The following is a 57,671-nucleotide window of genomic DNA, read 5'->3' as shown; positions in this document are numbered from 1 at the left end:
GCCGCTGATGGGCCAGCCGATGATCATCACCGTGTTCGCGGTGGTCGTGATCGGCGGGATGGGCTCGATCCTCGGCTCGATCGTCACGGGCCTGCTGCTCGGCGTGATCGAGGGCTTCACGCGCGTGTTCTATCCCGAAGCGTCGGCCACCGTCGTGTTCGTGATCATGGCGATCGTGCTGCTGTTCCGCCCGGCGGGCCTCTTCGGCAAGGAAAAATGATGCAGAGAAAAGTGCTCTACGGCGTGCTGCTCGCCGCACTGCTCGCCGCGCCGTTCATCGGCGCGTATCCGGTGTTCGTGATGAAGGTGCTCGCGTTCGCGCTGTTCGCGGCCGCGTTCAACCTGCTGATCGGCTATACGGGGCTGCTGTCGTTCGGCCATGCGATGTTCCTCGCGACGGCCGGCTATGCGACGGGCTACTCGATGCAGACGCTCGGTTTCACGCCGGAGCTCGGCGTGCTGGTCGGCACCGTCGCCGCGACGCTGCTCGGGCTCGTCGTCGGGCTGTTCGCGATTCGCCGGCAGGGCATCTACTTCGCGATGATCACGCTCGCGTTCGCGCAGATGGTCTACTTCATCTATCTGCAGGCGCCGTTCACGCACGGCGAGGACGGCCTGCAGGGCGTGCCGCGCGGCCGCCTGTTCGGGCTGCTCGACCTGTCGAACGACGTCGCGCTGTACTACGTCGTGCTGGTGGTGGTCGTGGCCGCGTGCGCGTTCATCGTGCGGGTCGTGCATTCGCCGTTCGGCCAGGTGCTCGTCGCCATCAAGGAGAACGAGGCGCGCGCGATCTCGCTCGGCTACGACACCGACCGCTTCAAGCTGCTCGCGTTCATCCTGTCGGCCGGGCTCGCGGGGCTGGCCGGCTCGCTGAAGGTGCTGGTGCTCGGCTTCGAGACGCTGTCGGACGCGTACTGGACGATGTCGGGCCTCGTCGTGCTGATGACGCTGGTCGGCGGAATGGGCACGCTGTTCGGGCCGCTGCTGGGCGCCGCGCTGATCGTGGCGCTGGAAGACCGGCTCGGCGACATCGGCGAATGGCTCGCGTCGACGACGGGCGTCGCGTGGTTCCATTCGCTCGGCGAATCGGCGACGATCGTCACCGGGCTGATCTTCATCGCGTGCGTGCTGGCATTCCGGCGCGGGATCGTCGGCGAGATGGTCGCGCGGGTCAAGCCGCTCAGGGCCTCGTCATGAGCATGCGGTGCGCGTCGCCGCGCGTTGATGCGAAGCACCATCCGGCACGCCCGGGAAGGGCGTCGCAGCAGGCTCCGGCCGGCGCCGCGCGGCAGGCTGGTGCCCCATTTTCGTGCGGCGATGCACCATAGGGGTAAATGCTAAGTTGTCGTGGTGCTTAAGCCTCTTTAAGATTCACCTTAGTTCTGATGCACCGCGAAACGAATTTGCAGGTGGAGAACGAGGAGACAATCGAGGCACAAAGTGCCCGGACCCCAAAGCGCTGTTGGACGGAATCCAACAGCGCTTTTTCATTTGCGTGCACGGATTCCTTCGATGGTGCATCGGCCCGCGTGACGGCCACTTCCCGCGTTTGCGTTCGCACCGCGTCTTTTCCGCGCTTCGCGCGTCCCCCGTTTTCCGTTTCCGGCGATTCGTTCGCAGACGCTGCGCAGTCCTGCACAGGCGCTTCGGGCTTACCCGGTTGGCGTGCGCGAAATGCGTCCGTTACACTCGGCTTTCGCCGACCGTGCGGTCGGGAAAATGGTCGGCAGTTCTCCTACAAGCACAATGCAGAAGAGGGAGTACGGTTGGATGAGCAGCGCAGCACGGTGGATCGGGGCAGGAGAGGCGGCAGGCGCCGTCCGTTCGTCATGGGGTGTGCGGTGGGTCATCGCGGCGTTCCCGAGCCGTTCCGCGGCCCGTATGCGCGTTCCCGCGCCCTCGCGGGTCGTTGCGCTCGCATCGACATCCGCGTTTGCGTCCGTATTCGCATGAGCGGCCGGTTTTTCGATGTTTCACCCGTCGCGGGCCTGGCCGCAGCAGGCCGGTTCGAGCTGCGCGCCGATCATCGATGCAGCCGCAACGATCACTCGCGCGCTCGCGCATTTCTTCGCTTTCTTCATCCTGACGACACCCCCGCTACGCATCGTGACGGTCGAACGATCGTTTGGGCCGGCATGCGGCGCGCGCCCGGCGTGTCACGGGAAAACGAGCATTGGCGGGGCAGGACGAGATAGTTAATTTATTAACTTGTTTTTGGGGACCGGGAGCCGCCCGAGCGACCCGTGGTTTTTTCGAGCAGCGTTTGGAGACAACGTAAATGAAGACGAATCGATGGATGGAGGCCCTGCTTGCCGCGGGCCTCGTGTGTGCGGCGGCTACGGCGTCGGCGCAGGTCAAGATCGGCGTGACGCTGTCGGCCACCGGCCCGGCCGCTTCGCTCGGGATTCCGGAAAAGAACACGATCGCGCTGCTGCCGAAGGAAATCGCGGGCAAGAGCGTGCAGTACGTCGTGCTGGACGACGCCTCCGACACGAGCCGCGCGGTGCAGAACGTGCGCAAGCTGATCGACGAGGACCACGTCGACGCGATCATCGGCTCGTCGGTCACGCCGAACTCGCTCGCGATGCTCGACCCCGTGTCGCAGGGCAAGACGCCGACGATCTCGCTCGCGGCGAGCGCGCAGATCATCGCGCCGATGGACGCGAAGCGCGCGTGGATGTTCAAGGTGCCGCAGAACGACCAGCTGATGGCCGACGCGATCGCCGGTTACATGGCGAAGCACGGCGTGAAGACGGTCGGCTTCATCGGTTTCGCCGACGCGTACGGCGACAGCTGGTACAAGACGTTCGACGCGGCGGCCGCGAAGAACGGGCTGAAGCTCGTATCGAACGAGCGCTACAACCGGACCGACGCGTCGGTGATGGGGCAGGTGCTGAAGCTGCTGGGCTCGAACCCGGATGCGGTGCTGATCGCGGGCTCCGGCACGCCGGCGGCGCTGCCGGCCAAGACGCTGAAGGAGCGCGGCTACAAGGGCAAGGTGTACCAGACGCACGGCGTCGCCAACAACGATTTCCTGCGCGTGTGCGGCAAGGATTGCGAAGGCGAGATCCTGCCGGCCGGCCCCGTGCTCGTGACCGACCAGCTGCCGGACTCGAACCCGGTGAAGAAGCCGGCGCTCGGCTACAAGGCCGCGTACGAGAAGGCTTACGGCGCGGGTTCGCTGTCGACGTTCGGCGGTCATGCGTGGGATGCGGGCCTGCTGCTGCAGCGGGCGATCCCGGAAGCGCTGAAGAAGGGCCAGCCGGGCACCGAGGCGTTCCGCGAAGCACTGCGCGCGTCGCTCGAAAGCGTGAAGGATCTGCCCGTGTCGCACGGCGTGATCAACATGACGGCGACCGATCACAACGGCTTCGACACGCGTGCGCGCGTGATGGTGCAGATCGTCGACGGCAAGTGGAAGCTGCAGGCCGAGTAAGCGCAAGCATCACGTGAAACCGGCGTGCGCGGCGCGAACGGCGCCGCGTGTGCCGTCGGCAGGGTAGCGCGCCTGACGGCCGCACCCGTGCTGCCTGGAACCACCGGGGCCCGCCGCATGGCGCGCGACGTGCCGATCGCGTCGCGCGCATCCCCGGCCGTTTCCGCTTTTCGTTTCTCCGCAGCCTTCTCTCGATACACGAAACGTATGGATCTCTCGATTGCGGCGATCCTCGCGCAAGACGGCATCACGACCGGCGCCATTTATGCATTGTTGTCGCTGGCGCTCGTCCTGGTGTTTTCCGTCACGCGGGTGATCTTCATTCCCCAGGGCGAGTTCGTCGCCTACGGTGCGCTGACGCTGGCCGCGTTGCAGGCGCAGAAATTCCCCGCCACCTGCTGGCTGCTGTTCGTGATGGGCATCGCGTGCTTCCTGCTCGAAGTCGGTGGCCTGATCCGGCATCGCGAACGCCGCCATCAGCTCGGCCGCACGCTCGCGACGCTCGCCAGCCGCTACATCCTGCTGCCGCTCGCGGTGTTCGCGATCACGCGCAGCTTTGCCGCGCAACCGATGCCGATGCTCGCGCAGATCGCACTGACGCTCGCGATCGTCGTGCCGATGGGGCCGTTCGTCTACCGGCTCGTGTACCAGCCGATCGCCGAAGGCACGACGCTGCTGCTGCTGATCGTGTCGGTCGCCGTCCATTTCGCGATGGTCGGTCTCGGCCTCGTGATGTTCGGCGCGGAAGGCTCGCGCACCAACGCGTTCTCGGACGCGTCGCTCGCGATCGGCAGCATGACGGTGTCGGTGCAGAGCATCCTCGTCGTCGTCACGGCGCTCGTGTTGATCGGTGCGCTCTACGTGTACTTCGGCCGCACGATCGCGGGCAAGGCGCTGCGCGCGACGTCGGTGAACCGGCTCGGGGCGCGGCTCGTCGGCATCGGCACCACCGAAGCGGGGCGGCTTGCATTCACGTTCGCGGCGGGGCTCGGCGTGCTGTCCGGGATCCTCGTCGGTCCGCTGACGACGATCTACTACGACTCGGGCTTCCTGATCGGCCTGAAGGGCTTCGTCGGCGCGATCATCGGCGGGCTCGTCAGCTATCCGCTCGCGGCCGCCGGCTCGCTGCTGGTCGGCGTGCTCGAATCCTATTCGTCGTTCTGGGCGAGCGCATACAAGGAGGTGATCGTGTTCACGCTGATCATTCCGGTGCTGCTGTGGCGGAGCTTCGTGACGCCGCATGCGGAAGAGGAAGAGGAGTGACGCGATGAAGACGATGGTACGCAACAAGACCTTCTGGGTGTTTCTCGTGGTGCTGTTCGCGCTGCCGGTGCTGCCCGGCGCGCTGCAGGTGCCCGAGTACTGGATCACGCTGCTGAACTACATCGGCCTGTATGCGATCGTCGCGATCGGGCTCGTGCTGCTGACGGGCGTCGGCGGGATGACGAGCTTCGGGCAGGCCGCGTTCGTCGGCATTGGCGCGTATGCGACCGCGTTCCTGACGACGCGGTACGGCGTGTCGCCGTGGCTCGCGCTGATCGTCGGCGTCGTGCTGACGGCGCTGGTCGCGCTCGTGCTGGGCGCCGTGACGATGCGGCTGTCCGGGCACTTCCTGCCGCTCGGCACGATCGCGTGGGGACTCGCGCTGTTCTACCTGTTCGGCAACCTCGAACTGCTCGGCAAGTACGACGGGATCAACGGGATTCCGGCGCTGAACCTGTTCGGCATCGAGCTCGAAAGCGGTCGCAGCCTGTATTTCCTGATCTGGGCCGTGGTGCTGGCCGCGATCGTGTCGGTGCAGAACCTGCTGAACAGCCGTCCGGGTCGCGCGATCCGCGCGCTGCGCGGCGGCGGCGTGATGGCCGAGGCGATGGGCGTGAACACCGCGTGGATGCGCGTCGTGATCTTCGTCTACGCGGCCGTGCTCGCTGCCGTATCGGGCTTTCTGTACGCGCATCTGCAGCGCGCGGTGAACCCGACTCCGTTCGGCCTGAACCACGGGATCGAATTCCTGTTCATGGCCGTGGTGGGCGGCGTGTCGCACGTGTGGGGCGCGGTGCTCGGCGCCGCGATCCTGACCGTGCTGCAGGACTATCTGCAGACACTGCTGCCGAAGCTGCTCGGTTCGGAAGGCAACTTCGAGATCATCGTGTTCGGCGTGCTGATGGTGCTGCTGCTGCAGTACGCGCGCCAGGGCGTATGGCCGTTCGTCGCGAAGCTGTTCCCGCGCGGGCCGCGCGCGCATGTGCCGGAGCAGGCCGACCCGCTGCCACAGCGCGCGAAGCCCGTGGCCGGCGAGCCGCTGCTCGTCGTCGACAACGCACGCAAGCAGTTCGGCGGGCTGGTGGCCGTCAACGACGTCAGCTTCGACGTGAAAGCGGGGCAGATCATCGGGCTGATCGGCCCGAACGGCGCAGGCAAGTCGACCACGTTCAACCTCGTGACCGGCGTGCTGAAGCCGACCGGCGGAGCGATCACGTTCCGTGGCGAACGCATCGACGGGCTGACGTCGCGTCAGATCGTCCGCCGCGGCATCGGCCGCACGTTCCAGCACGTGAAGCTGCTGCCGGCGATGACGGTGCTCGAGAACGTCGCGATCGGCGCCCATCTGCGTGGCCACACGGGCGTGTGGCGCAGCATCGCGCGGCTCAATGCGCACGAGGAAGCGCAGTTGCTGGCCGAAGCCGCGCACCAGATCCGCCGCGTCGGGCTGGAAAAGCACATGTACGACGAAGCGGGCAGCCTCGCGCTCGGCCAGCAGCGGATCCTCGAAATCGCGCGGGCGCTGTGCTGCGATCCGACGTTGCTGCTGCTCGACGAGCCGGCCGCCGGGCTGCGTTACCAGGAGAAGCAGCAACTCGCCGACCTGCTGCGGCGGCTGAGGGCCGAAGGGATGAGTGTGTTGCTCGTGGAACATGACATGGATTTCGTGATGAACCTCACCGACCGGCTGGTGGTGATGGAGTTCGGCACGCGGATCGCGGAAGGGCTGCCGCAGGATGTGCAGCAGGACCCGGCCGTACTCGAAGCGTATCTGGGCGGGGTGGAGTGATGACGGACACGACGATGCCGATTCTCGAAGTACGCGGATTGGCGGTGCGGTACGGAAAGGTGGAGGCGCTGCACGGCGCGGCCATCAAGGTCGGGGCGGGACAGATCGTCAGCGTGATCGGCCCGAACGGCGCCGGTAAGTCGACGCTGCTGAATGCGATCATGGGGGCGCTGCCGGTAACGGGGCACGCGTCCGGCGCGATCGTGTATCGCGGCAACGACGTCGGCGCATTGCCCGTCGAGCAGCGCGTCGCACGCGGGATGTGCCTCGTACCGGAGAAACGCGAGCTGTTCAGCACGATGACGGTCGAGGACAACCTCGTATTGGGCGCATATCGGCGCAAGCAGGCCGGGGAAGCGAACTTCCTCGATCAGCTCGATCACGTGTTCGCGCTGTTCCCGCGGCTGAAGGAGCGGCGCCGGCAGGCGGCCGGCACGCTGTCCGGTGGCGAGCGGCAGATGCTGGCGGTCGGCCGTGCGCTGATGGGCAAACCCGATCTGCTGATGCTCGACGAGCCGAGCCTCGGGCTGGCGCCGCTGATCGTGAAAGAGATCTTTCATATCATCAGCGCGTTGCGCGGCACCGGCGTGGCGACGCTGCTGATCGAGCAGAACGCACGGGCGGCGCTGCAGATCTCCGATTACGGTTATGTGCTGGAGACGGGCGAGTTTGCACTGGAAGGGCCGGCGGCCGAACTCGCGCAGAATCCGCGTGTGATCGAAACGTACCTCGGGCTGGCGAAGAAGACGGCTTGATTGTTGGCTCGGGGGGCGGGAAACGGACGGCGTGTTTCACGTGAAACACGCCGTTTTTGTTTTGGGGCTGGGCCGGGTTTCGATGCGTCGACGATTCTGGCCCGGCGGATAAGTCGCGCCGGAATAGTGGGAAGCTCTGTGCGGTGCTGCGCTTGCTTGTTCCACAGGCCGATGATGTGGCGCGCTTCAGTGGATAAGCATGGGGACGACCGACCGAAATGCTGTGTGGTGATGGGCGCAGGATGTCGGGTCTGGCGTGTTGCGCTGGTCCACAGGCATTGGCCAGTTAACGAGTTCCACACATGCTGACGCGACTATCAACCAGGTTTTGTGCACAGGCACGACGATGTGCGTTGAATCGCTCGTAGGCATCGCCGAAGTACGCCTACCAAGGCATTTCACCGGTCCTCAGCCAAAAATCGCCGAAATGCACAGACCCTACCATTCGGACGGCCTTCGGGTGAAAAGCGAACCCGCTATAATTCGGCCCATACATTTCTCTGATAGGTTCGTGCGCAGCTCTGCGTACGGAATCCACCATGCTTTTTCCCACAGAATTTGACGTCATCGTCGTCGGTGGCGGTCATGCCGGCACGGAAGCCGCGCTGGCGTCCGCCCGCATGGGCGCAAAGACACTGCTGCTGACCCACAACATCGAAACGCTTGGGCAGATGAGCTGCAATCCGTCGATCGGCGGCATTGGCAAGGGCCATCTGGTCAAGGAAGTCGACGCACTGGGCGGCGCAATGGCTGCCGCGACGGATGAAAGCGGTATTCAGTTCCGGATCCTCAATTCATCGAAGGGCCCGGCCGTACGCGCGACCCGCGCACAGGCGGATCGCATCCTGTACAAGGCCGCAATCCGCCATCGGCTCGAAAATCAGCCGAACCTATGGCTGTTCCAACAGGCCGTCGACGACCTGATGGTCGAAGGCGACCGCGTGGTCGGCGCCGTCACGCAGATCGGCATCCGCTTTCGCGCGCGCGCGGTCGTGCTGACGGCCGGTACGTTCCTCGACGGCAAGATCCACGTCGGCCTGAACAACTACACGGGCGGCCGCGCGGGTGATCCGGCGGCCGTGTCGCTGTCGTCGCGCCTGAAGGAGCTGAAGCTGCCGCAGGGCCGCCTGAAGACCGGTACGCCGCCGCGTATCGACGGGCGCACGATCGACTTCTCGAAGCTCGACGAGCAGCCGGGCGACCTCGATCCGATCCCCGTGTTCTCGTTCCTGGGCCGCGCGGAGCAGCATCCGCAGCAGCTGCCGTGCTGGGTCACGCATACGAACGAGCGCACGCACGACATCATTCGCGGCGGTCTCGACCGTTCGCCTATGTATACAGGCGTGATCGAAGGTGTCGGGCCGCGCTATTGCCCGTCGATCGAGGACAAGATCCACCGGTTTGCATCGAAGGAATCGCACCAGATCTTCCTGGAACCGGAAGGGCTGACGACCAACGAGTTCTACCCGAACGGGATCTCGACGAGCCTGCCGTTCGATGTCCAGCTCGAGCTCGTGCATTCGATGCGCGGCCTCGAGAACGCGCACATCCTGCGTCCCGGCTACGCGATCGAGTATGACTACTTCGACCCGCGCGCGCTGAAGGCGTCGCTCGAGACGAAGGCGATCAACGGGCTGTTTTTTGCGGGCCAGATCAACGGCACGACCGGCTACGAAGAGGCGGCCGCGCAGGGTCTGCTGGCCGGCCTCAATGCAGGCCGTTACGTGCAGGAGAAGGAGGCATGGTGCCCGCGGCGCGACCAGGCCTATCTGGGCGTGCTGGTCGACGATCTCGTTACGCGCGGTGTGGCCGAGCCGTACCGGATGTTCACGAGTCGCGCCGAGTATCGCCTGAGCCTGCGCGAAGATAATGCCGACATGCGCTTGACCGAAATCGGCCGCGAACTGGGGCTGGTCGACGACGCGCGCTGGGACGCCTTCAGCCGGAAACGCGACGCTGTTTCACGTGAAACCGAACGCCTGAAGTCGACCTGGGTCACGCCGAAGACGCTGCCGGCAGAAGAGGCGACCGCGTTGCTCGGCAAGGCGATCGATCACGAATACAGCCTCGCCGAGCTGCTGCGCCGCCCGGGTGTGAGCTACGACGGCGTATGCGGACTGAAGGGCGGCGAGTGCGGCCCCGCGGAGCCGCTGACGGACGATCCGGTGCTGCTCGAACAGATCAAGGAACAGGTCGAGATCGGCATCAAGTATCAGGGCTATATCGAGCGCCAGGCGTCCGAAATCGAGCGCAACGATGCGAACGAGAACACGCGCCTGCCGGACGGTATCGATTACCGTGAAGTCCGCGGCCTGTCGTTCGAGGTGAGCCAGAAGCTCAACGAGTTCCGGCCGGAAACGATCGGGCAAGCGTCGCGTATCTCGGGCGTCACGCCGGCGGCCATCTCGCTGCTGATGGTGCACCTGAAGCGGCGCGGCCTGGGCCGCCGCAACGGCACGGCCGCAGAGGCCGCGGAGCAGGGGGGCGGTACCGTCCCGACGCAACAATGACGGCGCGTCGCGCGCCGGCGGTTAATCGGGACGTACTGGAACAGATGCTCGTCGAAGGCACGGCGGCGCTCGACCTCACGCTGACGGATGCGCAACGCAACCAGCTGCTCGACTACGTCGCGCTGCTCGGCAAGTGGAACGCGGTCTACAACCTGACCGCGATCCGCGACCCGAAGCAGATGCTGATCCAGCACATCCTCGATTCGCTTTCCATCGTCCCGCATCTGCGTGGTCGTACGTCGGCGCGCGTGCTCGACGTCGGCTCGGGCGGCGGGCTGCCCGGTATCGTGCTGGCGATCGTCGAGCCGGGCTGGCAGGTCACGCTGAACGATATCGTGCAGAAGAAGTCTGCCTTCCAGACGCAGATGCGCGCGGAGCTGAAGCTGGTGAACCTGTCGGTGGTCACCGGGCGGGTCGAATCGCTGCAGCCGGGTGTCGAAGTGCCGGAAAAATTCGACATGATCGTATCCCGCGCTTTCGCGGATCTATCCGACTTCGTTAAACTTGCTCGACATCTGGTCGCGCCGGGTGGTTCGATCTGGGCGATGAAGGGCGTTCACCCGGACGACGAGATTGCGCGGTTGCCGGAAGGCAGCCACGTCAAGCAGACGATCCGGCTGGCGGTGCCGATGCTCGATGCGGAGCGGCATCTGTTCGAAGTGGCCGTCGACGACGCGAATTGAAGGCGCGCGGTAGCGCGCCGTTTGTTTGAAGGTAAAGGGAACACACCAACGATGGCAAAGATCTTCTGCGTTGCGAACCAGAAGGGGGGCGTCGGCAAGACGACGACATCGGTCAATCTCGCCGCAAGCCTTGCAGCGCAGGAGCAACGAGTCCTGTTGATCGATCTCGACCCGCAGGGCAACGCGACGATGGGCAGCGGGATCGACAAGGCCGCCTGCGAAGCGACCGTGTACGAAGTGCTGGTCGATGGCGTGTCGGTGACCGACGCGCGCGTGCGTCCGGAAGGCGTCACCTACGACGTGCTTCCCGCGAACCGCGAGCTGTCCGGCGCCGAGATCGAGCTGATCAGCATCGACAATCGCGAGCGCCGGCTGAAGGCCGCGCTCGAGCGCGTGGCCGACGACTACGATTTCGTGCTGATCGATTGCCCGCCGACGCTGTCGCTGCTGACGCTGAACGGCCTGTGCGCGGCGCACGGCGTCGTGATCCCGATGCAGTGCGAGTACTTCGCGCTGGAAGGGCTGTCGGACCTCGTCAATACGATCAAGCAGGTCCACGCGAACATGAATCGCGACCTGAAGATCATCGGCCTGCTGCGCGTGATGTTCGATCCGCGCATCACGCTGCAGCAGCAAGTCTCCGATCAACTGAAAGCGCACTTCGGCGACAAGGTGTTCGACGCGGTGATTCCGCGCAACGTGCGTCTGGCGGAAGCGCCGAGTTACGGGTTGCCGGGCGTCGTGTTCGATCGCAGCTCGCGCGGTGCGCAGGCGTATATCCAGTTCGGTGCCGAGATGATCGAACGCGTGCGCGCGTTCGAGGTGTCGTGATCCGGACATGAGCGAAGCGAGGAAGAAAGACATGAACGCGGTACCAAAGAAGAAGGGCTTGGGACGTGGCCTCGAAGCGCTGCTCGGCGGCAGTGCCGATATCACCGAAGCGGTGAAGATCGAAGGCGCACCGAACACGCTCGCGCTCGGCAAGCTGCAAGCCGGCAAGTACCAGCCGCGTACGCGGATGGACGAAGGCAGCCTGCAGGAGCTCGCGGCCAGCATTCGCGCGCAGGGCGTGATGCAGCCGATCCTGGTACGGCCTATTTCGTCAGACAAATACGAGATCATCGCGGGCGAGCGGCGTTTCCGCGCGGCGCGCCTGGCCGGCCTCGATGAAGTGCCGGTGCTCGTGAAGGACGTATCCGATCAGGCCGCCGCCGCGATGGCGCTGATCGAGAACATCCAGCGCGAGGACCTGAATCCGCTCGAAGAGGCGCACGGCATCCAGCGCCTGCTCGACGAGTTCGGTTTCACGCACGAACAGGCGGCCGAATCGGTCGGCCGTTCGCGCAGCGCGGTGTCGAACCTGCTGCGCCTGCTGAACCTCGCGTCACCCGTGCAGACGATGCTGCTGGCCGGCGATCTCGACATGGGGCACGCACGCGCGCTGCTCGCGGTCGATGCGGCCACGCAGATCACGCTCGCGCATCAGGTGGTCAACAAGCGCATGTCGGTGCGCGAGACCGAGAAGCTCGTCGCACATACGACGAAGGAAGCGCCGGCCGTGAAGGCGCGCGCGAAGGACGACGGCGGCCGCGATACACGTCGTCTCGAAGAGGAGTTGTCAGACCTGCTCGCGTCGACGGTGAAGATCAAGCTGGGCCGCCGCGGGCGCGGGCAGGTGCTGATCGACTTCGGCAACCTCGACGCGCTCGAGGGCATTCTCGCGCGCCTGCGCGGCAACGTCGCGACCGAAGAGTAACGGGCAACCCATGGAGCAAACGGGCGCACCGGCGCCGCGCCGGTGGCTCGGCTGGCTCGCGCAGGAACCGGTACTGTCGGTGCTGGCGCTTGGCCTGATCGTGCTGCAATGGGTGCGTCCGCAACCATTTTCGGTACTGGCCGACCGCGTCGACTGGCAGACGGTCGCGACGCTCGCGGGCCTGCTGATGCTGACCAAGGCGCTCGAGTTGTCCGGCTGCCTGATGTGGCTCGCGCATCGCATCGTGCATCACGTGCATTCCGAGCGAGGGCTCGCGATGCTGCTTGTCGGCTTCGCCGCCGTGCTGTCGATGTGGCTCACCAACGACGTCGCGCTGTTCGTCGTCGTACCGTTGATGGTGTCGCTGCGCGCGCTGACACCGCTGCCGTTCCGGCGGCTCGTGATCGTCGTCGCGCTGGCCGTCAACGCCGGGTCCGTCGCGACCCCGCTCGGCAATCCCCAGAATCTGTTCCTGTGGCAATTGAGCGGCGTGTCGTTCGGCCGTTTCGTGGTCACGCTCGGGCCGCTCGCGCTCGCGCTGATGGCGCTGCTGCTCGTGCTGACCGCATTGATGTTTCGCGCGAAGCCGCTCGACCTGTCCGGCGACGCCGCGTCCTTTCCCGTCCAACGCATGCACGCGTTGATCGCGGCGGTGCTGTTCGCCGCGTTCGTGCTGCTCGCCGATGCGCACCATCCGCTGCCCGGCCTCGTCGGTGTCGCGATCGTGCTGCTCGCCGTCAAACGTGACGCAGTCCTGAAGATCGACTGGCTGCTGCTGCTGATCTTCGTGCTGATGTTCGTCGTGTTGCGCAGCGCGGCTGCGCTGCCCGTCGTGCACGATGCGGTCGCGCATGCGCAACTCGATTCGCCGCTGCGCGTCTACGCCGCCGGCGCGGCGCTGTCGCAGGTGATCAGCAACGTGCCGGCCGCGATTCTGCTGTCGGAGTTCACGCACGACTGGCGCGCGCTGGCATTCGGCGTATCGGTCGGCGGCTTCGGTTTCGCGATCGGCTCGCTCGCGAACCTGATCGCGGTGCGTCTCGCGAAGGAGCCGCGCATGTGGCTGCCGTTCCACCTCGTTTCGATTCCGTTCGCGCTGGTGAGCGCGGCGCTCGGCGCGTGGTTGCTCATGCACGGTTGAGCGAGGCCGATGCGCGCCGCACAGGTGTGCCGTTCGGGCGGCGGACGGGGCGCACAGCGTCCGCAGTGATCAAGGATTGTTGATAAGTGCTGCGGCCCACAGTCGAACTTCTGTGGCGGCGCGACAACTGATTGGACGAATCGATGCGCGAGCAACCGGTCGAGTTTCTCGCGCCGGCGCGATGGCTTGATTGCGGCGTCTTGCGTGTTCCGGCGTGTCGCGCCGAGTCGTTCCCGACGACTCCATGGCAGCGGATGCCCGGCGGCGATCGCGCCGCTTCCTGCTGGCCCGCAGCGGGCGTCGTTTCCCCGTCATTTCCGCCGTCACCGGACTTTTTCGCACAAGAAATACCGGTGCAAAAAACCGACCTTACAACTGTCATCGTACGTCGTCGAATCGGGTGTTTTTTCACATCATGAGGCGTCGTTTTATGCAGGTTTTTGTCGCGTCTAAAGCCTTGAATCACTTGCAACTATCGCTTACAATCGCCCGGATTTGTTAGCTAGGCACCCCTGAAAGCTTTCAGAAAGCTTGGGGCCGGGTTCAAGGATTTCAGCGGAAGATTGCGATGGCGGGTCAGGCGCCGGACGACAGGCACGATGATCAGCGCACGCAACGCACCGCTTCGGCGGCCGGCGCGCAGCGTGAATCCGACGATGACTGGGATGTCGAGCAGCAAGATAACAACATCGTTCCGCTTACACGGGCAGAGGCCGAAAGGCTGTTCGGTCCGAACGTGAGCAAGCCCTCGCGCGTGACCCCCTACAAGGTGGTGTTCGCGCAAGTGGTCCTGTCCCTGGTTGCAACGCTGGCGTGGTGGCTGTTTTCGAAGTCGCCGGGCGCCGCTGCGCAATCCGCGTTTCTGGGCGGAGCGATCGGCTGGGTGCCCAGTGCGGTATTCGTGGCACGACTGAAGGCAGGTGGCTCGGCCACCGTGATGAGCTGGGTGATGGGCGAAGCCCTGAAACTCGCTCTGACGATCGGGATGTTCACCGCGGTGGCGTTCGGCTGGGCCGGCGTGCACTGGGTGCCGTTCCTCGTCACGTACCTCGTCGTGCTGAAGACGTACTGGATCGCGCTGGCCTGGCGGTAAGGAACAAGCAGCGTGCGGTTTCGACAACGAACCGCACCGGCCCGTTCCCGCAATAGCGTGTTGCGGAACGGGCAAAACGATTTTCGACAATTTGGGTGGCATTAACGATATGGCAGCTAGCGAAGGCACGCGCGGTCCGGATCCGTCCGAGTACATTGCGCACCACTTGCAGAATTTCTCCACCTCGCATCAGACGTCGATTTTCGACATTCACGTCTGGAATCTCGACACGCTGTTCTGGTCGATCGTATGCGGCATCGTGACGATCGTCCTGCTGCGTCTGGCCGCCCGCAAGGCGACGTCGGGCGTGCCGGGCCGTTTCCAGTGCGCGATCGAGATGCTCGTCGAAATGGTCGAAGACCAGTCGAAGGCCATCGTCCACGGCAATCGCACCTTCATCGCGCCGCTCGCCCTCACGGTGTTCGTGTGGGTTGCGCTGATGAACTCCCTCGACTTCCTCCCGGTTGACCTGCCGGGCCGCGTGATCGGCCTGCTCGGTCTGTCGGACGTGATTTCCCACCATCGCATCGTCCCGACGGCCGACCTGAACGGCACGCTCGGCATCGCGCTCGGCGTGTTCGTCCTGATGATCTACTACAGCATCAAGATCAAGGGCGCGGGCGGCTTCGTGCACGAGCTGCTGTCGGCACCGTTCGGCGCGCACCCGCTGCTGTGGATCCCGAACCTCGCGCTCAACATTGTCGAATATCTCGCGAAGACCGTCTCGCTCGGTATGCGGCTGTTCGGCAACATGTACGCGGGTGAGCTGTTGTTCCTGTTGATCGCCCTGCTCGGCAGCATGTGGAGCTTCGGTGGCGACGCAACGTTCCTCGGCTTCGTTGGTCATGTGATCGCGGGTAGCGTCTGGGCAATCTTCCACATCCTGATTGTTCTGTTGCAGGCATTCATTTTCATGATGCTGACGCTGGTGTATCTCGGCCAGGCGCACGACAAGCACTAAGCGCGGCGTGCAAGAAAGAGTTTCCGTTTTAGTTTTTTAAATCTCAGTTCCAAGTCTTTTCACAAAGGAGTGATCATGCAAGCTTACATCGCCAACATCCAGGGTCTGACCGCCATCGGTATCGGCATCATCATCGGCCTGGGTGCAATCGGCGCCTGTATCGGTATCGCGCTGATGGGTGGCAAGTACATCGAAGCCTGCGCACGTCAGCCGGAACTCATCAACCCGCTGCAAACGAAGATGTTCCTGCTGGCTGGTCTGATCGACGCTGCATTCCTGATCGGCGTTGGTGTCGCAATGCTGTTCGCGTTCGCGAACCCGCTCCTGTCGAAGCTCGCAGGCTAAGGTTCCTCGGAAATATGCGTCCGGCGTGAGCCGGCGCAGGGCGGAACGGAGACTTGGGGCGCTGATCGAATGCAACTCGATGAGCGCCTTACCGTTTCATTTTTCCGGAATAGCAGATAAGGAAACACCGTGAATCTCAACGCAACTCTGTTTGCGCAAATGGTCGTGTTCCTGGTCCTCGCGTGGTTCACGATGAAATTCGTGTGGCCGCCGTTGATCAACGCCCTCGACGAACGTTCGAAGAAGATCGCCGACGGCCTCGCCGCCGCGGAGAAGGGCAAGGCGGAACTCGACGCAGCGCACAAGCGCGTGGACCAGGAACTCGCGCAGGCCCGCAACGACGGCCAGCAGCGCATCGCCGACGCTGAAAAGCGTGCCCAGGCGGTCGCCGAGGAAATCAAGGCCAACGCCCAGGCTGAAGCCGCCCGCATCGTCGCCCAGGCGAAGGCGGAAGCAGAACAGCAAATCGTGAAGGCGCGCGAAGCGCTGCGTGGCGAAGTCGCCGCGCTGGCCGTGAAGGGCGCCGAGCAGATCCTGAAGCGCGAAGTCGATCAAACGGCCCACGCCCAACTGCTGAATCAACTGAAAGCCGAGCTCTGATCATGGCCGAACTTGCAACCATCGCCCGCCCTTACGCAGAAGCGCTGTTCCGCGTGGCCGAGGGCGGTGACATCGCCGCCTGGTCCACGCTCGTGCAAGAGCTGGCCCAGGTTGCGCGTCTGCCGGAAGTGCTGTCGGTCGCGTCGAGCCCGAAGGTGACGCGCACGCAAGTAGCCGAGTTGCTGCTTGCTGCGGCCAAGTCGCCGCTCGCGGCCGGCGCCGAAGCGAAGAACTTCGTGCAGATGCTGGTCGACAATCATCGCATCGCGCTGCTGCCGGAAATTGCCGAGCAGTTCGAGGCGCTCAAGAACGAACGTGAAGGCGCAGCCGACGCCGAGATCGTGAGCGCGTTCCCGCTGAACGGCGCGGATCTCGACAGTCTCGTCTCGGGCCTCGAACGCAAGTTCAAGCGCAAGCTGAAACCGACGGTCGAAGTCGATTCGTCGCTGATCGGCGGCGTGCGCGTGACGGTCGGCGACGAAGTGCTCGACACCTCGGTTCGCGCGCGCCTCGCATCGATGCAGGCTGCCTTGACCGCCTGAGCGCCACGCCGGCACGCAACAGAATTGACTATCAGGAGCGAATAATGCAACTCAATCCCTCTGAGATCAGCGAGCTGATCAAGAGCCGGATCCAGGGCCTTGAAGCGAGCGCAGACGTTCGCAACCAGGGCACCGTGATCTCCGTGACCGACGGTATCGTGCGTATCCACGGCCTGTCGGACGTGATGCAGGGCGAAATGCTCGAGTTTCCGGGCAACACGTTCGGTCTCGCGCTGAACCTCGAGCGCGACTCGGTCGGCGCGGTGATTCTCGGCGAATACGAACACATCTCGGAAGGCGACATCGTCAAGACGACGGGCCGCATTCTCGAAGTCCCGGTGGGTCCGGAACTCGTCGGCCGCGTGGTCGACGCGCTCGGCAACCCGATCGACGGCAAGGGCCCGGTCAACGCGAAGCTGACCGACGCGATCGAAAAGATCGCCCCGGGCGTGATCTGGCGCAAGTCGGTGTCGCAGCCGGTGCAGACGGGCATCAAGTCGATCGACGCGATGGTGCCGATCGGCCGTGGCCAGCGTGAGCTGATCATCGGCGACCGTCAGTGCGGCAAGACCGCGGTGGCGCTCGACGCGATCATCAACCAGAAGGGCAAGGACCTGATCTGTATCTACGTCGCGATCGGCCAGAAGGCTTCGTCGATCATGAACGTGGTTCGCAAGCTCGAAGAAACGGGCGCGATGGAATACACGATCGTCGTCGCCGCTTCGGCATCGGATTCGGCTGCCATGCAGTACCTGGCGCCGTACGCCGGCTGCACGATGGGCGAATACTTCCGCGACCGTGGCCAAGACGCGCTGATCATCTATGACGACTTGACCAAGCAGGCTTGGGCATACCGTCAGATCTCGCTGCTGCTGCGCCGTCCGCCGGGCCGTGAAGCGTACCCGGGCGACGTGTTCTATCTGCACTCGCGTCTGCTGGAGCGTGCGGCTCGCGTGTCGGAAGAGTACGTCGAGAAGTTCACGAACGGCGAAGTGAAGGGCAAGAGCGGTTCGCTGACGGCACTGCCGGTCATCGAAACGCAGGCTGGCGACGTGACCGCGTTCGTTCCGACGAACGTGATCTCGATTACCGACGGCCAGATCTTCCTGGAAACCGACCTGTTCAACGCAGGCATCCGCCCGGCAATCAACGCCGGCGTGTCGGTGTCGCGCGTCGGTGGCGCTGCTCAGACGAAGGTCGTGAAGAAGCTGTCGGGCGGTATCCGTACCGACCTCGCGCAGTACCGTGAACTGGCCGCATTCGCGCAGTTCGCATCGGACCTCGACGAAGCGACCCGCAAGCAGCTCGAGCGCGGCCGCCGCGTGACGGAACTGCTGAAGCAGCCGCAGTACCAGCCGCTGCAGGTCTGGGAACTGGCCGTGTCGCTGTACGCCGCGAACAACGGCTACCTCGACGACCTCGACGTCAAGCAAGTGCTGTCGTTCGAGAAGGGCCTGCGCGACAACCTGAAGACCAGCCACGCTGACCTCATCAAGCGCATCGAAGACACCAAGGATCTCTCGAAGGACGACGAAGGCGCACTGCGCTCGGCGATCGAAGCCTTCAAGAAGTCCGGTGCCTATTGATCCGCGAGTGACACACTGAGGCCGCGCGGGTGCCGAGCACCCGCGCCGCTTCGGTCAAGGAGCAAGCTATGGCTGGAATGAAGGAAATTCGCGGCAAGATCAAGAGCGTGCAGAACACGCGCAAGATCACGAAGGCGATGGAGATGGTGGCTGCATCGAAGATGCGTCGCGCGCAGGAACGCATGCGCGCCGCTCGTCCGTATGCGGACAAGGTCCGTGCCATCGCCGCGCACATGAGCCGTGCGAACCCCGAGTACCGTCACCCGTTCATGGTGGCGAACGACGGCGCGCAGACGGCCGGCATCATCCTCGTCACGACGGACAAGGGTCTGTGCGGTGGTCTGAACACCAACGTGCTGCGTGCGACGGTGCAGAAGTTCAAGGAGCTGGAAGAGAAGGGCCAGAAGGTCGAAGCCACCGCGATCGGCGGCAAGGGCCTCGGGTTCCTGAACCGCTTCGGCGCGAAGGTGATGTCGCAGGTCGTGCACCTCGGCGACACCCCGCACCTGGACAAGCTGATCGGCGCCGTGAAGACGCAGCTCGATCTGTACTCGGAAGGCAAGCTGTCGGCGGTTTATATCGCTTACACGCGCTTCGTCAACACGATGAAGCAGGAAGCCGTGATCGAGCAGCTGCTGCCGCTGTCGTCGGACCACTTCGAAGCCGATGACGGTACGCCGGCGACGTCGTGGGACTACATCTATGAGCCGGACGCGCAGGCAGTCGTCGACGAACTGCTCGTGCGTTACGTCGAGGCGCTGGTGTACCAGGCCGTCGCGGAAAACATGGCGTCCGAGCAATCGGCGCGCATGGTCGCGATGAAGGCCGCGTCCGACAACGCGAAGACGGTGATCAGCGAACTGCAGCTCGTGTACAACAAGAGCCGTCAGGCCGCGATCACGAAAGAACTGTCGGAGATCGTCGGCGGCGCAGCCGCTGTTTAAGCGCGCGCCCGGGACGACAACTGCGCCTTTGCGCGAGTAAAGAATCAGGTATTTAAAGGAAAAGCGATGAGTACTGCTGCTTTGGTAGAAGGCAAGATCGTACAGTGCATCGGCGCCGTTATCGACGTGGAATTCCCGCGCGACAGCATGCCGAAGATCTACGACGCGCTCATTCTCGATGGCTCGGAACTGACGCTCGAAGTCCAGCAGCAGCTGGGTGACGGCGTGGTCCGTACCATTTGTCTGGGTGCATCCGACGGCCTGCGCCGCGGCCTGACCGTGAAGAACACGGCGAAGCCGATCTCGGTGCCGGTCGGCAAGCCGACCCTCGGCCGAATCATGGACGTGCTCGGCCGTCCGATCGACGAAGCCGGCCCGATCGACAGCGACGTGACGCGTTCGATCCACCAGAAGGCACCGGCGTTCGACGAACTGTCGCCGTCGACCGAACTGCTCGAAACGGGTATCAAGGTCATCGACCTGATCTGCCCGTTCGCAAAGGGCGGCAAGGTTGGCCTGTTCGGTGGTGCAGGCGTGGGCAAGACCGTCAACATGATGGAGCTCATCAACAACATCGCGAAGGAACACGGCGGTTACTCCGTGTTCGCGGGCGTGGGCGAGCGTACCCGTGAAGGGAACGACTTCTACCACGAAATGAAGGACTCGAACGTTCTCGACAAGGTCGCGCTGGTGTACGGCCAGATGAACGAGCCGCCGGGCAACCGTCTGCGCGTCGCGCTGACCGGCCTGACGATGGCCGAGCACTTCCGTGACGAAGGCCTCGACGTGCTGTTCTTCGTCGACAACATCTACCGTTTCACGCTGGCCGGTACCGAAGTGTCGGCACTGCTCGGCCGTATGCCGTCGGCAGTGGGCTATCAGCCGACGCTGGCTGAAGAAATGGGCAAGCTGCAAGAGCGCATCACGTCGACCAAGAAGGGCTCGATTACGTCGGTCCAGGCCGTGTACGTCCCTGCGGACGACTTGACCGACCCGTCGCCGGCGACGACCTTCGGCCACCTGGACGCAACCGTCGTTCTGTCGCGTGACATCGCTTCGCTGGGTATCTACCCGGCGGTCGACCCGCTCGACTCGACGTCGCGCCAGATCGACCCGAACGTGATCGGTGAAGAGCACTACTCGATCACCCGTCGCGTTCAGCAGACGCTGCAGCGCTACAAGGAACTGCGCGACATCATCGCGATTCTGGGCATGGACGAACTGTCGCCGGAAGACAAGCTGTCGGTCGCCCGTGCGCGTAAGATCCAGCGTTTCCTGTCGCAGCCGTTCCACGTCGCTGAAGTGTTCACGGGCTCGCCGGGCAAGTACGTGCCGCTGAAGGAAACGATCCGTGGCTTCAAGATGATCGTCGACGGCGAGTGCGACCACCTGCCGGAACAGGCGTTCTACATGGTCGGCACGATCGACGAAGCCTTCGAAAAGGCCAAGAAGATCCAGTAAGGGCTTGAGTGAGTCGCAAGCCGGCGAGCGCCGGCCGGAGCAATGAGTCAGTGATGACTTGTATTCCGGCCGCCTGCGCCGGCCGCAATACGCTCAACCCGTGGATGAGATTGGAGTCGATATGGCAACCATCAAAGTAGACGTCGTCAGCGCGGAAGAGCAGATCTTCTCGGGCGAGGCGAAATTCGTCGCGCTGCCGGGCGAAACGGGTGAGCTGGGCATTCTGCCGGGTCACACGCCGCTCATTACCCGGATTCGTCCGGGTGCGGTGCGCATCGAGGTCGAGGGCGGCAACGACGAATTCGTGTTCGTCGCGGGCGGCATTCTCGAAGTGCAGCCGGGCGCCGTGACGGTGCTCGCCGATACCGCGATCCGCGGCAAGGACCTCGACGCGGCGAAAGCCGAGGAAGCGCGCAAGCGTGCCGAGGAAACGCTGCAGAACGCGAAGTCGGATCTCGACCTCGCGAAAGCGCAATCCGAGCTCGCGACCGCGATGGCGCAGCTCGAGGCGATCCAGCGTCTGGCGAAGATCCGCAGCCGGCACTGAGCCGCGCCGCGTATCCCGCGAAAGAAAGCAGCCTTCGGGCTGCTTTTTTTTCGTCTGGGCTTCGTCCACGCTTCCTCCGTGTTTCGCCCGCATTTCGTCTGCGTTTTTCGGGCCGGATCATTGCGTCCGATCGTGCTATTTCATCCGTCCGCCGCGATTTGATGTCAGAGTACCGTCAGCGGAGCGCGGCATCATCCGCGGTGAGGCCGCCCGTCGCGAGCGTTGCGGCGGAGGCGCGCAGCACGCGCGCGGGCCGATCAGACCCAAAGGACGGAGACATTCATGGCAGCAGACCTTGGCGTGGGCGCGCTGATCGCGCCCGAGAACGGCTTGTCGTACGTGCGTGGTGCAACCGACGTGCCGCTATCCGAAGCGACGATCGGCCGGTTCCTGCTCGACACGGCCGGCCGCTTTCCCGACCGCCCGGCCGTCGTGTTCCGCGAGCAGCAGGTGCGCTGGACCTGGCGCGAGTTCGCGAACGAGATCGACGTGCTGGCGGCAGGGCTCGCCGCGCTCGGGATCGTGAAGGGCGACTGCGTCGGCATCTGGTCGCCGAACCGCAGCGAATGGCTGCTCACGCAGTTCGCGACCGCGCGGATCGGCGCGGTGCTCGTCAACATCAATCCGGCCTACCGGCTGTCGGAACTCGAATACGCGCTGAACAAGGTCGGCTGCAAGGCCGTGATCGCAGCCGAGCGCTTCAAGAGTTCCGCGTACGTCGAGATGCTGCAGACCATCGCGCCGGAGCTCGCGACCGCGACGCCGGGCGACCTGCATGCGGCGCGCGTGCCGAGCCTGCGCACGATCGTGTCGATGGGCGAGGTGGCGCCTGCCGGCATGTTCCGCTTCGCGGACGTGATGGCGCGTGGCCGCCGGGCCGTCGATCCGGCGCTGCTCGATGCGATCGGCGCGACGCTCTCGGCCAACGATCCGATCAACATCCAGTTCACGAGCGGCACGACCGGCAGCCCGAAGGGCGCGACGCTCACGCACCGCAACGTCGTCAACAACGCGCGCTCGATCGCGATGGCGATGCGTTTCACCGAACAGGATTCGCTCTGCATCCCGGTGCCGCTCTATCACTGCTTCGGGATGGTGCTGGCCGTGCTCGCGTGCGTGTCGAAGGGCGCCGCGATGGTATTCCCCGGCGAAGCGTTCGATCCGGTCGCGACGCTCGCGGCGGTGGCCGAAGAACGTTGCACCGCGCTGCATGGCGTGCCGACGATGTTCATCGCCGAGCTCGACCATCCGGAATTCGCGAAATTCGACCTGTCGACGCTGCGCACCGGGATCATGGCCGGCTCGCCGTGCCCGATCGAGACGATGAAGCGCGTCGTGTCGCAGATGCACCTTTCTGAAATCACGATCGCGTACGGGATGACGGAGACGAGCCCCGTGTCGTTCCAGAGCTCGACCGACGATCCGCTGGAGAAGCGCACGACGACGGTCGGCCGCATCCAGCCGCATCTCGAAGTGAAGATCGTCGATCCGAGCGGCGACATCGTGCCGGTCGGCGCGACGGGCGAGCTGTGCACGAAGGGCTATTCGGTGATGCTCGGCTACTGGGACGACGACGCGAAGACGCGCGAGGTGCTGGTCGACGGCTGGATGCATACCGGCGACCTCGCGACGCTCGATGCGGACGGTTACTGCAACATCGTCGGCCGCCTGAAGGACATGGTGATTCGCGGCGGCGAGAACGTCTATCCGCGCGAGATCGAGGAATTCCTGTTCCGGCATCCGAAGATCCAGAGCGCGCAGGTGTTCGGCGTGCCCGATGCGAAGTACGGCGAGGAGCTGTGCGCGTGGATCGTGCTGCGCGCGGACGAGCAGATGACCGAGGACGACGTGCGCGCGTTCTGCAACGGGCAGATCGCGCACTACAAGATCCCGCGCTATATCCGCTTCGTCGACGAGCTGCCGATGACGGTGACGGGCAAGGTGCAGAAGTTCGTGATGCGCGACCGGATGATCGAGGAGCTGAAGCTCGACGTGCAGAAGACCGCTTGAAGCGGGACGATGCCGGAAAATGCGGGAAAAACGTGGCGGCCTGTGCAGGCCGTTACGTTTTCGATGGACGAAAAAAAGCGGGCTTATTAGCCCGCTAAAAACCACACGCTACGGGGTTAGCGCGAGGAGACCAAAGATGAAACCGAGTCCGGCGGGGGGCCGGAAACGACTCCAACAGGGATGCCCCCCGGAAGGGCTTCGGTACGTGACCGACTGGCTCGCAGCGCTTCGCGTCCGCTCACACTTGGCACACGAGACCGCATCCGTGTTGAAACCGTTGAGGCCATTGTGGGCGAATTAATGACCCGTCGCGGTAACAAAGTGTTTCAGGTTGTAACGCCCGCCAGATAAGGCTTTCCGGGATTTTTTGCTGTTTTCGGGGTCCTGAAAAAGGTCATTTTTACCCATATTTTCCATCGCGTTTTCAGGGTGTGCGCGCGATGCGTTTTTCACGCGTATCGGGCGCGATGAATTGCCGATTTTCACGCGAGAAAGTGCACGGCGCGACCGATACCGCGCATGACGATTCATTCGTCAGAAAGATTTTGAAACGTGATCGGAATGCGCGGAAGTCGGCCGTTCGGCCAATCGGCGGGTTTTGAGCCGATGGCGAAGGGCGGCGGCGCGAACGGAAGGTGTAACGGCGGCCGGGCGGCCGCCGCTTCCGGCGAGATGTCGGCACCCCGGCGGCCGCGGGGTCGGTGCCCGTTATCGGCCGCCGCGGCGCGGGCCGCCTACTTCAGCCACTTGTCCGAAATGGCCTGGTACTCGCCGGTCGAGCGCGCGAGATGCAGCCACTGGTCGACGTACTGCTGGAACACGACGTCGCCGCGCGGCACCATGTACGCCTTCTCGCCGAACTGGAACGGCTTGTCCGGATGCACCGAGCACAGGCCCGGATTCAGCTTTTGCTGCAGCAGCGTCTCGGACGCATCCGTCACCATCACGTCGGCCTTGCCCGCGAGGATCTGCTTGAAGATCGTCACGTTGTCCGGATAGACGGTCAGGTTCGCGTGCGTGAAGAACTGCTTCGCGAACCGCTCGTTGGTGCCACCCGGATTGACGATCACACGGGTTTCGGGCCGGTCGATCTGCGCGACGGTCTGGTATTTGTCGGCATCCGCGCAGCGCACGATCGGCGTCTTGCCGTCGACCACGTACGGCTGCGTGAAGAACACGCGCTTCTGGCGCTCGAGCGTCGTCGACACGCCGCCCACCGCGATGTCGCATTTCGCGACGAAGTCGTTGGTGAGGTTCGACCAGCTCGTCTTCACGTAGTCGGTCTTCACGCCGAGCGATTTCGCGAGCGATTCGGCCATGTCGATGTCGATGCCCTCGAAGCGGCCGTCCGCGCGATAGTACGAATACGGCTTGTAGTCGCCCGTCGTGCACACGCGCAGCGCGCCGCGCGCGAGCACGTCGTCGAGCCGCGAGCCGGCGGTAGCGGCGCTCGCAGGCGCCGCAGTGGCCGTACTCTGCGCGTGCGCGGCGGCGCAGCAAAACGCGGCGGCAGCAGCGAGCGTGGCAAGCGTGGCGAATGTCTTCATCGGTCTCCTCCTTCGTTCGGTTCGATATGAGCGTCCGATCATAACGGAGCCATCGCGCGCGTCATATGGCCGCCATCGCATCGGCATGCGCGGTCCGAGCGCGGCTGTCCGGTAAAATGCCGCTTTGCCTTCGCATCGTCGCTCCTACCGTGGCCCATAACCTGCTCAACGACACCTTCCTGCGTGCGCTTCTGCGCGAGCCGACCGACTACACGCCGATCTGGCTGATGCGCCAGGCCGGCCGCTACCTGCCCGAATACAACGCGACGCGCGCGCGCGCCGGCAGCTTCCTCGGCCTCGCAAAGAATCCCGACTACGCGACCGAGGTGACGCTGCAGCCGCTCGAGCGCTTCCCGCTCGACGCCGCGATCCTGTTCTCGGACATCCTGACGATTCCCGACGCGATGGGGCTCGGCCTCGACTTCCAGGTCGGCGAAGGGCCGAAGTTCGCGCATCCGGTGCGCACCGAGGCCGACGTCGCGAAGCTCGCGGTGCCGGACATCGAGGCGACGCTCGGCTACGTGACGGGCGCCGTGCGCGAGATTCGCCGCGCGCTCACCGACGCTCAGGGCCGTCAGCGCGTGCCGCTGATCGGCTTTTCGGGCAGCCCGTGGACGCTCGCGTGCTACATGGTCGAAGGCGGCGGCTCGGACGATTTCCGCACGGTGAAGTCGATGGCGTATTCGCGCCCGGATCTGATGCACCGGATCCTCGACGTGAACGCGCAGGCGGTGGCCGCGTACCTGAACGCGCAGATCGAAGCGGGCGCGCAGGCCGTGATGATCTTCGATACGTGGGGCGGCGCGCTGGCCGACGGCGCGTATCAGCGCTTCTCGCTCGACTATATCCGCCGCGTGGTGTCGCAGCTCAAGCGCGAGCACGATGGCGAGCGCGTGCCGGTGATCACGTTCACGAAGGGCGGCGGGCTGTGGCTCGAGGAGATCGCGGCGACCGGCGTCGACGCGGTCGGGCTCGACTGGACGGTCAACCTCGGCGCCGCGCGTGAGCGCGTCGCGGGGCGCGTGGCGTTGCAGGGCAACCTCGACCCGACGATCCTGTTCGCGCCGCCGGCCGCGGTGCGCGAACAGGCGCGCGCGGTGCTCGACAGCTACGGCAACCATCCGGGCCACGTGTTCAACCTCGGGCACGGCATTTCGCAATTCACGTCGCCCGATCACGTCGCCGAACTTGTCGACGAAGTGCATACCCACAGCCGCGCGATCCGTAGCGGAGCAGCGGGCTGAACGCAAGCGCTGTCATGCTGCACTGCAGGATGACAGCGTTTCGTTGCTGAAACTAAACAGGGCGCAACCCCGCTCCCGCTGCCGATTCGGTGCTTGTCAAGACTTGACTTATACACATTTTCCACGTTGCAGCGCGGTAGAGCCCCGTATCGGTCAATTTGTCTCGCTATGGTTCGGTAATTTGAATAGCAGCCTTATGGAATAAGGCTTCGCGGGGCACCGCAGCAAGCAGCGAAAAACAGCGCAAAGCACGGCCCCGCGCGCGTTGCGGCCGTTGAGAGGCGAGTTCTCAACAAAGTTATCCACAGGCTGGGCAGGGTATACGGCGATTCCTAATGCGAATCCAAAACTTAGCGCCGAATCTGAAGTTTTACTTTAAGTTCGCCGTCGCGATGCGGGCGCGGATGCAAGCCGTCCGTACTTCGCGTGCTGCTGCCGCCGGAGCGCCGCAATGAGCGGCACCTACCTGCGCGTCGCGCTCGATCATCCGCTCGCCACGCTGTTCGACTACCGCTGCGACGCGCAGCCGGCGCCGGTGCCCGGGACGCTCGTGCAGGTGCCGTTCGGCAAGCGGCAGGCCGTCGGCCTCGTCTGCGAAGTCACCACTCACACCGATGTGCCGCCGTCGCGGTTGCGCGCGGTCGACGCGATCTGCGCCGACCTGCCGCCGCTGTCGCCGGACTGGCTCGCGCTCGTGTCGTTCGCCGCCGATTACTATCAGCGCGGGCGCGGCGAGGTCGCGTTGCCGGCGCTGCCGCAGGCGTTGCGCGACGCCGGGCGCTGGGGGCGGCTGCTCGCGCCGGAAGTGCGCTACCAGCCGACCGAAGCCGGCCGCGCGGCGCTGCCCGACGCGTTGCCCGCGCGCGGCGCCGCGCTGCGCCGGCTCGCGCAGGCACTCGTCGACACCGGCTCGCTGACGCTGCCCGACGCGCGCGCGCTCCATCCGAAGGCGGCCGCGACACTCGACGACTGGGCGGCGCGCGGCTGGGTCGACGTCGAGGAGATCGGCTGGGCCGATACGCCTGTGGCCAAACCTGTGGATAACCTGTCGACAAACGGTGGACGAACTGTGCCGCCGGCGTTGACGGACCAGCAGGCCGAGGCGCTGGACGCGATCCGCGCGGCGCACGGTTTCGCGCCGTTCCTGCTGCACGGCGTGACGGGCAGCGGCAAGACCGAGGTCTATCTGCATGCGCTCGCGTCGCTGCTCGACGCGCGGCCGGACGCGCAGGCGCTCGTGCTCGTGCCCGAAATCAACCTGACGCCGCAGTTCGAGGCCGCGTTTCGCGCGCGCTTCGCGGGTGCGCTCGCCGACGACGCGATCGTCACGCTGCACAGCGGGCTCGCCGAAGGCGAACGGGCGCGCAACTGGCTCGCCGCGCACACCGGCCGCGCGCGGATCGTGCTCGGCACGCGGCTCGCGGTGCTCGCGTCGATGCCGACGCTCGCACTGATCGTCGTCGACGAGGAGCACGAGCCGGCGTACAAGCAGCAGGAAGGACTGCGCTATTCGGCGCGCGACCTGGCCGTGTGGCGCGCGAAGCAGCTCGGCATCACGGTCGTGCTCGGCTCGGCGACGCCGTCGCTCGAAAGCTGGTGGCAGGCCGAGCAGGGCCGCTACACGCGTCTCACGCTGTCGCGCCGCGCGGTGGCCGACGCGACGCTGCCGACCGTGCGGCTGATCGATCTCGAGGAGGAGCGGCGGCGCGGGCGCGCGTCGATGGGCGGGCTGTCCGGGCCGCTCGTCGCGGCGCTGAAGGCGCGGCTCGAACGCGGCGAACAGAGCCTCGTGTTCCTGAACCGGCGCGGTTACGCGCCGCAGCTCGCGTGCGACGCGTGCGGCTGGGTGGCCGGTTGCCCGCGCTGCAGCGCGTACGTCGTGCTGCACAAGCCCGAGCACGCACTGCGCTGCCATCACTGCGGCTGGGAAGCGCGCATTCCGCGCTCGTGCCCCGAGTGCGGGAACGTCGACATCGCGCCGCTCGGGCGCGGCACGCAGCGCATCGAGGAGGCGCTTGCCGAAGCGGTGCCGGGCGCGCGGATCCTGCGGATCGATGCGGACAGCACGCGCCGTAAGGGCAGCGCGCAGGCGCTTTTTTCCGACGTGCACGCGGGCGAGGTCGACATCCTGGTCGGCACGCAGATGATCGCGAAAGGGCACGACTTCCAGCGCGTGTCGCTCGTCGGCGTGCTCAATGCCGACACCGCGCTGTTCTCGCACGACTTTCGCGCGAGCGAGCGGCTGTTCGCGCAGCTGATGCAGGTGAGCGGCCGCGCGGGGCGCGCCGGGCTGCCGGGCGAGGTGATGGTGCAGACGCGCTACCCGCGTCACGCGCTGTATCACGCGCTCGGGCGGCAGGACTACGTGGGCTTCGCGAATTCGACGCTCGCCGAGCGGCGCGACGCGCACCTGCCGCCGTTCGTCTACCAGGCGCTGCTGCGCGCCGAAGGGCGCACGCTCGACGCGGCGCTCGCGTTCCTGCTGCAGGCCGCGGCCGCGTTGGCGGGGCTGCCCGGCGCGGATCGCGTGACCGTCTACGACGCGGTGCCGATGACGATCGTCAAGGTCGCGAACGTCCATCGCGCGCAATTGCTGCTCGAAAGCGCGTCGCGGGCGGCGCTGCAGCATGCGCTGCGTGCATGGCAGCCGGCGCTGCGCGCGCTGAAGGGCGTGCTGCGGTGGAGCGTCGAGGTCGATCCGCTGGATATCTGAGCGGCGCCCGCGCGGCCCCTGCCGCCGCGCGTTGCCGAATGCCGCGAAGCCCCGGCCGCCGGGCGCGCCGAACCGTCTCCCGTTGCTTGCCCGCCGCCGGCATCGGTCCGCGTCACACCATGCAGTGCAACCGGTTTTCGGCCGCTTGCGCGCATACGGAAGGTTGCACGCGCGTGTCGAACCGGCCCGATCAGGGAAAACACCGATCCTCCGACCACGGGCAACCCCTAGGTTGCAACCGCATAAGTGACTGATTATATTGACTAACTTATGGGTGCAACCTATCTCGCAATTTGGTTGCACCTTTTTATTGCGTGCCGTAGGATTTCGCGCATCCTCTTACACCACATTGCCGGGCTCGCACCGGCGCACGAACCCACCATGGCAAGCACGACTCTCGGCGTCAAAGTCGACGACCTTCTCCGCTCGCGCCTCAAGGACGCCGCCGCGCGTCTCGAGCGCACTCCCCACTGGCTGATCAAGCAGGCGATCTTCGCGTATCTCGAGCGGATCGAGCACGGCCAGTTGCCGCCCGAGCTGTCGGGCCACAGCGGCGTGACGGAGCTCGCCGACGGTCAGGCCGCGGACGGCGACGACGACAACTCGCCGCATCCGTTCCTCGAGTTCGCGCAGAACGTGCAGCCGCAATCGGTGCTGCGTGCGGCGATCACGGCCGCGTACCGCCGTCCGGAACCGGAGTGCGTGCCGTTCCTGCTCGGCCAGGCGCGCTTGCCCGCGAACCTGCAGGCGGACGTGCAGGCGCTCGCGACGAAGCTGGTCGAGGCGCTGCGCGAGAAGAGCTCGGGCGGCGGCGTCGAAGGGCTGATCCACGAGTTCTCGCTGTCGAGCCAGGAAGGCGTCGCGCTGATGTGCCTCGCCGAAGCGCTGTTGCGCATTCCCGACCGTGCGACGCGCGACGCGCTGATCCGCGACAAGATCAGCAAGGGCGACTGGCGCTCGCACGTCGGCCATGCGCCGTCGCTGTTCGTGAACGCGGCGACCTGGGGGCTGATGATCACCGGCAAGCTCGTGACGACCAACAGCGAAGCGGGCCTGTCGTCGGCGCTCACGCGCCTGATCGGCCGCGGCGGCGAGCCGCTGATCCGCAAGGGCGTCGACATGGCGATGCGCCTGATGGGCGAGCAGTTCGTCACCGGCGAAACGATTTCCGAAGCGCTCGCGAACAGCCGCAAGTACGAAGCGCGCGGCTTCCGCTACTCGTACGACATGCTCGGCGAAGCGGCGACCACCGAAGAGGACGCGCAGCGCTACTACGCGTCGTACGAACAGGCGATCCACGCGATCGGCAAGGCGGCCGGCGGCCGCGGCATCTACGAAGGCCCGGGCATCTCGATCAAGCTGTCGGCGCTGCATGCGCGCTACTCGCGCTCGCAGCAGGACCGCACGATGAGCGAGCTGCTGCCGCGCGTGCGCGCCCTCGCGCTGCTCGCGCGCCGCTATGACATCGGCCTGAACATCGACGCGGAAGAAGCCGACCGTCTCGAACTGTCGCTCGACCTGCTCGAGGCGCTGTGCTTCGATCCGGAGCTCGCCGGCTGGAACGGCATCGGTTTCGTCGTGCAGGGCTACCAGAAGCGCTGCCCGTTCGTGATCGACTACCTGATCGATCTCGCGCGCCGCAGCCGTCACCGCCTGATGATCCGCCTCGTGAAGGGCGCGTACTGGGATACCGAGATCAAGCGGGCGCAGGTCGACGGCCTCGAAGGCTATCCGGTCTACACGCGCAAGATCTACACCGACGTGTCGTACCTCGCGTGCGCGAAGAAGCTGCTCGCCGCGCCGGACGCCGTGTACCCGCAGTTCGCGACGCACAACGCGTACACGCTGGCCGCGATCTATCAACTCGCGGGCCAGAACTACTACCCGGGCCAGTACGAATTCCAGTGCCTGCACGGGATGGGCGAGCCGCTGTACGAGGAAGTCACCGGTCGCGACAAGCTGAACCGCCCGTGCCGCGTGTACGCGCCGGTCGGCACGCACGAGACGCTGCTCGCGTACCTCGTGCGCCGTCTGCTGGAAAACGGCGCGAACACGTCGTTCGTGAACCGCATCGCCGATAAGACCGTGTCGGTGAAGGAGCTCGTTGCCGATCCGGTCGACGAAGCGTCGAAGGTCGTGCCGCTCGGCGCGCCGCACGCGAAGATCCCGCTGCCGCGCAACCTGTATGGCGACGAGCGTCCCAACTCGATGGGCCTCGACCTGTCGAACGAACACCGTCTCGCGTCGCTGTCGTCCGCGCTGCTCGCGAGCGCGCACCACCCGTGGCGCGCGGCGCCGATGCTCGCCGACGACGCGCTCGCCGATGCGCCGGCGCGCGACGTGCGCAACCCGGCCGACCAGCGCGACGTGGTCGGCACGGTGAGCGAAGCGACGTCCGAACACGTGAGCGCGGCGCTCGCGCACGCGGTGGCCGCCGCGCCGATCTGGCAGGCGACGCCGGTCGACGCGCGCGCCGATTGCCTGGTGCGCGCCGCCGACCTGCTCGAAGCGCAGATGCACACGCTGATGGGCCTGATCGTGCGCGAAGCCGGCAAGTCGCTGCCGAACGCGATCGCCGAGATCCGCGAAGCGGTCGACTTCCTGCGCTACTACGCGGCGCAGATCCGCGGCGAGTTCTCGAACGACACGCACCGCCCGCTCGGCCCCGTGGTCTGTATCAGCCCGTGGAACTTCCCGCTCGCGATCTTCATGGGCCAGGTCGCCGCGGCGCTCGCCGCCGGCAACACGGTGCTCGCGAAGCCGGCCGAACAGACGCCGCTGATCGCCGCGCAAGCCGTGCGCCTGCTGCGCGAGGCCGGCGTGCCGGCCGGCGCGGTGCAACTGCTGCCGGGCACCGGCGAGACCGTCGGTGCGGCGCTGGTCGCCGATGCGCGCACGCGTGCGGTGATGTTCACCGGTTCGACCGAAGTCGCACGCCTGATCAACAAAACGCTGTCCGCGCGCCTCGACCCGGACGGCAAGCCGATTCCGCTGATCGCGGAAACGGGCGGCCAGAACGCGATGATCGTCGATTCGTCGGCGCTCGCGGAGCAGGTCGTCGCGGACGTGATGCAGTCGTCGTTCGACTCGGCCGGTCAACGGTGTTCGGCGCTGCGCGTTCTGTGTCTGCAGGACGACGTCGCGGACCGCACGCTGACGATGTTGAAGGGCGCGATGCACGAGCTGGCGCTCGGCAACCCGGACCGGCTGTCGACCGACGTCGGCCCGGTGATCGACGCCGAGGCGAAGCAGACGATCGACACGCACGTCGCGGCGATGAAGGACAAGGGCCACACGGTCACGCAATTGCCGATGCCCGACGCATGCGCGCACGGCACGTTCGTGCCGCCGACGCTGATCGAGATCGGCAGCATCGACGAGTTGAAGCGTGAAGTGTTCGGCCCCGTGCTGCACGTGGTGCGCTACCGCCGCAGCCAGCTCGACAAGCTGCTCGAGCAGATCCGCGCGACCGGCTACGGGCTGACGCTCGGCATCCACACGCGGATCGACGAGACGATCGCGCACGTGATCTCGAATGCGCACGTGGGCAACATCTACGTGAACCGCAACGTGATCGGCGCGGTGGTCGGCGTGCAGCCGTTCGGCGGCGAAGGGCTGTCGGGCACGGGCCCGAAGGCCGGTGGCGCGCTGTACCTGCAGCGCCTGCTCGCGACGCGTCCGTCGGGCCTGCCGCGCGCGCTCGCGCAGTCGCTGGTGGCGGACGGCGCGACCGAAAGCGATGCGCGCGGCAATCCGGCTGCGGCGCTCACGATGCTGCGCGACTGGCTGATCGAGCAGCGCGAGCCGGCGCTGGCCGCGCGTTGCGACGGCTACCTCGCACAGGTGCCGGCCGGCGCGACCGCGGTGCTGACCGGGCCGACGGGCGAGCGAAACACGTATACACTCGGCCCGCGCGGCACGGTGCTGTGCGTCGCGGCCACGCCGGGCGGCGCGCGTGCGCAGTTCGCGGCGGTGCTCGCGACCGGCAACCGCGCACTGTTCGCCGGCGCGGCGGGCGAGGCGCTGGTCGCCGCGCTGCCGGCGTCGCTGAAGGCGCACGCGGCGGTGCGCAAGCAGGCCGACGCGCCGTTCGACGCGGTGCTGTTCGAAGGCGACAGCGACGAACTGCAGACGCTCGTGAAGGACGTCGCGCAGCGGCCGGGCCCGATCGTGTCGGTGCAGGGCGTGTCGGCGGGCGCGTTCGAGAACGGTGACGCGGAAGACTACGCGCTCGAGCGGCTGTTGACGGAACGCTCGGTGAGCGTGAACACGGCCGCGGCGGGCGGCAATGCGAATTTGATGACGATCGGCTGATCATCCTTGCCGTTCGGATCAAACAAAGGAAGCGGCAAGGCGATCCCGAAGCCGCTCCATTTACCCTGGTACCAAGGAGATGCTATGCAACACACGATGAAAAAGGTGGCAGGCGCGACGTTCGTCGCGGTCATGTCGCTGGCGGGGACGGCCCATGCGGATGACGTGAAGATCGGTTACGCAGGGCCGATGACGGGCGCGCAGGCGCACTACGGCAAGGATATGCAGAACGGGATCGTGCTCGCGCTGGAAGACTTCAACGCGACGAACCCGAAGATCGGCGGCAAGCCGGTGAAGTTCGTGCTGAGCACGCAGGACGACCAGGCTGACCCGCGTACGGGCACGACGGTCGCGCAGAAGCTGGTCGACGACGGCATCAAGGGCATGCTCGGCCACTTCAACTCGGGTACGACGATTCCGGCTTCGCGTATCTACGCGAACGCGGGCATTCCGGAAATCGCGATGGCGACGGCGCCGGAATACACGCAGCAAGGCTACAAGACGACCTTCCGCATGATGACGTCCGACACGCAGCAGGGCTCGGTGGCCGGCACGTTCGCGTCGAAGGATCTCGGCATGAAGAAGATCGCGATCGTCGACGACCGCACGGCCTACGGCCAGGGTCTCGCCGACCAGTTCGAGAAGGCCGCGAAGGCCGGCGGCGCGACGATCGTCGACCGCGAATTCACGAACGACAAGGCCGTCGACTTCAAGGCGATTCTCACGAAGCTGAAGGCGGCGAAGCCGGACCTCGTCTACTACGGCGGCGCGGATTCGCAGGCAGCGCCGATGGTCAAGCAGATGAAGGCGCTGGGCTTCAACGCACCGCTGATGAGCGGCGAAATGGTGAAGACGCCGACATTCCTGAAGATCGCGGGCAACGCGGCCGACGGCACGATCGCTTCGCTGGCCGGCCTCCCGCTGGAAGAAATGCCGGGCGGCAAGACCTACGCCGACAAGTACAAGAAGCGTTTCGGCGAAGACGTGCAGACGTACTCGCCGTACGCGTACGACGGCGCGATGGCGATGCTGAACGCGATGAAGAAGGCCGATTCGACCGATCCGGCGAAGTACCTGCCGGTGCTCGCGAAGACCGACATGGCCGGCGTCACGTCGACGCACGTCGCGTATGACGCGAAGGGCGACCTGAAGAACGGCGGCATCACGATGTACAAGGTCGAGAAGGGCGAGTGGAAGCCGCTGAAGAGCATCGGCGGCAAGTAAGCAGCTTGATGTGATGTGACGCGCGGGCGGCGGTGTAACGCGTCGCCCCGCGCCTCATGCGAAAAAGCCACCGGACCCGATGGGGCCGGTGGCTTTTTCTTTGGTGGGACACGGCCGACAGGACATAGGAGTCTTGCCGGCAGTGGTGCAACAGGGGCGCCGCATGCGGACGTCGATACCGCATCACCGTGATGGCGGCCGGATGACGTTACTTGCCGTCGCAGCACTTGTTAGGGCAATCGGGCAGGAAGGAAATTTCCACACGCCGCCCATTGTCGACGTCGCCATGCGAATAGACGCGGGCGCTCTTCTTGATGGTTCCGCGTAAAAAACCGAGTTGCTCCAGCAGCGCATACGCGGTTTGCAATCTTGATTGCGCAAGGGCCAGTGCTTCCGGTTCACTTTCCTCGGCATGGCCGCTGATCAGCGTTGTTTCCTTGGTCAGGTGATTCGCGTAATTGAGTTTTTGGTCGATTGTCCATTTTGCAATGCGGACGATTTCGGCGTTCGATATGTGCGAGCTATCTCTCGAAAAGTAGATGTCGAGATTCTCGCTGGCGATGCAGGCGAATACCGGGCTGGAAGTGAGAAGGCCTAGGCAAAGAATAAACTTAAGCATTGTAAATGACGTATCCTGCAATACTGTCGGCATTGTTGATTGCTTGGTTCGGATTCTCGGCTCCAAACGTCAGACATTCCTCAATGAAATATCTATGATCCCTGGTTCCCATTGTGTCATCAAAATGACTCGCCTCATGAATCAAAGTGGAAACTATGGAATCTTTTTCCCATGAGAAGTCTCGCATTGTACAAAAATCGGGATGTATTGCGATCGTATGAGTTGCGGTATCCGGCGAACATACTGATGCCGCGACTCCCGATTTGTTTGGATTTGGAACGCATCCAATATGTTTGAATCGCTCGCTATCCCATCGCGTGAAATTGTATCCCGTGAGTGTCTTTAGCACGCGGACGATTGCAGTCAGGCCTGTTAATAGTGTTGTGCGAGTGCCTTCGTCAGTTCTGCCGAACCACTGTAATACGCGTGCCTTATCGGCGTTGGACCAGCGCTGCAAATCCATGATTCTTTTGTCGATGAGGGAAACGGCTCGATCGCGTTTACTCAATACCATTTCCCGGAATTCCTTGTTTGTCATGTTGTGACATATTCTCTCGGTATTGATCGTCACCTCCACCATCGACCCGGGATTGGTATTGGTGGCTGCACCTGAGTGTACGAGGAACCATTCTCCGCAGTCATTCACATCAAAATCTTTCATTTTTTCAATGTTCCATCGTATAGATTTTCAACGTTGCCGAGGCGTCGGTGGCGATTCGATGTGTTTGCCCGGCCGTGTCCGTGGTGCCCGTGAAAATTTGCCCGGCGTCGGTAACGATTCGGTAGCGGATGCTCGCGAGCGGGCGGCGGGAGTCATCGAGCAAGGTGAATTGCTCGTCGTGTACGACAAATGACCGCTTGGCTGCATCAGGTTGGCGCCCAGTCAGCGTCGCAGTCTCTCCTGCGGTAAAAGTCATTCGCATGCCGCGTTCAGCGTAGAAGACCGGCGGTGGGTTGCATCCGCAGACATTGATATCTCCGCTCAATGCCCATTGTTTGCCGTTCGGGCCGGTACCTGGCCAGCGCGGCCCTTGCGGTGCGATGTACCCTTCACGCTTGCAGGTCGAACAGTAGGTCTTCATATCCAGCGTGGCGATATGAACCCTCGGCGGCGGATCGGAACAGGTCACAGTGTCGAGGCCTTCGACAATCACCGCTTCCCTGGCGCGGTCGCCTTTGGCAAGAAAGTAGCGAATCATGGGCGCTACCTCAGCGGGGCACGGACGAGCGGGTGACGACGCTAAATACGACGGACGACGCGATGCCTTGTCGCTCGGGGCTATCGGTGATCGTGTCGCCGTTATCGAGTTCGCTGCCAACGAATGCCAGCGGCGCGAAGTCGGGCCCGTCGGCCAAACCCAGACCACTCGTAATGCGTGCGGTTGAACCGTCCGGATAGTGGATCAGGTCGCCCACCGTGCCAGCCTTGCCCAAGTGCGGCGCTACTTCCCAAGTGCCGGACGGCTCGCGCAATGCACCGCCACGCGCTGTTGTCGCACCACGTACCGCCAATCTGTAAGCAGGCGGCGCGGGCGGTGGTACATAGGCCGGGTCGAATAGGCCCGCAACGCGTTGCCCATCCCGCACGTGAATGCCCCACGAGGTACGCAGAGTTTCGGTAATGCGGTCACCGTTGCTCAACCGGCTACCGACCAACGCGAACGGCTTGCCTCTGCTATGGTTGCTTCCCGCGCCGTCGATAATCGCGGCCTCGCTGCCGTCGTCATAAGTCACTACGTCGCCGACGCAAGCGACTTCCAATCCAGCCAGGGTCAGGCCGCTGGTTGCGGTGGTGACGCGTCCTCCGCGTTCTGTGAGTGCGCCAACGGTGGCGAAAAGATGAGTCGGTGCGTTGAGTTCGTTTTTCATCCGGCTTCCCTGTTTCAGTAAATGGAATGGCTGCCTAGAGACGCTATTCCAGATACGAAACGTCGATCAATCGGACGAATATGATTCAGAGCGGATAACGTCTATTACTTGTTCCGTTCCGCCTGGTGCATTGGGCGCGTGCGCGAACGCGTTGGGTCAGGTACCTCGGATAAGCAACAATGCCGTATCCCGCTTTTGGGTTCGCACTGGAGTATGAGGGCGCGGTTTACAAGTGCGCCGACTCAATCCCGGATACTCAGTCCCCCCGCACCCGCAGCAGAAACTTCTGCAACTTGCCGGTCGGCGTGCGCGGCAGCGCCTGCGCGAACGTGAACTCGCGCGGGATCTTGTACGCGGCAAGCCGCTCGCCGCAGAACGTGCGCAGCGCATCCGCATCGCGCACCGCGTTCGCCCGCATCACGACGTGCGCGACGACCGTCTCGCCCCAGTCCGGATGCGGGACGCCGACGACGGCCGCCTCGGCGATGTCCGGATGCGCGCCGAGCACGTCCTCCACTTCCTTCGAATAGACGTTCTCGCCGCCGGTGACGATCATGTCCTTCAGCCGGTCGACGATGAACAGGTAGCCTTCCTGATCGATCCGCGCGACGTCGCCGGTGCGGTACCAGCCGTCCGGCGCGAACGCGGCGCGCGTCGCGGCCGCGTCGTCGAGATAGCCGAGCATCATGCTGTCGGCCTTCAGCCAGATCTCGCCGGTCTCGCCCGGCCGCGCATCGACGCCGTCCATCCGCACGACCCGCAGGTCGACGCCCGGGCCGCCCTGGCGGCCGATCGAGCCGGCCTTCGCGATCTGCTCGTCCGGATACAGCGTCGTGCCGGCCGGCCCGGTTTCCGTCATCCCGTACACCTGGAAGAACGCGTGGCTGCGATACGCTTGCGCGAGCCGTTCGGCCTGCGCGGCGCCGATCGGGCCGCCGCCGTACAGCCACGCGCGCACGCTCGACAGGTCGAATGCCGCGAAGCCGTCGATCGTGTCGAGCGGCAGCGTGTACGACACCGGCGCGCCGAAATACAGCGTCACGCGCTCGCGCTCGACGGTCTGCAGGAAGCGCAGCGGATGGTATTCGCGCAGCAGCACGACGGTGCCGCCCGCGACCAGCGTGCCGCCGAACCAGTTGTTCAGCGGCGACGAATGCCAGATCGGCATCGCCATCAGCGTGCGTTCGTTGCGGCCGATCCCGATGGCGAGCGCCGCCTGCATCGCCGCGAGCGTCACCGTGCGATGGCTGTGCACGCAACCCTTCGGACGGCCGGTCGTGCCGGACGTGTAGAGAATCTGCGCGATGTCGTCATCGGCCGGCTCGATGCCCGCGAGGCCGTCCATCGTCGCGCACATCGTGTCGAAGTTCGGCACGCCGTCGAGCTCGCCCTCCGTCACGAGCCGCCGCGCCGGATGCACGAGGCGCTCGACCACCGGCGCGAGCGCCACGTCGAACAGCAGCGCGGTGCTGCCGCTGTGTTCGAGCACGTAGTCGACTTCCGGCGCCTGCAGCTTGTGGTTGATCGGCACGAACGCCGCGCCGAGCCGCCACGCGCCGAACATCAGGTCGACGAAGGCCGGCGTGTTGAAGCACATCGCGGCGACGCGGTCGCCGGCCGCGACGCCGAGCGCGCTCAGCACGGCCGCCGCGCGGTGCGAACGCGCGCGCGCGGCCGCATACGTGATCGTCGCGGATTCGCTGACGAGAAACGGCTTGTCGGGCGTCGCACGGGCGGTGCGGTCGAGGGCGGCGACGAGGTTCATCGAGGCTCCGGGGCGGGCGAACGAACGCGCGTTCGGGTGAACGGGCCGGCGTCAGGCCGGGTACGCGCGCTGCAGCAGCGCGGCGACGTCGATCGCGTGCGGATCGAAGCCGCCCGCGATGCGGCCCCAGTCGGGCGCGGCGAGCCGCGTCGCGACGAACGCGTCGGCGACGGCCGCCGGCGCATCGCGGCGCAGCAGGCACGCCTGCGCGACGAGCGCGAGCCGCTGCGCGAACACGCGGCCCGACGCTTCGAGCGTGTCGGCCGGGGCGGCGAGCATCGCGCGCAATCCGTCGAGCGCCGCGCGGATGCGCGGTTCGCCCGCGCCGAGGTCGGCCAGTTCGTCGAACAGCGCGGCGGTCGCGTCGGGCTCGCGCGATACGGCGCGCAGCACGTCGAGGCACATCACGTTGCCCGAGCCTTCCCAGATCGAGTTGACGGGCGCCTCGCGGAACAGGCGCGCGATCGGGCCGTCGTCGACGTAGCCGTTGCCGCCGAACACTTCCATCACCTCGCCGGTCAGCTCGACCGCGCGCTTGCAGACCCAGAATTTCGCGGCGGGCGTGACGATCCGCTTCCATGCGCGTTCGCGCGGCGAGTCGTCGCGTTCGAACGCGTCGGCGAGCCGCATCGCGAGCGACAGCGCCGCCTCGCTCTCCAGCGCGAGATCGGCGAGCACGGTGCGCATCAGCGGCTGCTCGGCGAGCGCGCGGCCGAACGCATGGCGCTGGCGCGTGTACGCGATCGCCTGCACGACGCCCTGGCGCAGCATCGCCGCGCTGCCGAGCACGCAGTTCAGCCGCGTGTAGGTGGCCATCTCGATGATGGTGGGAATGCCGCGGCCTTCGTCGCCGAGCATGATGCCCCACGCGTCGTTCAGCTCGATCTCGCTGCTCGAATTGCTGCGGTTGCCGACCTTGTTCTTCAGCCGCTGGATCTCGACCGCGTTCTTCGTGCCGTCCGGGCGCCAGCGCGGCACGTAGAAGCACGACGGGCTGCCGGCCTCGGTGCGTGCGACGACGAGGTGCGCGTCGCACATCGGCGCGGAGAAGAACCACTTGTGGCCGCGCAGCCGGTATTCGCCGCCGCGCCCGCCCGCGCCGACCGGCGTCGCGAGCGTGGTGTTCGCCCGCACGTCGGAGCCGCCCTGTTTCTCGGTCATGCCCATGCCGAACCAGATCGCGCGCTTGTCGGCGACCGGCACGTCGCGCGCATCGTAGGCGTCGCTGTAGAGCTTGTCGCGCAGCAGGTCCCACAGCGCCGGCTCCTTCTGCAGCACGGGGATCGCGGCCTGCGTCATCGTCGCGGGGCACAGCGTGCCGGCCTCGATCTGGCCGTGCAGGTAGAAGCCGGCGGCCGTCGCGGCCCAGCGGCCGCGGCGTGCATCGCGGAATGCGAGCGACACGAAGCCTTCGTGGCGATACTGGCCGAGCAGCGCGTGCCACGCCGGGTGGAAGTCGACGCGGTCGATGCGCCGGCCGCGCCGGTCGAACGTGTTCAGCTCCGGCGTGTGGCGGTTCGCTTCGTCGGCGAGTCGCGCGGTGTCGGCGCTGCCGAGCCGCGCACCATACGCATCGAGCTGCGGCACGGCCCAGTCGGCGCCCGCCCGGGCGAGCGCGTCGCGCAGCGCGAGATCCGTCGCGAAGAGGTTATAGTCGACGAGTTCGTCGAACTGGTTCGTGACGGCGTGGGTCGAGTCGGTCATCGCGGTTGTCTCCGGTCTCAGGCTTCGCGGTCAGCCGGCGTGATGCCGTACGGCGCGCGCTTCGGCGCGGGTTCCGGCTTCCGGTAAAACGTATTCCCTGTTGAATTCAGAGTAGCAAATATGCCGCCGCGACATGTTCAGGTTCCGGCGCCGCCCGGCTCGCCGGCGGCGCAACCCGCGCCCGCGTTGCGTCGCCGGCCGCGCCAGTCGCGCGCGCAGGCGAGTTCCGACGCGCTGCAGCAGGCGTTCGTTCAGCTTTTGCTCGAACGCGGCTACGCGAAGGCGACGATCCGCGAGATCGCGGCCGTCGCGGGCGTCAGCATCGGCACCTTCTACGAGTATTTCGGCGACAAGCAAAGCCTCGCGGCGCTCTGCATCCACCGCCGCGTGCTGGCGCTGGCCGACCGGCTGCGCGACGCCGTGCAGCGGCTGCGCGGTGCGCCGCGGGCCGAACTCGCCGCCGCGCTGGTCGATCTTCAGGTCGAGACGATCGCCGCCGACGCGGCGCTGTGGGGCGCGCTGTTCGTGCTGGAGCGCCAGGTGTCGCCGCTGGCCGCGTATCGCCGCCATTACGACGCCTATGTCGCGCTGTGGCGCGACGCGCTCGCCCACGCGGCCGATCCGCCGCCGGCCGCGCGGCTCGACGGGCTCGCGAGGATGGCTCACACGATCTGCTACGGCGGGCTGTCGCAGGCGCTGCTGACGCTCGGGCCCGCGCTCGATTTCGCCGCGCAACGCCGCGAACTGCGGGCCGTGCTGCTCGCGTACCTCGCGGCGGCGCACGCGTAGCGTTGCCGTAGGGGAAATGCCTGATTTGCATATCGGGTGCCCAGGCGAGCCTTCGCGCCAGGGGCTTCTCACCGAGAGCCATGAGAAAAATGCATGGCCGCCATGACGAACTTTCGATTGTCCGCCGATATTGGCTGGGGCTAAATCATGCGGCGGATGCAGGCCCGCACATGCCGCGCGGCCCGCCCGAAGGACATCAGGAGGAGAAGTCATGCGAAGCGCCACCGCGCCCCGTTCGAAACTGCCCGACGTCGGGACGACGATCTTCACGGTGATCGGCCAACTGGCCGCTCAACACAACGCGCTGAACCTGTCGCAGGGCGCACCGAATTTCGCGCCCGATCCGGCGCTCGTCGAAGGCGTCGCGCGTGCGATGCGCGACGGTCACAACCAGTACGCGCCGATGGCCGGCGTGATCGCGCTGCGCGAGCGGCTCGCCGAGAAGACCGAGGCGCTGTACGGCGCGCGCTACGACCCGGCGACCGAGATCACGGTGATCGCGAGCGCGAGCGAGGGGCTTTACGCGGCGATCAGCGCGCTCGTGCATCCGGGCGACGAGGTGATCTACTTCGAGCCGTCGTTCGACAGCTACGCGCCGATCGTGCGGCTGCAGGGCGCGACGCCGGTCGCGATCAAGCTGTCGCCCGAGCATTTCCGCGTGGACTGGGACGAGGTGGCCGCGGCCATCACGCCGCGCACGCGGATGATCATCGTCAACACGCCGCACAACCCGACCGCAACGGTGTTCTCCGCCGACGATCTCGAACGCCTCGCGCGGCTCACGCGCGACACGGGCATCGTGGTGCTGTCCGACGAAGTGTACGAACACGTCGTGTTCGACGGCGCGCAGCACCAAAGCGTCGCGCGCCATCGCGAGCTGGCCGAGCGCAGCGTGATCGTGTCGTCGTTCGGCAAGTCGTTCCACGTGACCGGCTGGCGGGTCGGCCATTGCCTCGCGCCGGCCGAGCTGATGGACGAGATCCGCAAGGTGCACCAGTTCATGGTGTTTTCGGCCGACACGCCGATGCAGGTCGCGTTCGCGGAAATCCTCGCGCGGCCGGACAGCTATCTCGGCCTGTCGGCGTTCTACCAGGCCAAGCGCGACCTGCTCGCGCGCGAGCTGGCCGATTCGCGTTTCGAGCTGCTGCCGAGCGAAGGTTCGTTCTTCATGCTGGCGCGCTTTCGCCACTTCTCGGACGAAAGCGATGGCGATTTCGTGCTGCGCCTGATCCGCGACGCGCGCGTCGCGACGATTCCGCTGTCGGCGTTCTATACCGACGGCACCGACGCCGGCGTGATCCGGCTCAGTTTTTCGAAGGACGACGCGACGCTGGTCGAAGGCGCGCGGCGGCTGCGTTCGCTGTAAGACAACCGGCGACGGGCACGTCGCATCGACCAGACACAGGAGATCACGATGAAACACACGGCCACCCTGAAACTCGCGTTCGCACTCGCGTGCGCCATCGGCTCCGGCGCGGCGCTCGCCGATGCGCCGACGCTGCGCTTCGGCCTCGAAGCGCAATATCCGCCGTTCGAATCGAAGGCGCCGAACGGCGACCTGCAGGGCTTCGACATCGACGTCGGCAACGCCGTCTGCCAGACGGCGAAGCTGTCGTGCAAATGGGTCGAGACGTCGTTCGACGGGCTGATCCCGGCGCTGAAGGGCCGCAAGTTCGACGCGATCAACTCGGCGATGAACGCGACCGAGCAGCGGCGCCAGGCGATCGACTTCACGACCATCATCTATCGCGTGCCGACCCAGCTGATCGCGCGTACCGGCAGCGGGCTGCTGCCGACGCCCGAATCGCTGAAGGGCAAGCGCGTGGGCGTGCTGCAGGCGTCGATCCAGGAAACCTTCGCGAAGGCGCACTGGGAGCCGGCCGGCGTCGCGATCGTCGCGTACCAGGACCAGAACCAGGCGTATGCGGATCTGGTCGCGGGCCGCCTCGACGCGACGCTCGTGCTCGCGCCGTCCGGCCAGCGCGGCTTCCTGTCGCGCCCGGACGGCAAGGGCTTCTCGTTCGTCGGCCAGCCGGTGCACGACGACAAGATCCTCGGCAGCGGCATCGCGTTCGGCCTGCGCAAGGGCGACGATGCGCTGAAGGCGAAGCTCGACGCGGCGATCGACAAGCTGAAGGCGGACGGCACGGTGAAGTCGCTCGGCCTCAAGTATTTCGGCGATATCGACATCTCGACGAAGTAAGCGGGGCCGCGCACGATGCCGACCCCGAACCCGACCGTCGCGGGCCGCGCACCGGACGGCAGGCCGTTGCCGGACGACGCCGTCGATGCGGTGCTCGCCGCCGAACTGGGCGACGCGCTCGTCACGCGCGCGGCCGATATCGATCCACGTTACTTCACCGCGTACAACGAGCCGGCCGGCGTGCGGCCGCGTGCGCTGGTGCGCCCGCGCAGCGTCGACGACGTGTCGCGCGCGCTCGCGCTGTGCATGCGGCTCGGCCAGCCGGTCGTGCCGCAAGGCGGGCTGACCGGGCTCGCGCGCGGGGCGGTCGCGCTGGGCGGCGAGGTCGTGCTGTCGATGGAGCGCTTCGCGGGCATCGAGGCGCTCGACGCGGCGGCCGGCACGATCACCGTGCGCGCGGGCACGCCGCTGCAGACCGTGCAGGACGCCGCGGAAGCGGCGGGCTTCACGTTCGGCGTCGATCTCGGCGCGCGCGGCTCGTGCCAGATCGGCGGCATGCTCGCGACCAACGCGGGCGGCACGCGTGCAATCCGCTACGGAATGATGCGCGAGCAGGTGCTGGGGCTCGAAGCGGTGCTCGCGGACGGCACGGTCGTGTCGTCGATGAACCGGATGCTGAAGAACAACGCGGGCTACGACCTGAAGCAGCTGTTCATCGGCAGCGAAGGGACGCTCGGCGTCGTCACGCGCGCGGTGCTGCGGCTGCATCCGTTGCTCGCGGCGCCGGCCACGGCGCTCTGCCGCGTGCGCGACTACGACGCGGTGGTCGCGCTGTGGAACCGCGTGCGCACGCTGCCGGAAGTCGTCAGCTTCGAGGCGATGTGGCCGGCGTTCTACGACTACGTCGCGCGGCATACGCCCGGTGTGTCGGCGCCGTTCGTCGGCGACGGCGGTTTCGTGGTGTTGATCGAATGCGCGACGAGCGCGCCGGGCGGCGATGCGCATCATGCGCTCGAAACGGCGCTCGCCGCGGGGTTCGATGCAGCGCTCGTCGACGATGCGGTACTCGCGACTTCCGAGCGGCAGGCGCGGGATTTGTGGACGCTGCGCGAAGGCCTCGCGATCGATGCGCTGCCCCATCTCGTCAACTTCGACGTGAGTCTGCCGACCGGCGAACTCGGCGCGTTCGCCGAGCGCTGCGAGGCGGCGTTGCGGACGCGCTGGCCGGCGCTCACGTGCCTGTTCTTCGGCCATGTCGGCGACGGCAACGTGCATATCGGCGTGTCGCTGGCCGCGATGACCGACGCGGACGCCGATGCGCTCGATCACTGCGTGTATGCGGTGGTGCGCGACATGGGCGGGTCGGTGTCGGCCGAGCACGGGATCGGCGTGCTCAAGCGTCCTTATCTCGCGCACACGCGCAGCGACGCGGAAATCGGGCTGATGCGACGCCTGAAGGCCGCGTTGGACCCGCGCGGCATCCTCAATCCGGGCAAGGTCCTTTGACGCGGCCGCCGCCCGTTGCCGACCCGCATCGGGCGGCGCGACGCGTCAGCCGTCCACCCAGCGCAGCGCGCCGATCTTCAGGTGCTCGACGACGCTGCGCGCCCAGTCGAGCTCCGCATTGAGCAGCACGAGCGCATGCTCGTTCTGCAGCAGGAACAGGCGCGGCACCTGATCGGCCTGCGCGGTCGCGCGCAGCGCTTCCAGCCGCTCACGTTCGGCGTCGAGCCGGGCGATGCGCAACTCGAGCTGGTGGCGTGCGTCCTCGGCATCGAGCAGCGGCAGGAACGCGAGGCCGGCGCCGAATGCCGGAAATTCGCGCGCGGGCTCCGCGAGCAGCGCGTGCAGCCACGCCTGCCCGGCCGTGTGCCCGGCTTCGGTCAGCGCATACAGCGTGCGCTCAGGAAACGCGCCGTCGCGCTCGGTGTCGTGCACGGCGATCAGCCCGTCGCGCAGCAGCCGGTCGATCGTCTGGTAGAGGCTCGTGCGCTGCCGCACGTTGACGACTTCGTCGTATCCGCGGGCCTTCAGTTGCTGCAGCATCCCGTACGGATGCATCGGCGTTTCGGTGAGCGTCGCGAGGACGGCCAGCGCGAGCGGGGACGGGCGGCTCGTAGACATGAATAGTTAAAGTATATCTAGTAATAATATAACTATTCTCGATCAGACTATCAGATTTGACAAGGGTTTCAGCCGAGGTGCGAGCGCTTCGCGGCCGGCGCGACGGTTTCCATCGTCGCGAGGCCATGCACGATCCCGCAATCCTCGACCGAATGCTCGCCGACGCACTGGCGCCGCAATTCAGTGAGCTGGTCGCGCAACTGCGTGAGTTCCGCGAGGCGCGCATCGACGTGTCCGATGTGGTCGTCGAGCAGCGAATTGATCGAATCGCAGCGGTCGGCCGGCGTGTCGGTGAGTCGCAGCAACGCGCGGATTTCGTCGTGCGCCATGTCGAGCGCGCGGCAGTTGCGGATGAAGCGCAGCCGTTCGACGTGCACGTCGGTGTAGTTGCGGTAGTTCGAATCGGTGCGCTCCGCGTCAGGCATCAGACCCTCTTTCTCGTAGAAACGGATCGTCTCGGGCGTGCAGCGGGCCGCTTTGGCCAGTTCGCCAATCTTCATGCCTTTCTCCCGTGTAAGGGTTGACCTTGTAGTGGCTTCAGGGTGTTAACTCTACACCGTCAAGCCACAAAGGAGGTTGTCATGACCGACGCCAAGCGTCCCCACGACCCACGACACCGTCATGCCGGCGGCGCCGATGCGTGCTGCGCCGAGGCGCGCGACACGCAGACGGCGACCGTTGCCGACGCGGCGCCGGCGGCCGGCGAGCGCGCGCACGGCCATGACCACGATCACGCCGCGCATGGCGAGGCCGGTCATGACCACGATCACGGCCATGCGGGCGACGACCAGCATGTGCACGGCGCGACGTGTTCGCACGACCACGCCGCGCATGACCATGCCGGTCACGACCACGACCACGACCACGACCACGACCACGACCACGACCACGCGGCCGGCGACTGCTGCGCGCCCGCCGCGCTGACGCTCGCGCCGCTGCCGGTCGCGCGGGCGACCGCGTCGGGCCACGTGCGCTCCGCGTTCCGGATCATGCAGATGGACTGCCCGACCGAGGAAACGCTGATTCGCAAGAAGCTCGGCGGGATGAGCGAAGTGTCGGCGCTCGAATTCAACCTGATGCAGCGGATGCTGACCGTCGAGCACGCGCCCGGCGCGCAGCCGGCGATCGAAAGCGCGATCCGCACGCTCGGGATGACGCCGGAGGCCGCGACGGCCGGCGCCCCGGCGGCGCGCGTCGCCGACGCGCCCGCGAAGCCGTGGTGGCCGCTCGCGCTCGCCGGCGTCGCCGCGATCGCGTCCGAAGGCGCGACCTGGGCCGGGCTGCCGGTGTGGCTGTCGGCGGCGCTCGCGCTCGCCGCGGTGCTCGCATGCGGGCTCACCACGTACAAGAAGGGCTGGATCGCGATCCGCAACGGCAACCTGAACATCAACGCGCTGATGAGCATCGCGGTGACGGGTGCGATGGCGATCGGCCAGTGGCCGGAAGCCGCGATGGTGATGGTGCTGTTCACGATCGCGGAACTGATCGAGGCGAAGTCGCTCGACCGCGCGCGCAACGCGATCCAGGGGCTGATGCAGCTCGCGCCGGACACCGCGACCGTGCAGCAGGCCGACGGCGCGTGGCGCACGATCGAGGCCGCGCAGGTCGCGCTCGGCGCGGTCGTGCGCGTGAAGCCGGGCGAACGGATCGGGCTGGACGGCGAAGTCGTCGCGGGCCGCTCGACGGTCAACCAGGCGCCGATCACCGGCGAGAGCCTGCCCGTCGAAAAGGCGAGCGGCGACGCCGTGTACGCGGGCACGATCAACGAATCGGGTTCGTTCGACTACCGCGTCACGGCCGTCGCGGCGAACTCGACGCTCGCGCGGATCATCCACGCGGTCGAGGAAGCGCAGGGCGCGAAGGCGCCGACGCAGCGCTTCGTCGACCAGTTCGCCCGCGTCTACACGCCGATCGTGTTCGCGGTCGCGCTGCTGGTCGCGGTGGTGCCGCCGCTCGTGATGGGCGGCGCGTGGCACGACTGGATCTACCGCGCGCTGGTGCTGCTCGTGATCGCGTGCCCGTGCGCGCTGGTGATCTCGACGCCGGTGACGATCGTGTCGGGGCTCGCGGCCGCCGCGCGGCGCGGGATTCTCGTGAAGGGCGGCGTCTATCTGGAAGAAGGGCGCAAGCTCGCGTGGCTGGCGCTCGACAAGACCGGCACGATCACGCACGGCAAGCCGGTGCAGACCGACTTCGACGTGCATGCGGACGACGCCGATGCGGCGCGCGTGCGGCACCTCGGCGCGAGCCTCGCGGCGCGCTCCGACCACCCGGTGTCGCAGGCGATCGCCGCCGCGGCGCGCGACGCCAGCACGACGGCATTCGCCGACGTGCAGGACTTCGAAGCGATCGTCGGGCGCGGCGTGCGCGGCACGATCGACGGCACGCGCTACTGGCTCGGCAACCATCGGCTCGTCGAGGAACTCGAACGCTGCTCGACGGCGCTCGAGGCGAAGCTCGACGCGCTGGAGCGGCAGGGAAAGAGCGTCGTCGTGCTGGTCGACGAAACGCGCGTGCTCGGCCTCTTCGCGGTGGCCGACACGATCAAGGACACGAGCCGCGATGCGATCGCCGATCTGCATGCGCTCGGCATCCGCACCGCGATGCTGACGGGCGACAACCCGCATACCGCGCAGGCGATCGCGCAGCAGGCCGGCATCGACGACGCGCGCGGCAACCAGTTGCCGGAAGACAAGCTCGCGGCGGTCGAGGAACTGTCGGCGGGCGGCGCGGGTGCGGTCGGGATGGTCGGCGACGGGATCAACGATGCGCCGGCGCTCGCGCGCGCCGACATCGGCTTCGCGATGGGCGCGATGGGCACCGACACGGCGATCGAGACGGCCGACGTCGCGCTGATGGACGACGACCTGCGCAAGATTCCCGCGTTCGTGCGGCTGTCGCGCGCGACGCACCGCGTGCTGGTGCAGAACATCGGCTTCGCGCTCGGCGTGAAGGTCGTGTTCCTCGGTCTCACGGTCGCGGGGCTCGGCACGATGTGGATGGCGGTCTTCGCCGATGCGGGCGCGAGCCTGATCGTCGTGGCCAACGGCTTGCGGCTGTTGTCGTCCTCCGGGGCGTTCGGCGGCGCCCAGGCCCAGCGTTGAGGAGCGGACGATGAGCTTTTTGAAACGGATTCTCGGCGGCCACGGCGGCGGTCATGGCAGCGGGCACGGCAACGGCGGTGACGGCGGTCACGGTGGCGGGCATCACGGCGGGTCGCGCCAGGGCGGCCATGGTGGCCACGATGCGCGCGGCCGCGATCGCCACGGCTGGGGCTGGCAGGCGCCGGCCGATGCGGCGAACGGTGGTCGGGGCGGGAATCTGGCGCTGAGCCAGCTCGCCTGCGCCGGTTGCGGCGCACTCAACGCAGCCGATGCACGCTTCTGCGCGCAATGCGGCACGGCGCAACGCGGCAAGGCTTGCAGCCGCTGCCATGCGGCGCTGGCGGCCGACGCGCGGTTCTGCCCCGGCTGCGGGACGCCGGCGGCTTAAGGATCTCCGCGAATTCGCGCCGGCTACGCATACGCACGGGCCGGCGCGCTTCGTTCAACGTCGGCGCACCGGCATGCCCGGTGTCGTCCCGGGCATCGTCGCACCCGCAATATCGTCGCGGTTCGTCAAGATACACGGCTGCGCGGCACACCCGTCGCTCAGCGCAACGGCAGGTGAATTTCCGTGCGCAGATCGGCCGGCGCCGTGTCCATCGGCGTATTGAGGTACAGCTCGAACGGCGGCGCGTCGGCGGCTTCGCGGCCCGAATGACGCAGCCACTCGCCGTAGAGCCACTGGTAGGCCGTCTTCAGGTCCGCATACGGCCCCGTATGCAGCAGCACCGCGTATTCGCCGCCCGCGATCGTCGCGCGCTCGACCGGCGGCACGGGCGCCACGTCCGGCGCGCCGTCGGCCGGCATCAGGCAGGCTTTCGCGCGCAACTGCGCTTCGGGCGTCGTGTCCGGATCGTCGTAGAAGATCCCGATCATCTTCGCGCCCGGGCCGATCAGTCCGTGCTGCCCGGCCCACGCGCCGATGCGCCCGAACGCGTCGCCCACCTTCATATACGCACCGGTGTGCGCCACCGCGTAGCCGCGCAGTGCCGGCAGACGCCGGATCTCGACCTCGTGCTTGAACATGTCTTCCTCTCCTCGCTGTAGTGGATAAATCGGCCGGTGGCTGCCGGTGCGCCGGTGCTGCGCGGGCAGCACGCCGTACGTGTCGCGAAACGCCCGCGCGAACGCGTGAGTCGACCCGTAGCCGGCCCGCCGCGCGATCTCGTCGAGCGGCCGCGTGGTGCAGACCAGATCCTCGGACGCCCGCACGATCCGCATCCGCCGCACCGTCAGCACGATCGACTCGCCGTACAGCGCGCGATAGACGCGCTGCCAGTGATACGGCGACAGGCACGCGACTTCGGCGAGCCGGTTCAGGTCGAGCGGGCCGTCGAGATGCGTGCTGATGTACGCGTGAACGCGCGCCACGCTCGCCGCGTAGCGGGCCCACGCGGGCGGCTCGGGGTTGGTTTCGGTGGGGGGCATCGACGTGTCCGGGGCAAGCACCGACGCCACGGTAGCACGGCCCGAATGGATAAATCTTGCGGAAATGCGGGACCCCGAATCATCGATCCCTTTTTAATTTCGACGAAATGGGGTCTTGCCCCTCCGGGATCTATGACTAAAGTTAAAGACGGTGAAATCGGGTGAACGCGTCATTTTTCTCAGGTAAGTTGCTCCGGCGGCAACGCACGTTTTTCGAAGTACGCAGGTAGTTCGTCGATGTTCAATCGCAACGCCACGTTTTCGGGAGAAGAAGAAATGGATGCTTCCAGCTTCATCACGTCGCTGCAGACCACGCTAGGCGGATACCTGCCCAAGATCGCCGGCGCGATCGGCATCCTGGTGATCGGCTGGCTGATCGCCGTGGCGGTGCGGGCCGGCGCGTTGCGCCTGCTCAACGCGCTGAAGGTCGATCAGCGGATCACCGACAGCACCGGCCAGGGCGCGTGCGTCGAACGCATCATCGCCGGCGGCCTGTTCTGGCTCGTGCTGCTCGTCACCGCGGTGGGCATCTTCAACGTGCTCAACCTGTACGCGGTCTCCAATCCGTTCTCGCTGCTCGTCACGCACATCGTCAACTACCTGCCGAACCTGATCGGCGGCGCGGCGCTGACGCTGATCGCGTGGCTGATCGCATCGCTGCTGCGCAGCCTCGCGAACCGCGCGCTGAAGGCGAGCAAGGTCGACGCCACGCTGTCCGAAAGCGCCGGCATGCAGCCGATGAGCGGCTATCTCGGCGACGTGCTGTTCTGGCTCGTGATCCTGATGTTCCTGCCGGCGATCCTCGCGTCGTTCGCGCTGTCGGGGCTGCTGTCGCCGGTGCAGGGGATGGTCGACAAGCTGCTCGCGATCGTGCCGAACATTTTCGCGGCCGCGGTGATCGGCTTCGTCGGCTGGGTCGTCGCGCGCGTGCTGCGCGGCCTCGTGACCAACCTGCTGGTCGCGGCCGGCGCCGACCGCCTCACGCAGGGAATCGACAGCCCGACGCCGGTGCGCGTGTCGAGCCTGGTCGGCACGATCGTCTACGTGTTCGTGTTCGTGCCGACGCTGATCTCCGCGCTCGACGCGCTGAAGATCGACGCGATCTCGATCCCCGCGACCAACATGCTGAACCAGTTCCTCGGCGCGGTGCCGGACATCGTCGCGGCGATCGTGATCGTGCTGGTCACGTTCTACTTCGCCCGCTTCGTCGCGTCGCTCGCGCAGAAGCTGCTGGAAGCCGCCGGCGTCGACGGGCTGCCGGCCGTGCTCGGTGTCGAGCGCGTGTTCTCCGGGATCCTGCAGCCGTCGGTGCTGGTCGCGCGGCTGATCGTGTTTTTCGCGATGCTGTTCGCGTCGGTCGAGGCCGCGAACCGGCTCGGTTTCTCGCAGGTGCGCGACGTCGTCACGCTGTTCATCGAATTCGGCGGCCACGTGCTGATGGGCGGCGTGATCCTCGTGATCGGCGTGTGGCTCGCGGGCCTTGCCCGCCGCGTGATCGAGCAGGCCGACCGCGAGCACAGCGTGCTGTTCGCACGCATCGCGCAATTCGCGATCCTCGGCCTCGTGTTCGCGATGGGGCTGCGCGCGATGGGCATCGCCAACGAAATCGTCCAGCTCGCGTTCGGTCTCGTGCTCGGCGCGATCGCGGTGGCCGTTGCGCTGTCGTTCGGCCTCGGCGGTCGCGAGGCGGCCGGCAAGCTGCTCGACCGCTGGTTCAACCAGCGCGGCGGCGGCCAGTAAGCACGGACGATCGGGCCTGCGTCGCGCGGGCCCGGATCGACGTCGCAACGGACGCGGCCGGCGTTTCCGCAAGCGAAACGTCAGCCGCGATCTTTGCCGAATTTCGATAACACGTCGTTTAATGACTCTCTAGCATCGATTCTCAGTCGCGCTGGTCCGCAGGCCCGGCGCCTTTGAGGAGAGAGTCCGATGAAAGCAGAGTCGAATGGCCGGCCCGCCGCCGGCGCCAAGCTGTCCGGCCAGCCCGCGCTGCAGCAGACGCTCGGGACCTGGCAACTGTGGGGCATCGCGGTCGGCCTCGTGATTTCCGGCGAATACTTCGGCTGGAGCTACGGCTGGGCGAGCGCCGGCACGCTGGGTTTCGTGATCACCGCGCTGTTCGTCGCGGCGATGTACACCACCTTCATCTTCAGTTTCACCGAGCTGACGACGTCGATTCCGCATGCGGGCGGCCCGTTCGCGTATGCGCGCCGCGCGTTCGGCCCGACCGGCGGCTATCTGGCCGGCGCCGCGACGCTCGTCGAGTTCGTGTTCGCGCCGCCCGCGATCGCGCTCGCGATCGGCGCGTACCTGCACGTGCAGTTTCCGGGGCTCGAACCGAAACACGCGGCGATGGGCGCGTATCTCGTGTTCATGGCGCTGAACATCGTCGGCGTGCAGATCGCGGCGACCTTCGAGCTCGTCGTCACGCTGCTCGCGATCTTCGAGCTGCTGGTGTTCATGGGCGTCGTGTCGCCGGGTTTCGCGTGGAGCAATTTCACGAAGGGCGGCTGGTCGGGCGCCGATCACTTCAGCCTGGGCGCGTTCCACGGGATGTTCGCGGCGATTCCGTTCGCGATCTGGTTCTTCCTCGCGATCGAAGGCGTCGCGATGGCCGCCGAGGAAGCGAAGAACCCGAAGCGCTCGATTCCGATCGCGTACGTGGCCGGGATCCTGACCCTCGTGGCGCTCGCGATCGGCGTGATGGTGTTCGCCGGCGGCGCGGGCGACTGGACCAAGCTCGCGAACATCAACGATCCGCTGCCGCAGGCGATGAAGTACATCGTCGGCGCGAACAGCGGCTGGATGCACATGCTCGTGTGGCTCGGGCTGTTCGGGCTCGTCGCGTCGTTCCACGGGATCATCCTCGGCTATTCGCGCCAGATCTTCGCGCTGGCCCGCGAAGGCTACCTGCCCGAATGGCTCGCGAAGGTGCATCCGCGCTTCAAGACGCCGTACCGCGCGATCCTCGCGGGCGGCGTGGTCGGGATCGCCGCGATCTACAGCGACGAGCTGATCCAGTTCGGCGGGCAGACGCTCACCGCGAATATCGTGACGATGTCGGTGTTCGGCGCGATCGTGATGTATATCGTGAGCATGGCGGCGCTGTTCAAGCTGCGCCGCTCGCAGCCGAACCTGGAGCGACCGTTCCGCGCGCCGCTGTATCCGATCTTCCCGGCATTCGCGATCCTCGCGGCGCTGGTCTGCCTCGGTACGATGGTGTATTTCAACGGGCTGGTCGCGCTGGTGTTCGTCGGCTTCCTCGCGGTCGGTTACGCGTACTTCCTCGCGACCCGCGCGCAGCGCGCGAGCGCGCCCGGCGACGCGCTGCTCGAGGAGTGAGCGATGCCGACGGTGCAGGCGAAGGTGAAAGTGAAAGGCCGTTCCTGACGGCATCCGGCGCGCCCCGTCGAACGGGCGCGCCGTCGGCTTTTGATCGGGGGCGTGAACCGGCCCCGGGATGGACAAGGAGACTCGCACGATGTCCTATACGGAGACGATCGGTCCGCGCACGTACCGCTTCGCGGACCTGAAGACGCTGCTCGCGAAGGCGAGCCCGCTGCGTTCCGGCGACCAGCTCGCCGGCGTCGCGGCGGCGAGCGAGGAGGAGCGCGTCGCCGCGAAGATCGCGCTCGCGGGCGTGCCGCTGAAGGCGTTCCTGAACGAAGCGGTGATCCCGTATGAAGACGACGAGGTCACGCGCCTCATCATCGACGATCACGACGCGCAGGCGTTCGCCGACATCTCGCACCTCACCGTCGGCGATTTCCGCAACTGGTTGCTGTCGCCCGCGGCCGACGGCGCGGCGCTCGAGCGAATCGCGCCCGGCCTCACGCCCGAGATGGTCGCGGCCGTGTCGAAGCTGATGCGCAACCAGGACCTGATCGCGGCCGCGAGGAAGCGCCGCGTCGTCACGCGCTTTCGCAACACGGTCGGGCTGGCCGGCCGGATGTCGGTGCGGCTGCAGCCGAATCACCCGACCGATGACGTGAAGGGCATCGCCGCATCGATGCTCGACGGGCTGATGTACGGCTGCGGCGACGCGATGATCGGCATCAACCCGGCCACCGACAGCCTCGCGGCGATCGTGAAATTGCTCGCGATGATCGACGGCTTCCGCGAGCGCTACGGCGTGCCGACCCAGTCGTGCGTGCTCACGCACGTGACCAACACGATCGCGGCGATCGAGAAGGGCGCGCCGGTCGATCTCGTGTTCCAGTCGATCGCGGGCACCGAGAAAGCCAATGCCAGCTTCGGGATCTCGCTCGCGCTGCTCGGCGAGGCGCGCGAGGCCGCACTGGCGCTGAAGCGCGGCACGGTCGGCAACAACCTGATGTACTTCGAGACGGGCCAGGGCAGCGCGCTGTCGGCGAACGCGCATTTCGGCGTCGACCAGCAGACCTGCGAAGTGCGCGCGTATGCGGTCGCGCGCAAGTTCGAGCCGTTCCTCGTGAACACCGTGGTCGGCTTCATCGGGCCCGAATACCTGTACGACGGCAAGCAGATCATCCGCGCGGGCCTCGAGGATCACTTCTGCGGCAAGCTGCTCGGCGTGCCGATGGGCTGCGACATCTGCTACACGAACCATGCGGAAGCCGATCAGGACGACATGGACACGCTGCTGACGCTGCTGGGGGCGGCCGGCATCAACTTCATCATGGGGATTCCGGGCGCGGACGACGTGATGCTGAACTACCAGAGCACGTCGTTCCATGACCAGCTCTACGTGCGCGAGGTGCTCGGGCTGCGCCGCGCGCCCGAGTTCGAGGAATGGCTGGAGACGATGGAGATCGCCGACGCGCACGGCGCGCTGCGCGCCGCGACGGCGCGCGTGCCGCTGCTCGCGGGGGCGAACGACTGGATGGGGGTGTCCGCATGAGCGACGCCGTCGAAAAGAACCCCTGGGCGCAGCTGAAGTCGTTCACGAACGCGCGGATCGCGCTCGGCCGTGCGGGCAACAGCCTGCCGACCGCGCCGCTGCTGGCCTTCAACCTGTCGCATGCGCAGGCGCGCGACGCGGTGCACCAGCCGCTCGACGCGGATGCGCTGCGGCGCGAGATCGAGGCGGCCGGCATGCTGCCGACGCTGCGCGTGCAGAGCGCCGCGCCCGACCGCGACCATTACCTGCGCCGGCCCGATCTCGGCCGCAAGCTGTCGGACGACAGCCGCGGGCTGCTGGCGGGTTACGGGGCGGCGCTCGACGAGGCGCCCGACGTCGTGTTCGTGGTCGGCGACGGGCTGTCGGCGTTCGCGGCCGCGAAGCAGGCGCTGCCGCTGTTGCAAGCCGTGCGGCCGCGGCTCGATGCGGATGGCTGGCGGATCGGCCCGGTGGTGGTCGCGACGCAGGCGCGCGTCGCGCTCGGCGACGAGATCGGCGAGCTGTTGCGCGCGAAGGTCGTCGCGATGCTGATCGGCGAGCGGCCCGGGCTCAGTTCGCCGGACAGCCTCGGCGTGTATCTGACGTGGGCGCCGAAGGTCGGCTGTCACGACGCGCTGCGCAACTGCATCTCGAACGTGCGCCCCGAAGGACTGCCGCACGCGGCCGCCGCGCACAAGCTGCATTACCTGATGACGCATGCGCGCAGGCTCGGGCTGACGGGCGTCGGGCTGAAGGACGACAGCGACACGCTGTTGCCGGCGGCGGAAGCGGAACGGATCGGCGTGACTACCTGAACAGCCGCTCGCACAGGAAATCGACGAACACGCGCAGCTTCGGCGACAACTGCCGGCTGGACGGCCACACGATCGAGAACTGCCCCGGCGCGATCCGGTAGTCGTCGAGCACGGTGACGAGCGCACCGTGTTCGAGTGCGTCGCGCGCGAGGAAGTCGGGCATGTAGCCGATGCCCAGCCCCGCGAGCACGGCGCCACGCAGCGCCTCCATGTTGTTGCAGGTCATCGCGGTGCGCAGCTTCAGCGGTGTGCCGTCGTCGGCCGCGAGCGCCCAGTCCTGCAGCTTGCCGGTGGTCGGAAAGCAGTAGCGCACGCAGTCGTGCGCTTCGAGCTCGCGTGGCGTGCGCGGCGTGCCGGCTTGCGCGAGATACGCGGGCGTCGCGCACAGCACGAACGCGAACGGACCGAGCCGCCGCGACATCAGGCTCGAATCGGACAGCGGGCCGCTGCGGATCACCGCGTCGAAGCCGCCTTCGACCACGTCAACCATCCGGTCGTTGAAATCGAGATCGAGTTCGACGTCCGGGTAGCGCTGCCGGAATTCGGGCAGCACCGGCAGCAGGAAGCGGTAGCCGATCACCGGCAGGCTCACGCGCAGCTTGCCGCGCGGGCGCTGCGCGGACGCCGTCACGGTCGCCTCCGCGTCGCGAAAATCCTCGAGGATGCGCTGGCAACGCTCGTAGAAATGCCGCCCCTCTTCGGTGAGCGTCACGCGCCGCGTCGTGCGATTGAACAGCCGCACGCCGAGCGACTGCTCCAGTTTCGCGATCGTCTTGCCGACCGCCGACGCCGAGATGCCGAGCGCGCGGCCGGCCGCGACGAAGCTCAGCGCTTCGGCGGCGCGGACGAACGCGACGATGCCGGTGAGATTTTCCATCGAATCGAACGACGTGCAGCGACGCACGCTGTCAGGTGAATTACGGAATTTTAGTCCGTTATATGTGGAGCTTCGCGGGGTTTTTCGCGGATTGAATCGGATTTATCGTCTGTCGCTCTGATGGCGCATCCGCGCCGGCTTTTCGAGGAGCGATGATGGATCACCCTGTTTCAGCCGTTTCGGCCCTGGCGGCGCGTCGGCGCGCGTGGGTGCTGGCCGCCGTCTGCATGGCCGCCGTCGCGCTGCCGCTGTCGTTTTCGGGCGGCGCGGTCGCGACGCCGGCGATCGGCCGCGACCTGCACGGCAGCCCGGTCGCGATGAACTGGATCACCAACGCGTTCATGCTCGCGTTCGGCAGCTTCCTGATGGCGTCGGGCGCGCTGGCTGACCAGTTCGGCCGCAAGCGCCTGTTCGCGATCGGCGTCGGCGGCTTCACGCTGATGTCGGTCGCACTCGCGTTCGCGCCGTCGATGCTCGCGGTCGACTTGCTGCGCGCCGCGCAGGGGCTCGCCGCCGCCGCGGCGCTGGCCGGCGGCACGGCCGCGCTCGCGCAGGAATTCGACGGCGCGGCGCGCACGCGTGCGTTCAGCCTGCTCGGCACGACGTTCGGGATCGGACTCGCGTTCGGGCCGGTGCTCGCCGGCGGTTTGATCGGGCATTACGGCTGGCGCGCGATCTTCGTGACGAGCGCGGTGGCCGGCGTGCTGTCGCTCGCGTTCGGGCTGCCGCGCATGGACGAGTCGCGCGATCCGCACGCGACCGGGCTCGACTGGCCCGGCACGGCGGCGTTCACGACCGCGCTGACGCTGTTCACGTTCGGCGTGATCGAGGCGCCCGCGCGCGGCTGGTCGAGCCCGCTCGTGATCGCGCTGCTGGCCGGCGCGGCGCTCGGCGCGTGCGCGTTCGTGACGATCGAGACGCGCGTCGCGCGGCCGATGCTCGACCTGTCGCTGTTTCGCATCGCGCGCTTCGTCGGCGTGCAGGTGCTGCCGGTGTCGACCTGCTGCTGCTACATCGTGCTGCTCGTCGTGCTGCCGCTGCGCTTCATCGGTATCGACGGTTTCAGCGAGATCGACGCCGGCTGGCTGATGCTCGCGATTTCCGCGCCGATG

Annotated in this window: 48 protein-coding genes (2 of these 48 running past the window's edge); 36 read left to right on the top strand and 12 right to left on the bottom strand. The window is 66.5% G+C overall.

Annotated elements, in window-relative coordinates; all coding sequences use genetic code 11:
• From H0X90_RS12365 to H0X90_RS12265, 21 genes are all read left to right on the top strand, one after another.
• Positions 1–220, top strand: the 3' portion of a protein-coding gene (locus H0X90_RS12365; protein ID WP_077190306.1) for a branched-chain amino acid ABC transporter permease. The gene continues 665 nt to the left of window position 1, outside the view; 220 of the gene's 885 nt are visible here — the last part of the coding sequence; its start codon lies off the left edge, out of view; its stop codon occupies positions 218–220.
• Positions 220–1,197, top strand: coding sequence for a branched-chain amino acid ABC transporter permease (locus H0X90_RS12360; RefSeq protein ID WP_006482714.1), 978 nt, complete (start codon positions 220–222; stop codon positions 1,195–1,197). Before H0X90_RS12365 ends, H0X90_RS12360 begins: the two co-directional genes overlap by 1 nt.
• A gap of 1,081 nt (positions 1,198–2,278) precedes the next feature.
• Positions 2,279–3,436 carry an ABC transporter substrate-binding protein gene (locus H0X90_RS12355; protein WP_077190305.1) on the top strand — a complete coding sequence of 386 codons (1,158 nt, stop codon included), beginning with the start codon at positions 2,279–2,281 and terminating at the stop codon, positions 3,434–3,436.
• Positions 3,437–3,643: 207 nt separating this feature from the next.
• Positions 3,644–4,699 (top strand): branched-chain amino acid ABC transporter permease, encoded by a 1,056-nt coding sequence (locus H0X90_RS12350; RefSeq protein WP_006496318.1) that lies wholly within the window; start codon positions 3,644–3,646, stop codon positions 4,697–4,699.
• A 4-nt stretch (positions 4,700–4,703) separates the two neighbouring features.
• Positions 4,704–6,488, top strand: a complete 1,785-nt coding sequence (locus H0X90_RS12345; protein ID WP_077190304.1) for an ATP-binding cassette domain-containing protein — start codon at positions 4,704–4,706, stop codon at positions 6,486–6,488.
• Positions 6,488–7,243 carry an ABC transporter ATP-binding protein gene (locus H0X90_RS12340; RefSeq protein WP_034178373.1) on the top strand — a complete coding sequence of 252 codons (756 nt, stop codon included), beginning with the start codon at positions 6,488–6,490 and terminating at the stop codon, positions 7,241–7,243. Before H0X90_RS12345 ends, H0X90_RS12340 begins: the two co-directional genes overlap by 1 nt.
• A 539-nt stretch (positions 7,244–7,782) precedes the next feature.
• Complete coding sequence (mnmG, locus tag H0X90_RS12335) at positions 7,783–9,753, top strand: tRNA uridine-5-carboxymethylaminomethyl(34) synthesis enzyme MnmG (protein ID WP_006482726.1); 1,971 nt, start codon at positions 7,783–7,785, stop codon at positions 9,751–9,753.
• Positions 9,750–10,436, top strand: a complete 687-nt coding sequence (rsmG, locus tag H0X90_RS12330) for a 16S rRNA (guanine(527)-N(7))-methyltransferase RsmG (RefSeq protein WP_012492241.1) — start codon at positions 9,750–9,752, stop codon at positions 10,434–10,436. The genes mnmG and rsmG overlap by 4 nt, the downstream gene beginning before the upstream one ends.
• 51 nt (positions 10,437–10,487) lie before the next feature.
• A complete protein-coding gene (locus H0X90_RS12325; RefSeq protein WP_006482737.1) occupies positions 10,488–11,267 on the top strand; it encodes a ParA family protein in 780 nt (259 codons plus the stop codon).
• 31 nt (positions 11,268–11,298) lie between these two features.
• Complete coding sequence (locus H0X90_RS12320) at positions 11,299–12,192, top strand: ParB/RepB/Spo0J family partition protein (protein ID WP_006482728.1); 894 nt, start codon at positions 11,299–11,301, stop codon at positions 12,190–12,192.
• A gap of 10 nt (positions 12,193–12,202) precedes the next feature.
• Positions 12,203–13,333, top strand: a complete 1,131-nt coding sequence (locus H0X90_RS12315) for an SLC13 family permease (RefSeq protein WP_034201163.1) — start codon at positions 12,203–12,205, stop codon at positions 13,331–13,333.
• 568 nt (positions 13,334–13,901) lie between these two features.
• Positions 13,902–14,426, top strand: a complete 525-nt coding sequence (locus H0X90_RS12310; protein WP_058902026.1) for an ATP synthase subunit I — start codon at positions 13,902–13,904, stop codon at positions 14,424–14,426.
• A gap of 109 nt (positions 14,427–14,535) precedes the next feature.
• Positions 14,536–15,387, top strand: coding sequence for a F0F1 ATP synthase subunit A (gene atpB / locus H0X90_RS12305; protein ID WP_012492242.1), 852 nt, complete (start codon positions 14,536–14,538; stop codon positions 15,385–15,387).
• 75 nt (positions 15,388–15,462) lie between these two features.
• A complete protein-coding gene (gene atpE / locus H0X90_RS12300) occupies positions 15,463–15,732 on the top strand; it encodes a F0F1 ATP synthase subunit C (protein WP_006482730.1) in 270 nt (89 codons plus the stop codon).
• 129 nt (positions 15,733–15,861) lie between these two features.
• Complete coding sequence (locus H0X90_RS12295) at positions 15,862–16,332, top strand: F0F1 ATP synthase subunit B (protein ID WP_006477283.1); 471 nt, start codon at positions 15,862–15,864, stop codon at positions 16,330–16,332.
• A gap of 2 nt (positions 16,333–16,334) precedes the next feature.
• Positions 16,335–16,874, top strand: a complete 540-nt coding sequence (locus tag H0X90_RS12290) for a F0F1 ATP synthase subunit delta (RefSeq protein ID WP_006482713.1) — start codon at positions 16,335–16,337, stop codon at positions 16,872–16,874.
• Positions 16,875–16,918: 44 nt separating this feature from the next.
• A complete protein-coding gene (atpA, locus tag H0X90_RS12285) occupies positions 16,919–18,460 on the top strand; it encodes a F0F1 ATP synthase subunit alpha (RefSeq protein WP_006482717.1) in 1,542 nt (513 codons plus the stop codon).
• Between the two features lie 68 nt (positions 18,461–18,528).
• Positions 18,529–19,404 (top strand): F0F1 ATP synthase subunit gamma, encoded by an 876-nt coding sequence (gene atpG / locus H0X90_RS12280; protein WP_006482709.1) that lies wholly within the window; start codon positions 18,529–18,531, stop codon positions 19,402–19,404.
• 66 nt (positions 19,405–19,470) lie between these two features.
• A complete protein-coding gene (atpD, locus tag H0X90_RS12275; RefSeq protein WP_006482710.1) occupies positions 19,471–20,865 on the top strand; it encodes a F0F1 ATP synthase subunit beta in 1,395 nt (464 codons plus the stop codon).
• A 121-nt stretch (positions 20,866–20,986) separates the two neighbouring features.
• Positions 20,987–21,412, top strand: coding sequence for a F0F1 ATP synthase subunit epsilon (locus H0X90_RS12270; protein WP_006477288.1), 426 nt, complete (start codon positions 20,987–20,989; stop codon positions 21,410–21,412).
• Between the two features lie 282 nt (positions 21,413–21,694).
• Positions 21,695–23,422, top strand: coding sequence for an AMP-binding protein (locus tag H0X90_RS12265; RefSeq protein WP_006491418.1), 1,728 nt, complete (start codon positions 21,695–21,697; stop codon positions 23,420–23,422).
• Between the two features lie 297 nt (positions 23,423–23,719).
• Here H0X90_RS12265 and H0X90_RS12260 read toward each other — a convergent pair whose 3' ends face one another.
• Together H0X90_RS12260 and H0X90_RS12255 are read right to left on the bottom strand one after the other, a co-directional pair.
• Positions 23,720–23,908 carry a hypothetical protein gene (locus tag H0X90_RS12260; RefSeq protein WP_154317707.1) on the bottom strand — a complete coding sequence of 63 codons (189 nt, stop codon included), beginning with the start codon at positions 23,906–23,908 and terminating at the stop codon, positions 23,720–23,722.
• 248 nt (positions 23,909–24,156) lie between these two features.
• Positions 24,157–24,969 (bottom strand): transporter substrate-binding domain-containing protein, encoded by an 813-nt coding sequence (locus tag H0X90_RS12255; RefSeq protein ID WP_006482715.1) that lies wholly within the window; start codon positions 24,967–24,969, stop codon positions 24,157–24,159.
• Positions 24,970–25,118: 149 nt separating this feature from the next.
• Here H0X90_RS12255 and hemE point away from each other — a divergent pair, with 149 nt between their 5' ends.
• The 4 genes from hemE (at position 25,119) to H0X90_RS12235 (ending at position 34,464) form a co-directional block, all read left to right on the top strand.
• Positions 25,119–26,213: a uroporphyrinogen decarboxylase gene (gene hemE / locus H0X90_RS12250; protein ID WP_006482732.1), complete on the top strand. Its 1,095-nt coding sequence runs from the start codon at positions 25,119–25,121 to the stop codon at positions 26,211–26,213.
• A 451-nt stretch (positions 26,214–26,664) separates the two neighbouring features.
• Complete coding sequence (locus tag H0X90_RS12245) at positions 26,665–28,926, top strand: primosomal protein N' (RefSeq protein WP_077190303.1); 2,262 nt, start codon at positions 26,665–26,667, stop codon at positions 28,924–28,926.
• A gap of 381 nt (positions 28,927–29,307) precedes the next feature.
• Positions 29,308–33,240: a trifunctional transcriptional regulator/proline dehydrogenase/L-glutamate gamma-semialdehyde dehydrogenase gene (putA, locus tag H0X90_RS12240; protein WP_006496307.1), complete on the top strand. Its 3,933-nt coding sequence runs from the start codon at positions 29,308–29,310 to the stop codon at positions 33,238–33,240.
• 84 nt (positions 33,241–33,324) lie between these two features.
• Complete coding sequence (locus H0X90_RS12235; RefSeq protein ID WP_006482201.1) at positions 33,325–34,464, top strand: branched-chain amino acid ABC transporter substrate-binding protein; 1,140 nt, start codon at positions 33,325–33,327, stop codon at positions 34,462–34,464.
• A gap of 208 nt (positions 34,465–34,672) precedes the next feature.
• Here H0X90_RS12235 and H0X90_RS12230 read toward each other — a convergent pair whose 3' ends face one another.
• From H0X90_RS12230 to H0X90_RS12205, 6 genes are all read right to left on the bottom strand, one after another.
• Positions 34,673–35,083: a hypothetical protein gene (locus H0X90_RS12230; RefSeq protein ID WP_006496306.1), complete on the bottom strand. Its 411-nt coding sequence runs from the start codon at positions 35,081–35,083 to the stop codon at positions 34,673–34,675.
• Positions 35,076–35,744: a M35 family metallo-endopeptidase gene (locus H0X90_RS12225; RefSeq protein WP_227739786.1), complete on the bottom strand. Its 669-nt coding sequence runs from the start codon at positions 35,742–35,744 to the stop codon at positions 35,076–35,078. Before H0X90_RS12225 ends, H0X90_RS12230 begins: the two co-directional genes overlap by 8 nt.
• Positions 35,745–35,748: 4 nt before the next feature.
• A complete protein-coding gene (locus H0X90_RS12220) occupies positions 35,749–36,282 on the bottom strand; it encodes a hypothetical protein (protein ID WP_077190302.1) in 534 nt (177 codons plus the stop codon).
• A 10-nt stretch (positions 36,283–36,292) separates the two neighbouring features.
• Positions 36,293–36,952 (bottom strand): PAAR domain-containing protein, encoded by a 660-nt coding sequence (locus H0X90_RS12215; RefSeq protein ID WP_043205298.1) that lies wholly within the window; start codon positions 36,950–36,952, stop codon positions 36,293–36,295.
• 256 nt (positions 36,953–37,208) lie between these two features.
• Positions 37,209–38,717, bottom strand: coding sequence for an AMP-binding protein (locus H0X90_RS12210; protein ID WP_077190301.1), 1,509 nt, complete (start codon positions 38,715–38,717; stop codon positions 37,209–37,211).
• Positions 38,718–38,768: 51 nt separating this feature from the next.
• Positions 38,769–40,421 carry an acyl-CoA dehydrogenase family protein gene (locus tag H0X90_RS12205; RefSeq protein WP_034201156.1) on the bottom strand — a complete coding sequence of 551 codons (1,653 nt, stop codon included), beginning with the start codon at positions 40,419–40,421 and terminating at the stop codon, positions 38,769–38,771.
• Positions 40,422–40,541: 120 nt separating this feature from the next.
• Between H0X90_RS12205 and H0X90_RS12200 the strand changes: the two genes are divergently transcribed.
• The 4 genes from H0X90_RS12200 to H0X90_RS12185 all read left to right on the top strand — a co-directional run bounded on the left by H0X90_RS12200 (position 40,542) and on the right by H0X90_RS12185 (position 44,859).
• Positions 40,542–41,210: a TetR/AcrR family transcriptional regulator gene (locus tag H0X90_RS12200; protein ID WP_006488476.1), complete on the top strand. Its 669-nt coding sequence runs from the start codon at positions 40,542–40,544 to the stop codon at positions 41,208–41,210.
• 211 nt (positions 41,211–41,421) lie between these two features.
• Positions 41,422–42,576, top strand: coding sequence for a pyridoxal phosphate-dependent aminotransferase (locus H0X90_RS12195; RefSeq protein WP_006488473.1), 1,155 nt, complete (start codon positions 41,422–41,424; stop codon positions 42,574–42,576).
• 48 nt (positions 42,577–42,624) lie between these two features.
• Positions 42,625–43,413 carry an ABC transporter substrate-binding protein gene (locus tag H0X90_RS12190; RefSeq protein ID WP_006488477.1) on the top strand — a complete coding sequence of 263 codons (789 nt, stop codon included), beginning with the start codon at positions 42,625–42,627 and terminating at the stop codon, positions 43,411–43,413.
• Positions 43,414–43,428: 15 nt separating this feature from the next.
• Positions 43,429–44,859 carry an FAD-binding oxidoreductase gene (locus tag H0X90_RS12185; RefSeq protein ID WP_058902019.1) on the top strand — a complete coding sequence of 477 codons (1,431 nt, stop codon included), beginning with the start codon at positions 43,429–43,431 and terminating at the stop codon, positions 44,857–44,859.
• 45 nt (positions 44,860–44,904) lie between these two features.
• On the opposite strand, the gene H0X90_RS12180 is transcribed toward H0X90_RS12185, so the two are convergent.
• Together H0X90_RS12180 and cadR are read right to left on the bottom strand one after the other, a co-directional pair.
• Positions 44,905–45,477 (bottom strand): PadR family transcriptional regulator, encoded by a 573-nt coding sequence (locus H0X90_RS12180; RefSeq protein WP_006490876.1) that lies wholly within the window; start codon positions 45,475–45,477, stop codon positions 44,905–44,907.
• Between the two features lie 68 nt (positions 45,478–45,545).
• Positions 45,546–45,977: a Cd(II)/Pb(II)-responsive transcriptional regulator gene (cadR, locus tag H0X90_RS12175; RefSeq protein WP_006490878.1), complete on the bottom strand. Its 432-nt coding sequence runs from the start codon at positions 45,975–45,977 to the stop codon at positions 45,546–45,548.
• A gap of 81 nt (positions 45,978–46,058) precedes the next feature.
• On the opposite strand from cadR, the gene H0X90_RS12170 reads away from it, so the two are divergent.
• Positions 46,059–48,581: a heavy metal translocating P-type ATPase gene (locus tag H0X90_RS12170; RefSeq protein WP_196438149.1), complete on the top strand. Its 2,523-nt coding sequence runs from the start codon at positions 46,059–46,061 to the stop codon at positions 48,579–48,581.
• A 10-nt stretch (positions 48,582–48,591) separates the two neighbouring features.
• Complete coding sequence (locus H0X90_RS12165; protein ID WP_077190299.1) at positions 48,592–48,969, top strand: zinc ribbon domain-containing protein; 378 nt, start codon at positions 48,592–48,594, stop codon at positions 48,967–48,969.
• A gap of 158 nt (positions 48,970–49,127) precedes the next feature.
• Here the strand turns inward: H0X90_RS12165 and H0X90_RS12160 are convergent, their stop codons facing one another.
• Positions 49,128–50,009, bottom strand: coding sequence for a GyrI-like domain-containing protein (locus tag H0X90_RS12160; RefSeq protein ID WP_077190298.1), 882 nt, complete (start codon positions 50,007–50,009; stop codon positions 49,128–49,130).
• 276 nt (positions 50,010–50,285) lie between these two features.
• Between H0X90_RS12160 and H0X90_RS12155 the strand changes: the two genes are divergently transcribed.
• The 4 genes from H0X90_RS12155 to eutC all read left to right on the top strand — a co-directional run bounded on the left by H0X90_RS12155 (position 50,286) and on the right by eutC (position 55,682).
• Positions 50,286–51,749: a mechanosensitive ion channel gene (locus tag H0X90_RS12155; protein ID WP_034201881.1), complete on the top strand. Its 1,464-nt coding sequence runs from the start codon at positions 50,286–50,288 to the stop codon at positions 51,747–51,749.
• 189 nt (positions 51,750–51,938) lie between these two features.
• Positions 51,939–53,351, top strand: a complete 1,413-nt coding sequence (gene eat, locus H0X90_RS12150) for an ethanolamine permease (protein ID WP_006496293.1) — start codon at positions 51,939–51,941, stop codon at positions 53,349–53,351.
• Between the two features lie 139 nt (positions 53,352–53,490).
• A complete protein-coding gene (locus H0X90_RS12145; RefSeq protein WP_006489528.1) occupies positions 53,491–54,888 on the top strand; it encodes an ethanolamine ammonia-lyase subunit EutB in 1,398 nt (465 codons plus the stop codon).
• A complete protein-coding gene (gene eutC, locus H0X90_RS12140; protein ID WP_006496291.1) occupies positions 54,885–55,682 on the top strand; it encodes an ethanolamine ammonia-lyase subunit EutC in 798 nt (265 codons plus the stop codon). Before H0X90_RS12145 ends, eutC begins: the two co-directional genes overlap by 4 nt.
• Here the strand turns inward: eutC and H0X90_RS12135 are convergent.
• Positions 55,675–56,559, bottom strand: coding sequence for a LysR family transcriptional regulator (locus H0X90_RS12135; protein WP_012492249.1), 885 nt, complete (start codon positions 56,557–56,559; stop codon positions 55,675–55,677). The two genes, eutC and H0X90_RS12135, sit on opposite strands and share 8 nt — an antisense overlap.
• Before the next feature lie 155 nt (positions 56,560–56,714).
• On the opposite strand from H0X90_RS12135, the gene H0X90_RS12130 reads away from it, so the two are divergent.
• Positions 56,715–57,671: the 5' portion of an MFS transporter gene (locus H0X90_RS12130; RefSeq protein WP_077190297.1), read on the top strand. 666 nt of this gene lie beyond the right edge of the window; only the first 957 of its 1,623 coding nucleotides appear in the window; its start codon is at positions 56,715–56,717; its stop codon lies off the right edge, out of view.

Origin of the sequence: Burkholderia sp. 9775_39, from assembly GCF_015712225.1 — a bacterium.
In the GTDB taxonomy this organism is placed as follows: domain Bacteria; phylum Pseudomonadota; class Gammaproteobacteria; order Burkholderiales; family Burkholderiaceae; genus Burkholderia; species Burkholderia cenocepacia.
Note: the sequence above shows the minus strand (reverse complement) of the source record. Positions and strands in the feature narration are given on the sequence as shown.

Bases quoted from the DNA above. Each gene is read 5' to 3' on its own strand.
- H0X90_RS12205 (WP_034201156.1), bottom strand. From the start codon at position 40,421: ATGACCGACTCGACCCACGCCGTCACGAACCAGTTCGACGAACTCGTC.
- H0X90_RS12315 (WP_034201163.1), top strand. From the start codon at position 12,203: ATGGAGCAAACGGGCGCACCGGCGCCGCGCCGGTGGCTCGGCTGGCTC.
- H0X90_RS12170 (WP_196438149.1), top strand. From the start codon at position 46,059: ATGACCGACGCCAAGCGTCCCCACGACCCACGACACCGTCATGCCGGC.
- H0X90_RS12220 (WP_077190302.1), bottom strand. From the start codon at position 36,282: ATGATTCGCTACTTTCTTGCCAAAGGCGACCGCGCCAGGGAAGCGGTG.
- putA (WP_006496307.1), top strand. From the start codon at position 29,308: ATGGCAAGCACGACTCTCGGCGTCAAAGTCGACGACCTTCTCCGCTCG.
- cadR (WP_006490878.1), bottom strand. From the start codon at position 45,977: ATGAAGATTGGCGAACTGGCCAAAGCGGCCCGCTGCACGCCCGAGACG.
- rsmG (WP_012492241.1), top strand. From the start codon at position 9,750: ATGACGGCGCGTCGCGCGCCGGCGGTTAATCGGGACGTACTGGAACAG.
- H0X90_RS12155 (WP_034201881.1), top strand. From the start codon at position 50,286: ATGGATGCTTCCAGCTTCATCACGTCGCTGCAGACCACGCTAGGCGGA.
- eutC (WP_006496291.1), top strand. From the start codon at position 54,885: ATGAGCGACGCCGTCGAAAAGAACCCCTGGGCGCAGCTGAAGTCGTTC.
- H0X90_RS12360 (WP_006482714.1), top strand. From the start codon at position 220: ATGCAGAGAAAAGTGCTCTACGGCGTGCTGCTCGCCGCACTGCTCGCC.
- H0X90_RS12265 (WP_006491418.1), top strand. From the start codon at position 21,695: ATGGCAGCAGACCTTGGCGTGGGCGCGCTGATCGCGCCCGAGAACGGC.
- H0X90_RS12180 (WP_006490876.1), bottom strand. From the start codon at position 45,477: ATGTCTACGAGCCGCCCGTCCCCGCTCGCGCTGGCCGTCCTCGCGACG.
- H0X90_RS12160 (WP_077190298.1), bottom strand. From the start codon at position 50,009: ATGCCCCCCACCGAAACCAACCCCGAGCCGCCCGCGTGGGCCCGCTAC.
- atpE (WP_006482730.1), top strand. From the start codon at position 15,463: ATGCAAGCTTACATCGCCAACATCCAGGGTCTGACCGCCATCGGTATC.
- atpD (WP_006482710.1), top strand. From the start codon at position 19,471: ATGAGTACTGCTGCTTTGGTAGAAGGCAAGATCGTACAGTGCATCGGC.
- H0X90_RS12225 (WP_227739786.1), bottom strand. From the start codon at position 35,744: ATGAAAGATTTTGATGTGAATGACTGCGGAGAATGGTTCCTCGTACAC.
- atpG (WP_006482709.1), top strand. From the start codon at position 18,529: ATGGCTGGAATGAAGGAAATTCGCGGCAAGATCAAGAGCGTGCAGAAC.
- mnmG (WP_006482726.1), top strand. From the start codon at position 7,783: ATGCTTTTTCCCACAGAATTTGACGTCATCGTCGTCGGTGGCGGTCAT.
- H0X90_RS12135 (WP_012492249.1), bottom strand. From the start codon at position 56,559: ATGGAAAATCTCACCGGCATCGTCGCGTTCGTCCGCGCCGCCGAAGCG.
- H0X90_RS12185 (WP_058902019.1), top strand. From the start codon at position 43,429: ATGCCGACCCCGAACCCGACCGTCGCGGGCCGCGCACCGGACGGCAGG.
- H0X90_RS12145 (WP_006489528.1), top strand. From the start codon at position 53,491: ATGTCCTATACGGAGACGATCGGTCCGCGCACGTACCGCTTCGCGGAC.
- H0X90_RS12235 (WP_006482201.1), top strand. From the start codon at position 33,325: ATGCAACACACGATGAAAAAGGTGGCAGGCGCGACGTTCGTCGCGGTC.
- H0X90_RS12340 (WP_034178373.1), top strand. From the start codon at position 6,488: ATGACGGACACGACGATGCCGATTCTCGAAGTACGCGGATTGGCGGTG.
- H0X90_RS12355 (WP_077190305.1), top strand. From the start codon at position 2,279: ATGAAGACGAATCGATGGATGGAGGCCCTGCTTGCCGCGGGCCTCGTG.
- atpB (WP_012492242.1), top strand. From the start codon at position 14,536: ATGGCAGCTAGCGAAGGCACGCGCGGTCCGGATCCGTCCGAGTACATT.
- H0X90_RS12230 (WP_006496306.1), bottom strand. From the start codon at position 35,083: ATGCTTAAGTTTATTCTTTGCCTAGGCCTTCTCACTTCCAGCCCGGTA.
- H0X90_RS12195 (WP_006488473.1), top strand. From the start codon at position 41,422: ATGCGAAGCGCCACCGCGCCCCGTTCGAAACTGCCCGACGTCGGGACG.
- H0X90_RS12200 (WP_006488476.1), top strand. From the start codon at position 40,542: ATGCCGCCGCGACATGTTCAGGTTCCGGCGCCGCCCGGCTCGCCGGCG.
- H0X90_RS12255 (WP_006482715.1), bottom strand. From the start codon at position 24,969: ATGAAGACATTCGCCACGCTTGCCACGCTCGCTGCTGCCGCCGCGTTT.
- H0X90_RS12325 (WP_006482737.1), top strand. From the start codon at position 10,488: ATGGCAAAGATCTTCTGCGTTGCGAACCAGAAGGGGGGCGTCGGCAAG.
- H0X90_RS12270 (WP_006477288.1), top strand. From the start codon at position 20,987: ATGGCAACCATCAAAGTAGACGTCGTCAGCGCGGAAGAGCAGATCTTC.
- H0X90_RS12290 (WP_006482713.1), top strand. From the start codon at position 16,335: ATGGCCGAACTTGCAACCATCGCCCGCCCTTACGCAGAAGCGCTGTTC.
- eat (WP_006496293.1), top strand. From the start codon at position 51,939: ATGAAAGCAGAGTCGAATGGCCGGCCCGCCGCCGGCGCCAAGCTGTCC.
- H0X90_RS12165 (WP_077190299.1), top strand. From the start codon at position 48,592: ATGAGCTTTTTGAAACGGATTCTCGGCGGCCACGGCGGCGGTCATGGC.
- atpA (WP_006482717.1), top strand. From the start codon at position 16,919: ATGCAACTCAATCCCTCTGAGATCAGCGAGCTGATCAAGAGCCGGATC.
- H0X90_RS12310 (WP_058902026.1), top strand. From the start codon at position 13,902: ATGGCGGGTCAGGCGCCGGACGACAGGCACGATGATCAGCGCACGCAA.
- H0X90_RS12215 (WP_043205298.1), bottom strand. From the start codon at position 36,952: ATGAAAAACGAACTCAACGCACCGACTCATCTTTTCGCCACCGTTGGC.
- H0X90_RS12345 (WP_077190304.1), top strand. From the start codon at position 4,704: ATGAAGACGATGGTACGCAACAAGACCTTCTGGGTGTTTCTCGTGGTG.
- H0X90_RS12210 (WP_077190301.1), bottom strand. From the start codon at position 38,717: ATGAACCTCGTCGCCGCCCTCGACCGCACCGCCCGTGCGACGCCCGAC.
- H0X90_RS12320 (WP_006482728.1), top strand. From the start codon at position 11,299: ATGAACGCGGTACCAAAGAAGAAGGGCTTGGGACGTGGCCTCGAAGCG.
- H0X90_RS12350 (WP_006496318.1), top strand. From the start codon at position 3,644: ATGGATCTCTCGATTGCGGCGATCCTCGCGCAAGACGGCATCACGACC.
- H0X90_RS12245 (WP_077190303.1), top strand. From the start codon at position 26,665: ATGAGCGGCACCTACCTGCGCGTCGCGCTCGATCATCCGCTCGCCACG.
- H0X90_RS12190 (WP_006488477.1), top strand. From the start codon at position 42,625: ATGAAACACACGGCCACCCTGAAACTCGCGTTCGCACTCGCGTGCGCC.